The organism is Streptosporangium sp. NPDC048047 (assembly GCF_040653115.1).
Classification (GTDB): Bacteria; Actinomycetota; Actinomycetes; order Streptosporangiales; family Streptosporangiaceae; genus Streptosporangium.
Genome location: NZ_JBEZNH010000060.1, coordinates 1 through 46,221 on the forward strand (window position 1 = coordinate 1; position 46,221 = coordinate 46,221).

Annotated in this window: 46 protein-coding genes and 1 pseudogene; 30 read left to right on the top strand and 17 right to left on the bottom strand. The window is 72.8% G+C overall.

Annotated features, from left to right (window positions below; translation table 11 throughout):
* Nucleotides 1-95 precede the first annotated feature (95 nt).
* Nucleotides 96-422 carry a hypothetical protein gene (locus AB0D67_RS32910; RefSeq protein WP_362944677.1) on the bottom strand — a complete coding sequence of 109 codons (327 nt, stop codon included), beginning with the start codon at nt 420-422 and terminating at the stop codon, nt 96-98.
* A gap of 109 nt (nt 423-531) precedes the next feature.
* On the opposite strand from AB0D67_RS32910, the gene AB0D67_RS32915 reads away from it, so the two are divergent.
* On the top strand, nt 532-1,137 hold the full coding sequence (locus AB0D67_RS32915; protein ID WP_362944754.1) for an alpha/beta family hydrolase: 606 nt from the start codon (nt 532-534) through the stop codon (nt 1,135-1,137).
* 24 nt (nt 1,138-1,161) lie between these two features.
* On the opposite strand, the gene AB0D67_RS32920 is transcribed toward AB0D67_RS32915, so the two are convergent.
* Complete coding sequence (locus AB0D67_RS32920; protein WP_179823793.1) at nt 1,162-1,353, bottom strand: DUF5999 family protein; 192 nt, start codon at nt 1,351-1,353, stop codon at nt 1,162-1,164.
* A gap of 478 nt (nt 1,354-1,831) precedes the next feature.
* On the bottom strand, nt 1,832-2,419 hold the full coding sequence (locus tag AB0D67_RS32925; RefSeq protein ID WP_362944679.1) for a TetR/AcrR family transcriptional regulator C-terminal domain-containing protein: 588 nt from the start codon (nt 2,417-2,419) through the stop codon (nt 1,832-1,834).
* 147 nt (nt 2,420-2,566) lie between these two features.
* Between AB0D67_RS32925 and AB0D67_RS32930 the strand changes: the two genes are divergently transcribed.
* From AB0D67_RS32930 to AB0D67_RS32940, 3 genes are all read left to right on the top strand, one after another.
* The gene (locus tag AB0D67_RS32930) at nt 2,567-2,965 is read left to right on the top strand and encodes a hypothetical protein (RefSeq protein ID WP_362944681.1); all 399 of its coding nucleotides are present in this window, start codon (nt 2,567-2,569) and stop codon (nt 2,963-2,965) included.
* A 223-nt stretch (nt 2,966-3,188) separates the two neighbouring features.
* Nucleotides 3,189-3,530, top strand: coding sequence for a metalloregulator ArsR/SmtB family transcription factor (locus tag AB0D67_RS32935; protein WP_362944683.1), 342 nt, complete (start codon nt 3,189-3,191; stop codon nt 3,528-3,530).
* 74 nt (nt 3,531-3,604) lie between these two features.
* Entirely contained in the window at nt 3,605-4,465 is an 861-nt protein-coding gene (locus tag AB0D67_RS32940; protein WP_362944685.1) for an SRPBCC family protein, read from the top strand.
* Nucleotides 4,466-4,563: 98 nt separating this feature from the next.
* On the opposite strand, the gene AB0D67_RS32945 is transcribed toward AB0D67_RS32940, so the two are convergent.
* The 3 genes from AB0D67_RS32945 to AB0D67_RS32955 form a co-directional block, all read right to left on the bottom strand.
* The gene (locus tag AB0D67_RS32945; protein ID WP_362944687.1) at nt 4,564-5,997 is read right to left on the bottom strand and encodes an RNA polymerase sigma factor; all 1,434 of its coding nucleotides are present in this window, start codon (nt 5,995-5,997) and stop codon (nt 4,564-4,566) included.
* Between the two features lie 271 nt (nt 5,998-6,268).
* Nucleotides 6,269-6,652, bottom strand: coding sequence for a hypothetical protein (locus AB0D67_RS32950; RefSeq protein WP_362944689.1), 384 nt, complete (start codon nt 6,650-6,652; stop codon nt 6,269-6,271).
* Between the two features lie 157 nt (nt 6,653-6,809).
* Nucleotides 6,810-7,949: an AMP-binding protein gene (locus AB0D67_RS32955; protein WP_362944756.1), complete on the bottom strand. Its 1,140-nt coding sequence runs from the start codon at nt 7,947-7,949 to the stop codon at nt 6,810-6,812.
* 179 nt (nt 7,950-8,128) lie between these two features.
* Here AB0D67_RS32955 and menB point away from each other — a divergent pair, with 179 nt between their 5' ends.
* The 11 genes from menB (at nt 8,129) to AB0D67_RS33010 (ending at nt 19,020) form a co-directional block, all read left to right on the top strand.
* Nucleotides 8,129-8,974, top strand: a complete 846-nt coding sequence (gene menB, locus AB0D67_RS32960) for a 1,4-dihydroxy-2-naphthoyl-CoA synthase (RefSeq protein ID WP_362944758.1) — start codon at nt 8,129-8,131, stop codon at nt 8,972-8,974.
* Between the two features lie 85 nt (nt 8,975-9,059).
* Nucleotides 9,060-10,718, top strand: coding sequence for a 2-succinyl-5-enolpyruvyl-6-hydroxy-3-cyclohexene-1-carboxylic-acid synthase (menD, locus tag AB0D67_RS32965; protein ID WP_362944691.1), 1,659 nt, complete (start codon nt 9,060-9,062; stop codon nt 10,716-10,718).
* Nucleotides 10,719-10,905: 187 nt separating this feature from the next.
* A complete protein-coding gene (locus AB0D67_RS32970) occupies nt 10,906-11,553 on the top strand; it encodes a DedA family protein (RefSeq protein WP_362944693.1) in 648 nt (215 codons plus the stop codon).
* A gap of 541 nt (nt 11,554-12,094) precedes the next feature.
* Nucleotides 12,095-12,445, top strand: coding sequence for a hypothetical protein (locus AB0D67_RS32975; RefSeq protein ID WP_362944695.1), 351 nt, complete (start codon nt 12,095-12,097; stop codon nt 12,443-12,445).
* A gap of 66 nt (nt 12,446-12,511) precedes the next feature.
* Nucleotides 12,512-13,576, top strand: coding sequence for a hypothetical protein (locus tag AB0D67_RS32980; protein WP_362944697.1), 1,065 nt, complete (start codon nt 12,512-12,514; stop codon nt 13,574-13,576).
* Nucleotides 13,577-13,744: 168 nt separating this feature from the next.
* Nucleotides 13,745-14,281 carry a helix-turn-helix domain-containing protein gene (locus tag AB0D67_RS32985; RefSeq protein ID WP_362944699.1) on the top strand — a complete coding sequence of 179 codons (537 nt, stop codon included), beginning with the start codon at nt 13,745-13,747 and terminating at the stop codon, nt 14,279-14,281.
* Nucleotides 14,281-14,712: a transposase gene (locus AB0D67_RS32990; RefSeq protein ID WP_362944701.1), complete on the top strand. Its 432-nt coding sequence runs from the start codon at nt 14,281-14,283 to the stop codon at nt 14,710-14,712. The genes AB0D67_RS32985 and AB0D67_RS32990 overlap by 1 nt, the downstream gene beginning before the upstream one ends.
* 392 nt (nt 14,713-15,104) lie before the next feature.
* Nucleotides 15,105-16,265, top strand: coding sequence for a VCBS repeat-containing protein (locus AB0D67_RS32995; RefSeq protein WP_362944703.1), 1,161 nt, complete (start codon nt 15,105-15,107; stop codon nt 16,263-16,265).
* Between the two features lie 971 nt (nt 16,266-17,236).
* On the top strand, nt 17,237-17,716 hold the full coding sequence (locus AB0D67_RS33000; protein WP_362944705.1) for a transposase: 480 nt from the start codon (nt 17,237-17,239) through the stop codon (nt 17,714-17,716).
* Between the two features lie 29 nt (nt 17,717-17,745).
* Entirely contained in the window at nt 17,746-17,922 is a 177-nt protein-coding gene (locus AB0D67_RS33005) for a hypothetical protein (RefSeq protein WP_362944707.1), read from the top strand.
* 126 nt (nt 17,923-18,048) lie between these two features.
* Nucleotides 18,049-19,020, top strand: a complete 972-nt coding sequence (locus AB0D67_RS33010; protein WP_362944760.1) for a serine/threonine-protein kinase — start codon at nt 18,049-18,051, stop codon at nt 19,018-19,020.
* On the opposite strand, the gene AB0D67_RS33015 is transcribed toward AB0D67_RS33010, so the two are convergent.
* Complete coding sequence (locus AB0D67_RS33015) at nt 18,946-19,209, bottom strand: winged helix-turn-helix domain-containing protein (protein ID WP_362944762.1); 264 nt, start codon at nt 19,207-19,209, stop codon at nt 18,946-18,948. The genes AB0D67_RS33010 and AB0D67_RS33015 overlap by 75 nt on opposite strands.
* Before the next feature lie 278 nt (nt 19,210-19,487).
* A complete protein-coding gene (locus AB0D67_RS33020) occupies nt 19,488-20,411 on the bottom strand; it encodes an SDR family NAD(P)-dependent oxidoreductase (RefSeq protein WP_362944709.1) in 924 nt (307 codons plus the stop codon).
* A gap of 86 nt (nt 20,412-20,497) precedes the next feature.
* Here AB0D67_RS33020 and AB0D67_RS33025 point away from each other — a divergent pair, with 86 nt between their 5' ends.
* From AB0D67_RS33025 to clpB, 7 genes are all read left to right on the top strand, one after another.
* Complete coding sequence (locus AB0D67_RS33025) at nt 20,498-21,043, top strand: helix-turn-helix domain-containing protein (RefSeq protein WP_362944764.1); 546 nt, start codon at nt 20,498-20,500, stop codon at nt 21,041-21,043.
* A gap of 224 nt (nt 21,044-21,267) precedes the next feature.
* Nucleotides 21,268-21,873: a general stress protein gene (locus AB0D67_RS33030; protein ID WP_362944711.1), complete on the top strand. Its 606-nt coding sequence runs from the start codon at nt 21,268-21,270 to the stop codon at nt 21,871-21,873.
* A 362-nt stretch (nt 21,874-22,235) separates the two neighbouring features.
* Entirely contained in the window at nt 22,236-24,155 is a 1,920-nt protein-coding gene (gene dnaK, locus AB0D67_RS33035; protein ID WP_362944713.1) for a molecular chaperone DnaK, read from the top strand.
* Nucleotides 24,148-24,771, top strand: coding sequence for a nucleotide exchange factor GrpE (locus AB0D67_RS33040; protein ID WP_362944715.1), 624 nt, complete (start codon nt 24,148-24,150; stop codon nt 24,769-24,771). The genes dnaK and AB0D67_RS33040 overlap by 8 nt, the downstream gene beginning before the upstream one ends.
* A complete protein-coding gene (locus tag AB0D67_RS33045) occupies nt 24,768-25,760 on the top strand; it encodes a DnaJ C-terminal domain-containing protein (RefSeq protein ID WP_362944717.1) in 993 nt (330 codons plus the stop codon). Before AB0D67_RS33040 ends, AB0D67_RS33045 begins: the two co-directional genes overlap by 4 nt.
* The gene (locus AB0D67_RS33050) at nt 25,757-26,077 is read left to right on the top strand and encodes a chaperone modulator CbpM (RefSeq protein WP_362944719.1); all 321 of its coding nucleotides are present in this window, start codon (nt 25,757-25,759) and stop codon (nt 26,075-26,077) included. Before AB0D67_RS33045 ends, AB0D67_RS33050 begins: the two co-directional genes overlap by 4 nt.
* Nucleotides 26,059-28,665, top strand: coding sequence for an ATP-dependent chaperone ClpB (gene clpB / locus AB0D67_RS33055; RefSeq protein ID WP_362944721.1), 2,607 nt, complete (start codon nt 26,059-26,061; stop codon nt 28,663-28,665). Before AB0D67_RS33050 ends, clpB begins: the two co-directional genes overlap by 19 nt.
* Nucleotides 28,666-28,762: 97 nt before the next feature.
* Here clpB and AB0D67_RS33060 read toward each other — a convergent pair whose 3' ends face one another.
* Both AB0D67_RS33060 and AB0D67_RS33065 read right to left on the bottom strand, forming a co-directional pair.
* A complete protein-coding gene (locus AB0D67_RS33060; RefSeq protein ID WP_362944723.1) occupies nt 28,763-31,141 on the bottom strand; it encodes an AAA family ATPase in 2,379 nt (792 codons plus the stop codon).
* Nucleotides 31,142-31,307: 166 nt separating this feature from the next.
* Nucleotides 31,308-32,048, bottom strand: coding sequence for a GntR family transcriptional regulator (locus AB0D67_RS33065; RefSeq protein ID WP_362944724.1), 741 nt, complete (start codon nt 32,046-32,048; stop codon nt 31,308-31,310).
* A gap of 132 nt (nt 32,049-32,180) precedes the next feature.
* Here AB0D67_RS33065 and AB0D67_RS33070 point away from each other — a divergent pair, with 132 nt between their 5' ends.
* A complete protein-coding gene (locus AB0D67_RS33070; RefSeq protein WP_362944726.1) occupies nt 32,181-33,041 on the top strand; it encodes an inositol monophosphatase family protein in 861 nt (286 codons plus the stop codon).
* Between the two features lie 88 nt (nt 33,042-33,129).
* Here the strand turns inward: AB0D67_RS33070 and AB0D67_RS33075 are convergent, their stop codons facing one another.
* Nucleotides 33,130-34,356, bottom strand: a complete 1,227-nt coding sequence (locus tag AB0D67_RS33075) for an NAD(P)/FAD-dependent oxidoreductase (protein WP_362944728.1) — start codon at nt 34,354-34,356, stop codon at nt 33,130-33,132.
* A gap of 66 nt (nt 34,357-34,422) precedes the next feature.
* Between AB0D67_RS33075 and AB0D67_RS33080 the strand changes: the two genes are divergently transcribed.
* Both AB0D67_RS33080 and AB0D67_RS33085 read left to right on the top strand, forming a co-directional pair.
* Complete coding sequence (locus tag AB0D67_RS33080) at nt 34,423-34,899, top strand: MarR family winged helix-turn-helix transcriptional regulator (protein WP_362944730.1); 477 nt, start codon at nt 34,423-34,425, stop codon at nt 34,897-34,899.
* Nucleotides 34,900-34,930: 31 nt separating this feature from the next.
* Nucleotides 34,931-35,560 carry a YigZ family protein gene (locus AB0D67_RS33085; RefSeq protein WP_362944732.1) on the top strand — a complete coding sequence of 210 codons (630 nt, stop codon included), beginning with the start codon at nt 34,931-34,933 and terminating at the stop codon, nt 35,558-35,560.
* Nucleotides 35,561-35,658: 98 nt separating this feature from the next.
* On the opposite strand, the gene AB0D67_RS33090 is transcribed toward AB0D67_RS33085, so the two are convergent.
* From AB0D67_RS33090 to AB0D67_RS33100, 3 genes are read right to left on the bottom strand one after another with little or no spacing between them, the layout of a single operon-like run.
* Nucleotides 35,659-36,573 (bottom strand): NADP-dependent oxidoreductase, encoded by a 915-nt coding sequence (locus tag AB0D67_RS33090; RefSeq protein ID WP_362944734.1) that lies wholly within the window; start codon nt 36,571-36,573, stop codon nt 35,659-35,661.
* A gap of 41 nt (nt 36,574-36,614) precedes the next feature.
* On the bottom strand, nt 36,615-37,196 hold the full coding sequence (locus AB0D67_RS33095) for an NAD(P)H-dependent oxidoreductase (protein ID WP_362944736.1): 582 nt from the start codon (nt 37,194-37,196) through the stop codon (nt 36,615-36,617).
* The gene (locus tag AB0D67_RS33100) at nt 37,193-37,705 is read right to left on the bottom strand and encodes a MarR family transcriptional regulator (RefSeq protein WP_362944738.1); all 513 of its coding nucleotides are present in this window, start codon (nt 37,703-37,705) and stop codon (nt 37,193-37,195) included. Before AB0D67_RS33100 ends, AB0D67_RS33095 begins: the two co-directional genes overlap by 4 nt.
* Nucleotides 37,706-37,734: 29 nt before the next feature.
* On the opposite strand from AB0D67_RS33100, the gene AB0D67_RS33105 reads away from it, so the two are divergent.
* Both AB0D67_RS33105 and AB0D67_RS33110 read left to right on the top strand, forming a co-directional pair.
* Complete coding sequence (locus AB0D67_RS33105) at nt 37,735-39,162, top strand: DHA2 family efflux MFS transporter permease subunit (protein ID WP_362944740.1); 1,428 nt, start codon at nt 37,735-37,737, stop codon at nt 39,160-39,162.
* Nucleotides 39,163-39,438: 276 nt separating this feature from the next.
* Nucleotides 39,439-39,573 (top strand): annotated as a pseudogene (locus AB0D67_RS33110) (dihydrofolate reductase); the annotation flags it as partial.
* Nucleotides 39,574-39,746: 173 nt separating this feature from the next.
* Here the strand turns inward: AB0D67_RS33110 and AB0D67_RS33115 are convergent.
* Nucleotides 39,747-40,751 (bottom strand): RNA polymerase subunit sigma-70, encoded by a 1,005-nt coding sequence (locus tag AB0D67_RS33115; RefSeq protein WP_362944742.1) that lies wholly within the window; start codon nt 40,749-40,751, stop codon nt 39,747-39,749.
* A gap of 339 nt (nt 40,752-41,090) precedes the next feature.
* Between AB0D67_RS33115 and AB0D67_RS33120 the strand changes: the two genes are divergently transcribed.
* Complete coding sequence (locus tag AB0D67_RS33120; RefSeq protein WP_362944744.1) at nt 41,091-41,729, top strand: DedA family protein; 639 nt, start codon at nt 41,091-41,093, stop codon at nt 41,727-41,729.
* 102 nt (nt 41,730-41,831) lie between these two features.
* A complete protein-coding gene (locus tag AB0D67_RS33125) occupies nt 41,832-43,001 on the top strand; it encodes a histidine kinase (RefSeq protein ID WP_362944746.1) in 1,170 nt (389 codons plus the stop codon).
* A 38-nt stretch (nt 43,002-43,039) separates the two neighbouring features.
* Here the strand turns inward: AB0D67_RS33125 and AB0D67_RS33130 are convergent, their stop codons facing one another.
* Nucleotides 43,040-44,278 (bottom strand): isochorismate synthase, encoded by a 1,239-nt coding sequence (locus tag AB0D67_RS33130; RefSeq protein WP_362944748.1) that lies wholly within the window; start codon nt 44,276-44,278, stop codon nt 43,040-43,042.
* A gap of 176 nt (nt 44,279-44,454) precedes the next feature.
* Between AB0D67_RS33130 and AB0D67_RS33135 the strand changes: the two genes are divergently transcribed.
* Nucleotides 44,455-45,375, top strand: coding sequence for a GDSL-type esterase/lipase family protein (locus tag AB0D67_RS33135; RefSeq protein ID WP_362944750.1), 921 nt, complete (start codon nt 44,455-44,457; stop codon nt 45,373-45,375).
* Nucleotides 45,376-45,394: 19 nt separating this feature from the next.
* On the opposite strand, the gene AB0D67_RS33140 is transcribed toward AB0D67_RS33135, so the two are convergent.
* A complete protein-coding gene (locus tag AB0D67_RS33140; RefSeq protein ID WP_362944752.1) occupies nt 45,395-45,889 on the bottom strand; it encodes an FBP domain-containing protein in 495 nt (164 codons plus the stop codon).
* Nucleotides 45,890-46,221: the final 332 nt, after the last annotated feature.

Below are 46,221 nucleotides of genomic sequence, written 5' to 3' on the forward strand. Positions count from 1 at the left end.
ACACCGGCGCCCCCTCGCGGGTCCAGACACCGGCGCCCCCTCGCGGGTCCAGACATCGGCGTCCTCGGGCGGGTCCGGACACCGGCTGAGCGGGGTCAGTTGTGGGGGCGGCGGCGGCCCAGGGCGTGGGCGAGGTTCACCGCGATGATGCCGCCCCAGGCGAGCAGCAGGCCCGCCGTCCCCGCCTCGCCCGCGGCGATCGCGGTCAGCGGGACGCCGATGCCCAGGGAGCCCAGTGCGATCGACACCGAGCCGTCGCCCCTGCGCCGGTTCCCGGGAGGTTGAGGGCCGGCGTCCGCGGCGCGTAGCTCGGCCCGGACGCGGGCGGTGATGGTGGCGTCGATCCGGTCGACGAAAGACTCCACCAGCGCGGCCTCGTACTCGAGGCCCAGATCGCGGCGGGCCTCCAGGGTGGCGCGCATGTCCTGTCGGATATCGTGATGCTCCTGCACACCCTGATTCTCTACCTGATCCCGGCTCCCGGGATCGGCCTTTAGGACGACATCTGTGTCCCCGCGTCAAGCGACCGCCCTGGAGATCCCGACCCCGCACGGCCCGGCCCTGGCCGAGATCGGCGAGGTCGCCCGTCCACGATTCCTGCTGGTGCTCACGCACGGCGCGGGCGGCGGGGTGGAGGCTCCCGACCTGCTGGCCGTACGGGACGCCGTGACGCCGATCGGCGGCCTGGTCGTCCGGGTGACGCAGCCGTTCCGGGTGCGGGGCGGCCGCGCGCCGGGTTCGGCCGTCAAGCAGGACGAGGCGTGGACGGCGCTGGTGGCCGCGCTCCGCGCCCGTCATCCGGGCCTGCCGCTCGTGCAGGGCGGGCGGAGCAACGGCGCCCGGGTCGCCTGCCGTACGGCGCGGCAGGCCGGGGCCGAGGCGGTCGTCGCGCTGGCGTTCCCCCTGCACCCGCCGGGCAGGCCGGAACGCTCCCGCGCGGAGGAGCTGCGTGCCGCCGGGGTGGACGTCCTCGCGGTCAGCGGCGACCGCGACCCGTTCGGTGTGCCGGAGGCGGCCGACACCGCCCGGCTGGTGGTGCTGCCGGGTGAGGGGCACGAGTTCAGGAAGGATCCCGGCCGGGTGGGCGAGGTCGTCGCGGAGTGGCTCGGCGCGAGGATGCGGCCGGCCCCGGTGTGACTCCCGAGGCGGGAGCCCGGACGATCAGGACACCCCGGCCAGCGGCCGATGCGGCTCGATGACGGCGCCGTCGGGAAGGAGCTCGCCGGTGTCCTCGAACAGCACCACACCGTTGCACAGCAGGGACCAGCCCTGCTCGGGGTGCGAGGCCAGCGTGCGGGCGGCCTCGCGGTTCTGTGCGTCGGCGGACGGACAGGACGGCTCATGCGGGCACATCGGCGTGCCTCCGGATCTCTCTCTTCGGCTCGCCGGGACCGTTCCGCCGGGCGACCGGCGTCGGGCCCGATCCCCGCGCATGCGGGACGAGCTTCTGGTGGACATGTATGGTCGTGCGCGTCTCGGCGCTGAGGTGCGCACATCAGGCAGATCAAGTGTGCGATCCGCACGCCCCAGGCGACATAGCCCGTTAGGACTGTTTGCACCCTGAACAGGAGTGGGCCCCGCCAGCATGTTGAGGGTGTGTTCTATGACACAGCATGCCTTATAGGAAGATACCCGGCCAACCTCGACACGCCGGATGCCGGGTAAAATTCCCGGGCCGCCCGGGAGGCGGAACGGCCTGCGGGCGCCGTGCCGCCTTGACGCCGCCTTGACAGGTCTTCGTCCCCGACCGCCCGGAGGGCGGTGACCGGGCCCGGTGGCCGGACGTCCACGCCGTCCTTCCGCCCGGCCGCGCGTCTCCGGCCGGGCGGTGTCAGCGGGCGGCCAGCCCGGTCAGGAGCGCCTCCAGGCCGGTCTCGAAGTCGGTGTCGGACGCCGGGTCGCCTCCCCCCGCCGACGGCGGGCGCCAGGGCTCGTCGTCCTCGCCCATCGGCTCGGCCCAGCCCGACTGCTGCACCTCCACCGCCACCGCCCCGAAGACGTAGGCGCGCAGCGCCCGGACGGCCCGCGGCGCGTCCGGCAGCCCCGCCTCGGCGAGCTGGTCGGTCTGCTCGCGCAGCGCCATCGCCGCCCGCCCCTTGGGGGGCCTGGTGAGCGCCAGCGCCAGCACCCCCGGATGCTCCCGCAGCAGGGCACGGCTCGTCCGGCACCACTGCCGGGCGCCCTCGCGCCAGTCGGGGGAGGGGTCCACGTGGACGGCGGTGACGTGCTCGGCCAGGGCGTCCATGAGGGCGTCCTTGCCGCGGGGCAGGTGGTGGTAGATGGCCATCGCCTCCACCTGCAGGGCGTCCCCCAGCCGGCGCATCGTCAGCCGCCGCAGGCCCTGGGTGTCGGCGATGTGCAGGGCGGCGTCGATGATGCGCTCGCGGGACAGGGGAATGGGTGGTCGTTTCGCTGGCATGGCGGCCATCCTGCCAGCCGTGACCTTACTGCGTAAAGGCAGGCGCGCCGTGACGCCGGTCCCTGGATGTGTGGGGTGGACGTGAACCGCGTAGGCTACGAGCCGTGATCAGCCGGGGAACGCCCGGCGGTAGAGAGAGGGCAGACGATGGCGTTTTTCCGACCGGGCGTGAGCCGGGAGGCGGAGGTTCGCTACCACGCTGACCAGGAGGTCGGGAAGAGCTTCCCCGAGCTCCTGGGGAAGGCGCGGGCCGCCGAGGCCGAGCTGCGGCGCGTCCAGGCCGCCGGGGCCTCCACCGAGGAGCTGCGGGTCGCGGCCCGCTCCTTCGACATGGCGCTCACCGAGGCGCTGCGGGCCGCCGAGGCCAACCAGCGGGCGACGTTCGGCGTCCGGGCCTACGACGACCGGATCCGCCGCCGCAAGGCTAAGGCGACCCCCAAGGGCTCCGTGTGGACCGACGAGGTCAACCGGTTGCGCACCCTGCGCGAGCGCAACCGCCTCACCGGTCTCATCCGCGTCCCCCGGCCGGCCGGCTGGGTGGGCTGACGCCCGCGCGCCCGGCCTCCTTCCGTGTGGCCGGGCGTCGTGCGTGCGGCCGCCCGTCCCCTGTGCGGCCGTACGGCCCTGCGAAGGCCGTCCGTTCCCCGTACGGCCCGCCGCCTCCCGCACCCGTCGCGTTCTCCGCGGCGGGTGCTTTCGTGTGCCGGGTCGTTCCGGGAAACCCTTTAATTCCATTGCGGTTATATAGCTGAAAGAGTATGTTGAGGAGGTGTCATCACCACTCGACGTGCTCGCCGAACCCGTCCGGCGCCGCATCCTCGACCTGCTCCTGGAGCGCCCCCGACTGGTGGGGGAGCTGACCGATGAGCTGGGCCTGACCCAGCCGGGCACCTCCAAGCACCTGCGGGTGCTGCGGGAGGCCGGACTGGTGACGGTGCGCAGGGACGCCCAGCGCCGGTGGTACGAGCTGCGGCCCGAGCCGCTGAGCGAGCTCGACGCCTGGCTCGCGCCGTACCGGCGGCTGTGGGCCGGTCGTCTGGACGCGCTGGAAGGCCACCTCGACGCGATGCCGGACGAGGACGGCGAGCACCGCCCGAAGGAGTCCCCGTGAACGAATCCCAGACACCCTGGACGTCCCCCACATCCCCGGAGTCCTCGGAGCTCTCCGAGTCTCCGGGATCCCCGGTGAGCGAGACCCTGGCCGCGGACGGCGACCGGACCGTCCTGCGGATGGAGCGCCGCCTCGGACACCCGCCGGAGAAGGTCTGGCGGGCCGTCACCGACCCCGCGCACCTCGCCGAGTGGTTCCCCGCCCGCGTCGAGGCGGACCTGCGGGCCGGTGGGAGGATCGGCTTCGACCTCGGCGGCGGGCACCCGCCGGTGGACGGCGTGGTCACCGAGTTCGACCCGCCGCGGGCCATCGCCTACACCTGGGGCGACGACCTGCTGCGCTGGGAGGTGCGGCCCCAGGGCGACGGCAGCCTGCTGGTCCTCACCCACACCTTCGCCGACCGCTTCGGCGCGGCCAGCTTCGCCGCGGGCTGGCGGATGTCCACCGGCACGCTGACCCAGATCCTCGGCGGCGGGCCCGCCACCGCGCCGGGCCGGGCCGAGGACCTGCACGAGGCGCTGGTCGCGAGGTTCGGGCTGGACGAGGGGACGAGCGAGGACGTTCCCGGAGGCTGGCGGGTGCGGTTCGAGCGCCAGCTCGTCCGCCCGGCCGAACGGGTCTGGGCCGAGCTGCACCCGGACGCCGTCCCCGCGCCCGGCGACGCCGTGCCGCCCGGCTTCACCGTCCCGGAGTTCGCCCCGGGGACCGTCACCGAGGTCCGCGTCCCCGCCCTGCTGGAGTACGGCTGGCACCGCGGCGACCGGCCCGCCGGGACCGTCCGCTGGGAGCTCGGGCCGGGCACCGGCCACGGCGCCCGCCTCGTCGTCACCCAGACCGGCCCGCACGACCTGCCCGGGGCCCGCGTCGCGGCCCTCACCGCCTGGCGGGCCCACATCGCCGACCTCGCCAAGCGGCTCCTGGACACCGCCCCCTGAGGCGGCCGGAGCATCCGGGCGGCGACGAGGACGAAGCCGGAGAACCGAAAGACGCCGCCCCCGGATCCTCCGGGGGCGGCGTCTTTCAGTCCGTGCGGTCAGCTGGCCCAGTCGAGCAGGGGCCGGGTGTTGCTGGGGTGGCGCAGCTTGGACAGCGACTCCTTCTCCAGCTGCCGGATGCGCTCACGGGTCAGACCGAGGTGCTTGCCGATCTCGTCGAGGGTGTGGGGCTTGCCGTCGACGAGGCCGAAGCGCAGGGCCATGATCTTCGCCTCCCTGGGGGAGAGGTTGCCCAGCACGCCGCGCAGCTGCTCGCCGAGAAGCTGCCGGTCGACGACCTCCGAGGCCTCGGGGGAGTCGACGTCCTCGATGAGGTCGCCGATGGTGGTCTCGCCGTCCTCGCCGATCGTGGCGTTCAGGCTGATCGGCTGGCGGCTGGTGCGCAGCAGTTCCTCGATCTGGTCGGGGGACCTGTCCAGCTCCACCGCCAGCTCCTCGGGGGTGGGCTCGCGGCCGAGACGCTGGTGCATGTCACGCTCGACGCGCGACAGCTTGGACAGCATCTCCAGCACGTGCACCGGCAGGCGGATGGTGCGGGCGGAGTCGGCGAAACCGCGCTGGATGGCCTGCCGGATCCACCACATGGCGTAGGTGGAGAACTTGTAGCCCTTGGTGTAGTCGAACTTCTCCACCGCGCGGATCAGGCCGAGGTTGCCCTCCTGGACCACGTCCAGCAGGGCCATGCCGCGGTCGGTGTACTTCTTGGCGACCGAGACCACCAGGCGGAGGTTGGCCTCCAGCATGTGGTCCTTGGCCCGGCGGCCGTCCTCGGCGACCCACTCCAGGTCGTCCCGCATGGCGGCGGACATGCCCGGCTCGGCCTCCAGTTTGGCCTCGGCGTACAGGCCCGCCTCGATCCGCTTGGCCAGCTCGACCTCCTGGGCGGCGGTCAGCAGCGTGCGGCGGCCGATGGACTTGAGGTACGTGTGCACCGAGTCGCCCATGACCGAGGACTGGTCGTCCAGGTCGAGCGCCTGCTCGGCCTCGGCCTCCAGCTCGGCGTCGTCCGGGGCGGTCCACTCGTCCTCGTCGGACTCCCCGGCGCCGGCCCGGGACGTGTCCTTGGCGGCGGTCTTCGCCCTGACGCCCTTCGGCGCCCTGGTGGTCTTCGAGGCGCGGGTCACCCTGGACCTGGGGGCCGGCTCGGGGTCGTCCCCGGACGCCGGCTCCGCGAGCTCCGCGGCCGGCTCGGCGGTCGTCTTCGCCGCCGCCCTGGTCTTACGCGCGCCGGTCTTGCGGGCGGGCCTGGCCGCGGCCTTGGCGAGCGTGGGCTCGTCCTCGGCCGACAGGCTGACGCCCGCCTCGGTGAGCTCCCGCAGGATGGCCCTTCCCTCGGCCGGGCTGACCCCTGTCTCGGCGAACGCGTGGCGCAGCTCCGCGAGGGAGAGGTGACCCTGGACTCGCCCTCGGTCGAGGAGCTGGTCGAGGGTCGTCGGGGCCTCAGGAGAGGTCGCGGCGGCGGTTGGGGGCATGAGGACACCTCCTCCATCACGGAGTCGTCTGCAACACGGATTGTCTCTGGGTGGGGCGGCGTGGGGGCCGCTCAGCGCACCAGTACCAATAACCCCATCCAAGAACTTTCTGTTCCCGACTTGACGGGGAAAATATGATGGGCAGTTCAAGGCCCGTCGTGGCGCGCGGTCCCGGGCGCCCGTACGGCGGCCCGTTCCCGGCCGGATCGAGGCCCGTCGGCGGGCCGGTGGCCCGCGAGGCGACGGCCTCCTCCCGGCCCGCTCCAGGCGCCTACTCCGTCACGTTCACCGGGCCCTCGGCCGCGGGCATGGGGAACGGCTCCGCCTGCTCCAGGCGGCTCTCGGTCCAGTATTCCGCGGCCTTGCGCGGGTCGGGGTTGACCCGGCGGGAGACCACGTAGTCCTCCGGGGAGGGCGCCGCCCCCGTGGGGGAGGGGAGGGGCGAGGCGGTCTCGCCCGGCTTCAGGGGGTCCGCCGGCGCCACATCGCTCGGCCCCGTAGTCTCCACGGGGCCTCCCGCGGGCTCGCCGGCCTTCGTGGGTCCGGCGTCCCCGCCGAGTCTGCCCGCCGAGGCGGCCGCTGCGACGGACACGCCGCCGGCCAGGACCACGCCGACGACCGCCGCCGAGACCAGTGTCCTGCGGTCGATCCTCATGGTTATCGTCCCTTCCGTGTCGGCCGTGCCGGTCGTCTCCGGTGACGCGCACCGGCCCGCCGATGTCCGCCCGGGGCACCCGGCGGATGCCGGTCTCTTCCCTATTGACGCGCGCCGCCCCGTAACGGTTCCGGGCCACGGCCGTGACGCCGGACCGTCAGGGTTCCGGATGACGACCATAACGGAGGGCGGTGAGATCCGGCTTCCCGTTGGGCAGAAGAGGCATCTCCGGCAGCACGACGAGCTCGGCCGGGGCCGCGTGGGCGGGAAGGCGCTCCTTGACGAAGTCGCGCAGCTCGGCCAGGGACGGCGGGGCGGGGGAGACCACGACGGCGACCACCCGCTCGCCCCACTCGGGGTCGGGGCGGCCGACGACCGCGGCGTCGGCCACCGCGGGGTGCGCGGCCACGACCGCCGCGACCTGCGCCGCGACGACCTTCTCGCCGCCGGTGTTGATCATGTCGTCGGCCCGGCCGAGCACCCGCAGCCGGCCGCCGGTCACCTCGCCGAGGTCGGAGGTCAGGAACCAGTCGCCGTCGCGGGCGGCGGCGGTGAGGTCGGGGCGCAGGCGGTAACCGGAGAACAGCACGGGCCCGGTGAGGCGGATCCGCCCGTCGCCGCCGATTTTGAGATCTACATTGTCAAGGGGCTCGCCGTCGTAGACACATCCGCCACAGGTCTCGCTCATGCCGTAGGTGGTGACGACGCGGGCGCCGGCGGTACGGGCGTCGGCGAGCAGGGCCGCGGGGGCGGCGGCGCCGCCCAGCAGGATCGTCCGGAAGGCCGCCGGACCGGCCGGGTCGGCGGCCAGCAGGCGGCGCAGCTGGGTCGGCACCAGCGAGATGTGCTCGGCCCCGGAGGCCAGCACCGCCTCCGGGGAGAAGCCCTCGTGCACGATCGGTTCGGTCCCGCCGAGCAGCGACCTCACCAGCACCTGCAGGCCCGACACGTGGGAGGGCGGCAGGCAGCACAGCCAGCGCTCGCCGGGACGGGCGCCCAGCCGGCGCAGCGAGGCGGCGGCCGAGGCCCGCAGCGCGGCGGCCGTGAGCTGCACCCCCTTGGGGACGCCGGTGGAACCGCTGGTGGCGATGACCACGGCCGTCTCCGCCGCCACCGGGACGCCGCCGGCGTACGGCGCGCCGTCGAGGTGGGTGGGGCGCAGCGCCGCAAGCGTCGCCCGCAACGCGGGGGCGGGCAGGGCGGGCGGCAGGGGCAGGACCGCGGGGCCGTCCCCGCCGAGCGCGGCGGCGACGGCGGCGGTCAGCCGGGGGCCGGGGGGCAGCGTCAGGGCGTGCAGTTCCCGCCCCCCGGGAGGGGGCTCCAGGTGTGCGGGTCCGGTCGTCACGGTCGTAAGGTTAGTGCCGAATGCCGAGTGAGGACCGGGGGAGACCCCGGTGAGGAAGGGGCGAGACGATCGTGAGCACCGAGCGGGCCGAGCCGGGCGGCAACGAGGCGGCGGCGGGCGAGGGGCGTCCCCTGCCGGAGAGCGTCCAGAAGCGCGCGGTCGACTGGAAGCGGTCGGGCGACTACGAGGACATCGTCTACGAGACCGGCGAGGGCATCGCGAAGATCACGATCAACCGGCCCGAGCGGCACAACGCCTTCCGCCCGACCACGCTGTTCGAGCTGCGCCGGGCCTTCGACGTCGCCCAGGAGGACGGCGAGGTCGGTGTGATCATTCTCACCGGCGCCGGCGACCGGGCCTTCTGCTCCGGCGGCGACCAGAAGATCCGCGGCGACGACGGCTACGTCGACAAGTCCACCCCGCACGTCGGCCGGCTGAACGTGCTGGACCTGCAGGTGCAGATCCGTCGCTGCCCCAAGCCGGTCATCGCGATGATCGCCGGTTACGCCATCGGCGGCGGCCACGTGCTGCACGTCTGCTGCGACCTGTCCATCGCCGCCGACAACGCCGTCTTCGGCCAGACCGGCCCGAAGGTCGGCTCCTTCGACGGCGGCTACGGCTCCTGGCTGCTGGCCGAGACCGTCGGCCTGAAGCGGGCCCGTGAGATCTGGTACCTGTGCCGCCAGTACGACGCGAAGACCGCCCTGGACTGGGGCCTGGTCAACGCCGTCGTCCCGCTGGCCGAGCTCGAGACCGAGACCGTCAAGTGGGCCAGGGAGATGCTGGAGAAGTCGCCGCTGGCGCTGCGCATGCTCAAGGGCGCGCTGAACGCCGTCAGCGACGGCGCCGCCGGCATGCAGCAGTTCGCCGGGGACGCCACCCTGCTGTTCTACATGAGCGAGGAGGCGCAGGAGGGCCGCGACGCCTTCAAGGAGAAGCGCAGCCCCGACTTCGGCCAGTTCCCGCGCCGGCCGTAATGGGGGAGACGCTGCCGCGGGACCCGGTGGGCCGGGCCGCGGGCACGGCGGGGCGCCGCGCTCGCAGGTCGTGGCGGGTGGCGCGGTGAACCCGGCCACCGCGCTCGCGACCGTGCTGGTGGACGAGCTGGCCCGCTGCGGCCTGACCGACGTGGTGCTCGCGCCCGGCTCCCGCTCGACCCCGCTCGCGCTGGCCGTGCACGCCGACAGCCGGCTGCGGCTGCACGTGCGCGTCGACGAGCGGTCGGCGTCCTACCTGGCGGTGGGCCTGGCCCGCCGCGGGGAGCGGCCGGTGGCGCTGGTCTGCACCTCCGGCACCGCCGCGGCCAACTTCCACCCCGCGGTGATCGAGGCGCACGAGTCGGGGGTGCCGCTGCTGGTGCTCACCGCCGACCGGCCGCCCGAGCTGCGCGACACCGGCGCCAGCCAGACCGTCGACCAGGTCAAGATGTACGGCACGGCGGTCCGCTGGTTCGGCGAGGTCGGCGTGCCGGAGAACCGCCCCGGTCAGGTCGCCTACTGGCGTTCGCTGGCCTGCCGCGCCTACCAGCGCGCCCTGGGCCCCTACGACCCCGGCCCGGTCCATCTGAACGTCCCCTTCCGTGAGCCGCTCGTCCCCGACGGCGACGCCTCCTGGTGTGAGCCCCTGGACGGCGGCGGCTCCGCCGGGCCGTGGGTCCGTGCCCGGGTGGCGCCCCCGGCGTCGGCGCTGCACCTGCCGCCGACCCGGCGCGGGGTGCTCGTCGTCGGAGACGGCGCGGCCAACGTGCGGCGGTACGTCGCGGCGGCGGGCATGGCCGGCTGGCCGGTGCTGTCGGAGCCGCACGGCAACGCCCGCTACGGCGACCACGCGATGCCGGCGTACCACTTCCTGCTCGGCGCCCCGGAGTTCACCGAGGGGCACCGGCCCGACGTGGTGGTCACCCTGGGCCGGCCGAGCCTGTCGCGGCCGCTGCTGGGGTGGCTGGGGCAGGCCGCCGAGCACATCGTGGTCACCGGCGACCTGACCCGCTGGCCGGATCCGACCCGTTCGGCCACCCAGGTGGCGCAGGCGGTGGAGATCCCGGTCGCGGCGGGCGACGACGACTGGCTGCGTTCCTGGCGGCGCGCCGACGCCGCGGCCCGCGCCGCGGTCGACGAGGTGCTGGACGGCTCCGGGTTCAGCGAACCGCTCCTGGCCCGCGACCTGGCCGAGGCGCTGCCCAACGGGTCGCTGCTGTTCTCCGGCTCCTCCATGCCGATCCGTGACCTGGACCAGGCGATGCGGCCCCGCCGGGGTCTGCGGGTCATGGCCAACCGGGGGGCGGCCGGGATCGACGGCGTGGTCTCCAGCGCGATCGGCGCGGCGCTGGCCCACAACGGCCCCGCCTACGCGCTGCTGGGCGATTTGACGTTCCTGCACGACCAGAACGGCCTGATCCTGGGGCCCCGTGAGCCCCGTCCCGACCTGTGCCTGGTCGTGGTGAACAACGACGGCGGCGGGATCTTCTCGCTGCTGCCCCAGGCCGCGCTGCGCGAGCCGTTCGAGCGGCTCTTCGGCACCGCGCACGGGGTGGACCTGGCGCACGTGGCCGCGGCGACCGGCACGCCGTACACCTTCGTGGACGAGGTGGGGCAGTTGCCCAAGGCGCTGCGCGGGGAGGGGGTCCGGATCGTGGAGGCCCGCACCGAGCGGGAGCCCAACGCGGCGCTGCACGCCGCGATGCGCGAGGCGGCCCACGCCGCGATCCGCGGGGCCGTCTGACGTTCCCGGCGCCGGCGATCCGTGCCGGGGGATCCGGGTACGGCGGTGCGGTACGGCGCGCCCGGCTCCGCTCGTCCGGCCGGTGCGGCCCGCCCGTCTTCAGGCCCTGACCGGCGCGTCCGGCTGTGCCGTGCCCGGACGGTCCGGATGGCGAAGATCGCGGCATCGGACCAATAGGGTGGCATCCATGCATGTCGACGCGTTGCTCCAGTCGATTCCGCCGCTGTGGGTCTGCCTGATCGTCGGGCTGGTGATCGGGGTGGAGAGCCTGGGCATCCCGCTTCCGGGGGAGATCGTCCTGGTCAGCGCCGCGCTGCTGGCGGCCAAGGGGGTCGTCGACCCGGTGTGGGTCGGCGTCTGCGCCAGCGCCGGGGCGATCGTCGGCGACTCGATCGGCTACGCCATCGGCCGCAAGGGGGGTCAGTCCCTGTTCGACCGGCTGGGACGCAGGTTCCCCAAGCACTTCGGTCCGGAGCACATCGCCAGGGCGGCGCACTACTTCCACCGCTACGGCATGTGGACGGTGTTCTTCGGCCGGTTCATCGCGTTGCTGCGCATCCTGGCCGGGCCGCTGGCGGGCGCGCTGCGCATGCCGTACTGGCGGTTTTTGATCGCCAACGTGCTGGGCGGGATCGTGTGGGCGGGCGGCACCACCGCCGCGGTCTACTCGGTGGGCCGGGTCGCCGAGCAGTGGCTCAAGGGCTTCTCCTGGGTGGGGCTGGCCGTGGCGGTGCTGTTCGGCATGGCCACCACGGTGTTCATCAAGCGGCGGGCCACCAGGGCGGCCGCGGAGTCGGCCGAGGGGGAGCACGGCAAGGCGGTCGGCGCCTCCTGAGCCGGACCGGCCGGGGACGTCTTTCAGATCCTCCGGGGCTCTCAGGTCTCCGGGGCCGGTGCGATGGTTTCGTTCGCGTGTAGCTGTATGCGGCGATCCGGCGTGATGTGCGGGCGGGGTTGTCGATCCGCGGGGTAATGCGCAAGCACGGGGTCTCGCATCCAACAGCGGCTCAAGGCCAAGGGCGCCTGCCGGCTAGAGCTGGACCACTACCTGGAGGCCCTGGTGCGCAAGCCCGGCGCAATGCCCGGCGCGACCGCGCTGGAGCAGGCCCGCCCGGTGGGCCGGTTCACGCCCGTCCACGACGCCTGGTGGGCGGGGCTGCTCGCAAGGCCCACGGCGATGCCGAGGACCCGACCGGCACTGGCAAGGCCGATCAGGCGGCATCGGTCCCGGCCGTGACCGTGACCTCGCTGACCGCGCGGCGGCTGGCCCATCTGCCTGTCGGCCGGCGGCCGTTGCCGTCGGTGGCCCACTACGACCAGCTCTTGCGCCGCCGCCCATCCGGGAAACAAGGATCGACCAGCCAGGGAGAGGTTCAATGACGACCAATCGCCACCGCGGACTGACCGAACAAGCCGCCGATACCGCCGTGAACAGCGCCTGCCGTATGCTGCGGCTGCCCACCGTCCGGGCCAAGTTCCCCGAACTGGCCGAGGCCGCCGGCGACAAGCAACTCAACAAGACCATCGCCCGCTACGGCCGTGTCGACCTGCTCTGCATCGACGAACTCCGCACCGCTGCCCGCCCTTACCTATGCGTTTCGGGAGTCTCTCGAACATGGGCCCAGCCGCCAAGTGGCTCTGTGATAGCTGCGGTCACGACCAGCGGGTGGATCAAGAACACGGCTGGACGTTCCTCAAGGCAAGGGCCGGTCGGAGTTGCCGAGTGATCCGGGAAACTGCCGGTCTCGGCTATTTTTGATCTTGACCCTAAACCTGGACCTCGGAGATGAGCGTTGACGGCTGCACAGCCTCACCAGATCGACCCCTTCGAAGCCGTGGCGTGCCTGTTCAGGTTGTGGCTGCCGGGATGGCGGCTCGCGGTTGTCGGAGGCGAGACTCCCGAGGAGGAGTGGATCTCCACGCCTTCCCTGATCGAGGTGACGGAGTACGGGGCGTTCCCGGGAACCTTCATCGGCCCCGGTGGGCAGCGCCACCCAGTGGCCGTCGAGTGGTTCGACATCGATGACCCAGACGAGACATCCGACAGCCCCCTATGCGCGTCATGGGGCCTGCCCACCGAGGGTGCGGAGCAGACGTACGAGTCCCTCATCGGAGCACTGGAATCCGGTGGCAGCCTAAACCGGCGAGGCCGAGCACTGGCCGGATACGCTGCCGGCTACCTTGCCGCAGACGCCACAGACCTGCTGCGGATCGAGGCCGCCGCCGAACCGGGCGGCCCCGTACTTGATGATGAGCTGCACCTACTGGTGCGCAGTTGGAGGAGGACGTGGCGAGTGTCGCTGGGCTCCGCCCCGATCGTCTCCGATGGCCCCATCGAGGCCGAGTACCGAATCGCCTGCGTCACGGCGCTTTTGAGTCAATTCCTCACTATCAACAATACCGACGCGGTGACATTCGAGGTGAGTTTCGGAACTCACGACGTCAACCTCGACGTCTCTGATCCCTACGACGCCTTCCGGGCAGGCTGGTCAGGAGACGGGCACTGGCTGATCGCCGAGGAGGGCGACGACGAGGACGATGACGTCCTCTGGCCGCTGGACGCAGCCTCCCTGGAAGCCGCGCTGGCGGAGTCGGAACGGAACATCGTCCAAGCGGCCCGGGCCACTAGCATGCTCTGGGAATTCGACGATACGACCCCCGAGATTCCCGGCGACGAACTCGTCTCCTGGCTGGCCCGCGACCTCTACGAGACGATCGCCACTGGGGTGACCGGCACATCCGGACCCCTGCTCGCCTTCGCCAAGGAGTTCCCCCTCGATGAGGTTCTGCGCGGTGAAGGGGATTCATGCCTCCTCTTGGCCGGCCCGGAGCGCACTGCCCTCGTCTACGTCAGCTGACCGCCGCCAGCGAGTACACCACCCCGGGCCGTCGAGGCAGGCCATCGCATGAGACCCAGCCGTACCGCACCACGATGTTGGCTTAGTGGCCCGTCTCTGAACCTTGATCGGGTAATTGGTCTCGAACGGTGAACCCGGCAAGCTGGCTGCTTCTGCAACCTGTGGGAGGTGGTCGTGGCTCGCCGACCGGAAGTGTTCGTCCGGCCCTTCTCGATGGAAGAGGGCCGCAAGCTGCAGCGCATCACCCGCTCGGCCAAGGACCAGGTCAAGCTACGCCGGGCGATCGTGGTGATGATGTCCGGCCAAGGCCGATCAGGGCCGGACATCACCTCGTTGATGCAGGTCAGCGACAACTACGTGCGTGATGTCATCCACGCCTTCAACGAGCGGGGGTTCGACGCCCTGGACCCAAAATGGAGCGGGGGCCGTCCACCGACGATCAGTGAGCAGACGCGCGAGTACATCTGCCTGATCGCCCGGACGGTCCCCGCCGAATGGTGCATCTCCGGACACTCCACCTGGAGCCTGCGCACCCTGGCCGAACACCTGATCGGCCGAGGTGTGGTCACTGCCATCAGCCGCCAACACCTGTCGCGGATCCTGTGCGCGGGCAAGGTGAGCTGGCAGACCACCACCTGGAAAGCCTCCAACGGACCGCCTCTCCGGCCCGGCTGCGCGCCACCTACAACCGCTACTTCGGCGTGATGCACATGATTGCCGCCCTCGACCTGGCCACCGGTCTGCTCTACTACCGCATCCGCACGCGCAAACGGTGGCGGGAGTTCCTGTCCTTCCTCAAGACGTTACGGACCCGCTGGCCTGCCGAGAAGCTGTACGTGATCATGGATAACCACTCGCCGCGCAAACACCCCCGAGTCCGCGCCTGGGCCGCCGCCAACAACGTCGAGCTGGTGTTCCTGCCCACCTACGGCTCGTGGCTGAACTGGATCGAATCCGAATTCGCCGTGCTGCGCTATTACGCCCTCAACGGCACCGACCACCGCACCCACGACGAGCAGAACGCGGCGATCGGCGCCTACGTACGCCGGCGCAACCGCCGCGCTCAGCCCAAGACCAGCTTTGCTGCCAGCTCAGCCATCCGCAGCTGGACCAGTTACCCGGCCAAGGCTGCGTGACGGGCCGCTAGCCTGGTGCGAATGGATCATCAGGACCCACCATCCCGAGCACGTCGCCGCCTTGCCGTACTTCTTCGAGAGTTACGGCGGCGAGGTTCCCGACTGGCCGCGGCGGCACGAGGCGATGCTGGCCCGCTGCCGCGACCTGCTCGCCTTCACCACCGGCTGGAGCGACGAAAGCGTCCAGCTCTGGCAGACCGCATCGCGACCACGACTGGCTGGACGGCCGCGTGAGAGCGGTACTCGCTCTGGCGAGTGCCTGCCTCCTCACCCTCACGACGGCCTGCGCCGCCGCACCCGCACGCACCGCCGCCTCGGCGACTCCCTCTCCACCCGCTTCCCCGTCCGCATCTCCATCCGCATCTCCGTCCGCGTCGCCCACTCCGACGCGGGTGCCCGTCGCCGGTTCCCGCCGCTCACGGCATTTCGACCTCAACCGCGACGGCTTCAACGACCTGCTATTCCAGGGCCGGCAGACCCTCAAGGTGCTGTACGGCTCGAAGCGGGGCCTGAGCGCCTCCTCCGCCGACCTCGGTCTGCCTCTCGGCTACACCGGCGCCTGGACGGCCGACCTCGACGGCGACGGCTACGCCGACGTGATCGGACAGCACGAGCAGCGAGGTCCGTACGTGGCCTGGAGCGGCCCGGGCCGGCCGCCTTCCCAGGCGACACTGCACCGGCTCGTCCTGCCCGGCGGATCCGACTGGGAGAGCGCCGTCCCGGGCGACTTCAACGGCGACGGAGCCGTCGACCTCGCCGCCCACACCCTCGAAGGGGGCAAACTCGGCGTCTTTTACGGCCCGTTCACCCGGGCGGGAAAGCCTGCCAGACACACCGTCCAGACCGTGACCATCACGGACAGAATCGACAACCTGGTCGCCGGCGACCTGGCTGCCAAGCGTGCCACCGACCTTCTCGCCTACGACTTCGTCGAAGAGTCCCAGCAGCCGCCAACCCTCCTCAAGGGCGGCCCGCGCGGCCTGGCCACGGAAGGCACCCTGCTCAACGCCGGCTCGGCGTCGGCGTTCGGCGACTTCGACGGCGACGGCCTCACCGACGTCGTGACCGCCGACAGCGGCGCCCGCAACGACGAGCCCGGCGCCGACGAGGAAGGGCCGGAGATCTCCAACCTGATGACCGTCTACTACGGCAGTGATCGAAAACCCCAGACGTTCACCTACGACGGTGAGAACGAGTTGGATGCCTGGCGAGGCCTCAAGAACCTCGGCTTCGGCGCCGTGGTGGCAGGAGACCTCAACCACGACGGTCTCGACGACCTGGCCGCCGGCAACCGCATGGGCACCCAGGGCACCGAGCTGTTCTACGGGAGCCGCAAGGGGCTGACTCGTCCGGGCACCATGGTGTCGCGCAGCGACTCGGCCGTCACGGACATCTTCACCGACAGGCCGGCAATCGCCGTTCCCCTGGCGATCCGTGACTACGACGGCGACGGCAAGGCCGAACTCATCCTGCGGACCGTCACCCACGGATCGCAGCCAAGCAGACTCTGGATCTTCAACGGCACTCGGCAGAAGGCTCAGTTCCCGATCTAGTGGGTCATGATCCCGGGCAGGCGGTTCTGGAAGTCGAGAACTCCCACCCAGGTGGGGCGCAGAGCGATGCGGGCCATTCTGGTGTCGGGGTGGTCGGCTCCGGTGACGTAGCCTGCACCGCCCTCTTCGCCGAGGTAACGGCGGGTAGCTTGGCCTGTTCGGGGACCACACCACTGACTTCGGCGATGGTGACCCGGCCGCGCAGCATGAGCACCTCTGGTGGATGGGGCTCGGTGTCGATCGTTACCGCGACGTCGGGATTCGTGCGGAGGGCATGCACGCGTCGTTCCGGTTCCTCGATCCCCAGCGGGGGCAGTGGATGAACGTCGACATCACCAGTTCCTCACCGGTCCATACGAACCACGTCGACATCACTCGAGGCGCTCCGTCGGTCGCCGTGTAAGCCAGGCGCGCTGGGATCGTCGAGCGGAGAAGGCGCTCCGCGAGGTCGGTCTTAAGCAGCCGTACGTCCCCTGTGGGAGTCCATAGATCATCTCTCCTTCGGGTTGTTGGAAAGAGAGACCCGGGGGCCGCGGCCAACTCATCGTTGTCCAGAAAAGTCGCTTCCCAGGCACGGTTGTTGAGTGGCCATACAGCAGGGCCGGGCTGTCGTCCCGGCCGCAGGCTGACAGCTTCACCGCCCCGATCAATTACCTGGCCGACGTTGCGTGACAGGCCATTAGCTGGCGGCTGGGGCCCAGGTTCGGGAGAAGATCCTCATCTCCGCGGCACCGTCATTAAATGTCATCGACATCACCGTCTCGACGCTTCCGCAACCGTCGCCCAAACCAGCGAGCAAACGTTGCCGCTTCTCGCGTTCACAGTCGGTGCGACGCGGACGCCGCGCCGCACCGGTCTTTTCGGGGTCTCAGAGGGCGTTGTGCGGGCCGATATCCATGATGTCAAGTGTGATCAGGTGGATTTGCAGCGTTACGACTTGTCGGCGGGTTCCTGTGTGCCGGGATGGCCGTGTGAGCGAGCGCAAGCCGTATCCGAGCGACTTGTCCGACGAGCAATGGGCGCTGATCGAGCCGGTGATCACGGCATGGAAAGCCGCTCACCGTTCCGTCGGCGGACACCAGGGCGACTACGCGATGCGCGGGATCGTCAACACGATCCTCTACCAGGAGCGCACCAGCGACCTGCCGCCCGGCAGCGCGACGACGGCACCGATCAGAAGATCCACGACCTGCTGCGCTGGCACGTACGGGAGAAAAGGTGAAGATTGTCCGACCTATCCTGGTCGTGCTGGACACTCAGAGCGTCCATGCGGCGGCCGGGATCCCCGCCACCACGACGGGAAAGGACGCGAACAAGAAGGTGCCGGGCCGCAGACGTGCTCGGCCTGGTCAACAGGGGCATCCTCGTCGAGACAGGACCCGGACTGTTCGCTCAGCCGCGTCCGTAATCCGACAGGTAACGCTCTGATCTGGCCACCTTACCTACAGTAGGACGCTGTAGGTGGGGCATCGAGCGCACGATGTCCTGGCTGACCGAATGCCGCAGACTCACCCAGCGCTATGAACGCAGCCCCCGCGACTGCCTGGCCTTTCTCGGTCTTGCCGCCGCCCTCTGCTGCTATAAACGACTCGTCCGACTCACCACGCAGAGCACGGTCTCAACCGAGTCGGGAACCGACTTACCGCATAAGGCGTGATGCGCAACACTGGTGCCCGTCAGGGGAGGACGCCAGGTCGGGTCACAGTTGCCGGAGGTTCGAGTGGAACGCGGGACGTTGATCGCAGGCAAGTACGAGCTGCGTGAAAGGCTCGGCCGAGGCGGAATGGGCGAGGTGTGGGCCGGTCGCGACCGCAACCTCCACCGTGACGTGGCAGTCAAGCTGCTCATCCGCGACGACGACGCTTCGCCGGACCTGCTCCACCGATTCGAGCGCGAAGCCGTGGCAGTCGCACAGATCAACCACCCTCACGTGGTCTCGCTCTACGACCGGGGCGTCCATGACGGTCTGCAGTTCCTGATCATGGAGAAGATCGCCGGCATCACGCTCACCCATCACATTCATGACCAAGCCCCCATGCCGACGACGCGCGCGCTGGAGATCGCCCAGGAGATCTGTGCAGCCCTCGTCGCCGCGCACCGGGCCAACGTCATCCACTACGACATCAAACCGTCCAACGTCATGATCGGTGCCGACGGCCACATCAAAGTGATCGACTTCGGCATCGCCGGTTTCACGCATGCCCATACCTTCACCGTCGTCCCCACGACCATGCTCTCCCCTGTCGGCACCGCCCTGTACGGTGCACCGGAGCAATTCCTCGACCAGCGCGGTGACGAACGCTCCGATCTCTACGCTCTCGGCAGTGTCCTGTTCGCCCTGCTCACAGGCAATCCGCCCTTCGGGGAAGGCGGCCCGCTGTCCGTTGGACGCCACCGGAATCACCACCACGGATCCGCGCCATGCCACGCCCGTCGGTGGTCCCGCCGGTCGCCGAACTTACGGATGGAGCCTCGTAACGGCTGTCACGTTGGAGCAGGCCGCGGAATTCCGCTGGGGCCCCAGTTACTCCGCACTGCACATCCAGCCCAGGGCGATGGGGCCTCAGGGCACACGCGTCAACTCCATCAGCCCCGCAGGTATGGTCCACCCTCGCTCCCCCCAAGGGAAAGCAGGTCGCTGGCCACTCTGTGTGGTGGGCCCTATGACCGAGCAGGAACATCAGTCCCTCGTCGGCTCCATCGCCCGCCACGCGGGGGCGCGCTGGAATCCGGACCCCGGCGTATAGCAGGATGAACGGCATGGCCATGGGGAAGGGCATCGAGCGTCCGCAACATGCAGCACTGCGAGACAACAGTCCTGGGCGTCCGGTTGCGGCATGAGAGGTGCGTACGGGGCCGGTGGATGAAGCGGCTCTTCGCGCTCGTCACGCTCCCGTGCTCTGCGGGCGGGAGCCTGCCAGGACCAGCCATGCCGTTTCAGCAGCCGCCACTGGCCACCGACAGGCTCACTCGCAAGTCCTTCGCGATCACCGCGGTCTTCTCACCCGCCGCGAACCGTCGCCCGGCCTGAAGTCGGATCTCCTCACGAAACGCCTGTCGCTCAGCGGTCAGGCCCCCACCCTCTGAATGCCTCATCCCGCCGGCATGCCGCAGGGATCATGAACCGTCGCTGCCCGGCGACGATACGGAAACCTCAGTAACCCATAAGGCAAAGGGGACAATAAGCTCACGCAGCGCCCTCTCGCGGGGTGATCCCGGCCGTCAGGGGCGTCCGGCGAGGTCACCGTTCAGGTAGCGGACGCCGGTCGCGTCCTCGGACAGCCGCCAGAGGCGCTCGGCCAGGGCGGGGTCGTCGGCGGGCGGGACGAGCGCCTCGAAGTGGATGCGGGGGTCCGTGCGGCGGCCGGAGAAGCCGAGGAAGTGCCCGGTCCGCGCCTCCGGGCTCGTGGCGGCGAACGCCAGCGGCAGCGCGCCCTGTTCCGCCGGACGGCTGAACAGCGGTTTGACGATCGCCAGCACCGCCTTCTGCGTGAGGCCCCCCTTGTCCTGCATCGGCGTGGAGGCCATTCCCGGGTGGGCCAGGAAGCTGCGCACGGGGCTGCCCGCCCGTCGCAGCCTGCGGTCCAGCTCGGCGCCGAAGAGCAGGTTCGCGGTCTTGGACTTCACGTAGGCGACGCCGGAGGAGATGGGGCGTTCGGCGGTGAGGTCCTCGAAGTCCGTGCGGGGGCGCACACGGCGGTAGAGGTTCGAGCCGACGGTGACCACGCGCGGGTCGTGGTCCGGGCGGAACAGCTCCAGCAGCAGGCCGGTGAGGGCGAACGGGCCCAGGTGGTTGACGGCGAAGACGTTCTCGTACCCCTGGGGTGTCGGGGCGGGCGTCCGTACGCCGATGCCCGCGTTGTTGAGCAGCACGTCGATGCGGCGTCCGTCGGCGTGCATGCGGTCGGCGAAGCGCCGCACCGAGTCCAGGTCGGCCAGGTCGACCTGGCGGACCTCGATGTCGCCCCGCAGGCCGGCGCGGACGCGCTCGCCCTTGGCGGGGTCGCGTACGGCCATGATGACGCTCGCGCCGCGGCGGGCGAGCCGGTCGGCGACCACGAGGCCGAGTCCGCTGCTCGCGCCGGTGATCAGGGTCGTCCGGCCGCTCTGGTCGGGGATGTCGTCGAAGGACCAGGTCAATGCCATGTTCGCCGTCCCGGGTTCGAGTTAGGGGATAGATTATCCGTTTCAAGGTACCACGCTAGCGGATGGTTTATCCTCTTGGTGTGACAATGCGTGCCGACTCCGCCCGCGTACGGGCACGGATGCTGGCCGCCGCGCGCGCACGCGTCGCCGCCGGTGACCTCGAACTGCCGCTCAACGCCATCGCCAAGGACGCCGGCGTCGGCGTCGGAACGGTGTACCGGCACTTCACCGGCCGCCAGGCGCTGCTGGAGGCGCTGGCGGCGGACGGCTACCGGGAACTCGTCGCGGCGGCCGCGGCGGCCGCCGCCGACCCGGACATCGCGGGCGGCCTGCGCGACCTGCTGCGCGCCGCCCTGCGTCACCAGCTCACCGACCCCGCGCTCGCCGAGGCCCTGTCGACGCCCGAGTGCCGGGGCGCGGAGACCCTGGCCCTGGCCGGCGAACTCCAGGCGCTGTCGGCGCGCGTGCTCGACCGCGCCCGCGCGGCCGGGGTCGTCCGCGCCGACGTCGTCCCGGACGACGTACGCCGGCTGACGTGCGGGCTGCAGCACGCGATCCGCGGCGGCGAGGACGAGGACGGCGTCGTGACCGACCGCTATCTGGAGATCCTGCTGCGCGGCCTCCGGCCGTAGTCCGCGGGCCGGGCCGGCCGCCTCCGGGCGACGCGTCCGCCTTCCGGCCCGACCGGCCGCGGGCCGTGGGCCGCGAATGGTGGGCTGCCGGCTTCGGGCCGTGGAGGTTCGCCCGCCGTCTCGCCGCTTGCGGGCCGTATCCGGCGTCCGACTACCAGGTCTGGGGATGTGGTGTCGTCGCGGTCCGGTCACGGTGGGTGTACGACCTATCTGAGGAGGGCCACATGCGACCCGCCGAGACGCCGCCCGCCGCCCGCGAGCCGGTGGCGAACTACCGCACCTACGCGGAGGCCCAGCGTGCCGTGGACTACCTGTCGGACCAGAAGTTCCCGGTCGAGAACACCTCGATCGTCGGGGTGGACCTGCGGCTCGTGGAGAAGGTGCTCGGACGGCTGACCTACCTGCGCGCGGCCGGGATGGGCGCGGCGTCGGGCGCCTGGATCGGGTTGCTGGTCGGACTGTTCCTGGCGATCTTCGTTCCCGGGCGGTCCGGCCTCCTGCTGATTCTGTGGGGCCTGATCTGGGGTGTGATCGCCGGCGTGATCTTCGGCCTGGTCGGTCACGCGCTCACCGGGGGCAAGCGCGACTTCGTCTCCTCCAGCGAGCTGATCGCCGACCACTACGAGGTGCTGGCCACGGCGCCGCACGTCGTCGAGGCGCGCAGGGTCCTGGAGACGATGTCCCCGGGCGGGGCGTCCGTCGGGACGATGCCGCCCGGCTCGGCCACGCCCGGCGGGAGCGCTTCCCCTCCGGTGTCCGGGGGGATGCCTCCGGCGTCGCCCGGGGCTCCGGGGACGATGCCGCCCGGCGCCGTCCCGCCGCGCCCCTGAGACAGAGGCCCTGATAGGGGCCCTGAGAGGGGCCCTGAGAGGGGCCCTGAGAGGGGCCCTGAGAGGGGCCCGGAGAGGGGCCCGGAGAGGGGCCCTGAGAGGGGCCCGGAGAGGGGCCCGGAGGCGAGGGCCCCGGGACGGGGCCCTGAGAGAGGGCGTTCCCGGGATCGCGCCCCCACGGACGGCCTCTCCGGGACGGCGTCCCCGTGACAGGCCGGCGGCGGAACCGTCGGAACCGTCAGGTCTGAGGATGTGGCGGCGGGCCGTACGGGGCGAACGTGGGCCGCATGGGGTGAGACCCGGCCCCGCGGCGGTCCGCGGGGCGCCCGCCGGAGGTCAGAGCGCACTCGTCGGAGGTCAGCATGGCCAAAGCAGTCGGGATCGACCTGGGGACCACCAACTCGGTGATCGCCACGATGGAGGGCGACACGCCCACGGTCATCCCCAACGCCGAAGGGTCACGGACGACGCCGTCGGTCGTGGCCTTCACCCCCGAGGGCGAGCGCCTGGTCGGGCAGCTGGCCCGGCGGCAGGCGATCCTCAACCCCAAGGGGACGATCTCCTCGGCCAAGCGGTTCATCGGCCGCCGCTACGACGAGGTCTCCAGTGAGATCAACGCCGTCTCCTTCGACGTGGTGTCCGGCCCGGACGGCGCGGTCCGCTTCGACGTGCGCGGCAAGCTGTACGCGCCCGAGGAGATCGCCGCCCAGATCCTGCGCAAGCTCGTCGACGACGCCTCGAAGTTCCTGGGGGAGAAGGTCACCGAGGCGGTCATCACCGTCCCGGCCTACTTCAACGACTCCCAGCGCCAGGCGACCAAGGACGCGGGGAGGATCGCGGGCCTGGAGGTGCTGCGGATCATCAACGAGCCCACCGCGGCGGCGCTCGCCTACGGCCTGGACCGCAAGGAGAACGAGACCGTGCTGGTCTTCGACCTGGGCGGCGGCACGTTCGACGTCAGCGTGCTGACCGTCGGCGAGGGCGTCGTCGAGGTACGGGCGACTGCCGGTGACACCCACCTGGGCGGCGACGACTTCGACCGGCGCATCGTCGACCACCTGGCCGACGAGTTCCAGCGCGACACCGGCATCGACCTGCGGGAGGACCCCCAGGCGCTGCAACGGCTGTTCGAGGCGGCGGAGAAGGCGAAGGTGGAGCTGTCGGCCGTCACCCAGACGCAGATCAGCCTGCCGTTCATCACCGCGGACGCGAGCGGGCCCAAGCACCTGAACACCACGCTGCGGCGGGCGACGTTCGAGGAGATCACCGCCGACCTGCTGGAACGGTGCCGGGGGCCGGTGGAGCGGGCCATGTCCGACGCCAGGCTCACCGCGGCCGACGTCGACGAGGTGATCCTGGTCGGCGGCTCGACCCGGATGCCCGCCGTGCAGGAGCTGGTGCGCCGCATGACCGGCGGTAAGGAGCCCAACATGACGGTCAACCCCGACGAGGTCGTGGCGCTGGGCGCCGCGGTCCAGGCGGCCGTCATCAAGGGCGAGCTGAAGGACGTCGTCCTGCTCGACGTGACCCCGCTGTCGCTGGGCATCGAGACCCTCGGCGGGATCATGACGAAGGTCATCGACCGCAACACGACGATCCCGGCCCGCCGTACCGAGGTGTTCAGCACCGCCGAGGACGGCCAGAGCGCGGTGGACGTGGTGGTGCTGCAGGGGGAGCGCGAGCGCGCCGCCGACAACCGGGTGCTGGGCCGGTTCCGGCTGGAGAACATCAGGCCCGCGCCGCGCGGTGAGCCGCAGATCGAGGTGACCTACGACATCGACGCCAACGGCATCCTGAACGTCTCCGCCCGCGACAAGGACACCGGCGCCGAGCAGCGCATCACGATCAGCGAGAGCTCGACCCTCGACCAGGGCGAGATCGAGCGGATGGTGCGCGACGCCGAGCAGCACCGCGACGAGGACCGGCGGCTGCGCGAGGCGGTCGACGCCCGCAACGCCGTCGACAGCGCCGCCTACCAGGTGGAGCGCCGCCTGCGGGAGCTGGGGGACGCCGCCCCGGTGCACGAGAAGGCGCGGGCCGACATGCTCGTCACCGAGGCCCGCGAGGCGATCGAACGGCAGGACACCCCGCTGGAGCGGCTGCGGTCGCTGGCCGAGGACCTGCGGCAGGTCTACCAGGGCCTGAGCACGGCCGGGGCCGGGGCGGGGCCGGGGGCCGGCACGGGCACCGCCGGGGCCGGCGCGGCTGCGGGCGCCGGTGCGGGCACGGGTGCGGGCGGGGACGAGGACGTCATCGACGCGGAGTTCACGACCGATGAGTGACCCGCCGGAGTGGGAGAGGACCGCCGCGGGGCCGTCCGCGGACCGGGCGGCGGGTCAGGACGCCGGTCACAACGCCGGTCACAACGCCGGTCAGAGTGCTGATCAGGACGCGGTCCGGGCCGGGGAGCGGGCCGGAGGGCCGGCCGCCGGAGCGGAGACCGGGGCGGAGGCGGAGGCGGCCGGGCTGCGGGCCCGGGTCGCCGAGCTGGAGGACCTCTGGAAACGCGCCCTGGCCGACCTCGACAACCTCCGCAAACGCGTCAGCCGCGACGCCGGGCGGGTCCGGCTGGAGGAGCGGGCGAGGGCGGCCGGGGAGTGGCTGCCCGTGCTGGACAACCTGGAACGGGCCCTGGAACACACCGAGGGCGACCCCGCCTCCCTCGCCGCGGGCCTGCGGGCGGTGCTGCAGCAGGGCCTGACCGTCCTCACAGATCTGGGGTTCCCACGCCGGGACGACACCGGGGAGACGTTCGACCCGGCCCGGCACGAGGCGGTGGCGGTGGTCCCGCGTGATGACGTGCCCGCCGGGACGGTCCTCGCGGTCGTGCTGCCCGCCTACGGCGACGGCGAGCGGCAGCTGCGGCCCGCCCAGGTCGTGGTCTCCAAGGCGGAATGATGCCGCCCGCCCGCGACTTCTACGAGATCCTCGGCCTCCCCAGGGGAGCGGGGCAGGAGGAGATCCAGCGCGCCTACCGCAGGCTGGCCCGGGAGAACCACCCCGACGTCAACAAGGACCCCGCGGCCGAGGACCGGTTCAAGGACATCGCCGAGGCCTACAGCGTGCTGTCGGATCCGGCGACCCGCCGCCGCTACGACGCCTTCGGACCGGAGTTCCGCCAGGTGCCCGAGGACGTGGACCCGGAGACCTGGGCGCGCGCCAGGGCGGCCCGCGCCGGGCGGGGCACCCGGGCGGGCGCCGGTGGCTTCGGACCGGAGGGCTTCGGTCCCGGCGTGGAGTTCGGCGAGGACATCGACCTCGACGACCTGCTGCAGGGGCTGTTCTCCGGGCGGGCGGGCCGCGCCGGGCGGGCGGGCCGCACGGGCCAGGCCGGCCGGGCCGGCCGGGGCTGGGGGCCGATCCCGGGCGCCGACCAGGAGGCCGGGATCGAGCTGACCGTCGAGGACGCCTACCGCGGCGGCCGCCGGTCCATCGCCGTGGGCGGCCGTACCCTCCAGGTGGACATCCCGCCCGGGGTGACCGACGGGCAGCGCGTACGGCTGGCCGGGCAGGGCGGCCGGGGCACCGGCGGCGCGCCGCCGGGCGACCTCTACCTGGCCGTCTCCATCGCGCCGCACCCCCGCTACCGGGTCGAGGGGCGCGACCTCCACGTCCGGCTGCCGGTGGCCCCGTGGGAGGCGGCGCTCGGCGCGGCCGTCGCCGTCGACACCCCCGGCGGCGAGGCCAAGGTCAAGGTGCCGGCGGGCACCTCCAGCGGGCGGCGGCTGCGACTGCGCGGCCGGGGGATGCCCGACCCCCGCGGCACGCCGGGAGACCTGTTCGCCGAAGTGCGGATCATGGTCCCGCCGCACCTGTCGGATGAGGAGCGCGAGCTGTTCGAGCGGCTGGCCGCCTCCTCGTCCTACGACCCGAGGAGGCGGCGGTGACCTACGCCCTGGCCCGTCCCCGGCGGCTGGACCTGGAGACCTTCGCCCGCGCCGCGGGCGTCCACCCCGATCTGCCGCGCCGCCTGGTCGTCCTCGGCGTGCTGCAGGCCCGCACCGACCCGTCGGGGACCCTGTGGTTCGAGGAGTCCCAGCTGCGGGCCATGGCGCGGATCCAGCGGCTGCGCGCCGGATTCACCCTCAACTACGCCGCCCTCGGCCTGGTGATCGACCTGCTCGACCGGATCGCCGAGCTGGAGGCCGCCGCCCGCACCCGTTCCCGGCCCGTAGGAGGCACGCCGTGGATCTCAACCGGCTGACGCAGAAGTCGCAGGAGGCGCTGCACGACGCGCAGACCGCCGCCTTGCGCCACGGCCACCAGGACGTCGACGGCGAGCACCTGCTGCTGGCGCTGCTGGACCAGTCCGACGGGCTGGTGCCCCGGCTGGTCTCACGCGCCGGAGCCGACCCCGCGCGGCTGCGGGAGGAGGTGGAGGCCGAGCTCCTCCGCCGCCCCCGGGTCGCCGGGCCCGGCGTCGAGCCGGGCCAGATCCGGGTGACGCAGCGGCTGTCGCGCCTGCTGGAGACGGCCAGGCGGGAGTCCGACCGGCTGAAGGACGAGTACGTCTCGGTCGAGCACCTCCTGGCCGCCCTGCTGGAGGAGGGGCCGGAGACCTCCGCCGGGCGGCTGCTGGCCGCCCAGAGGCTCGATCGGGAACGTCTCCTGCGGGCGCTCACCGAGATCCGCGGCCACCAGCGGGTCACCTCCGCCATGCCGGAGGCCGCCTACGAGGCGCTGGCCAAGTACGGGCAGGACCTGGTGGCCGCCGCCGCCTCCGGGCGGCTGGACCCCGTCGTCGGCCGCGACACCGAGATCCGCCGCGTCGTCCAGATCCTGTCGCGCAAGACCAAGAACAACCCGGTGCTGGTCGGCGACCCCGGCGTCGGCAAGACGGCGATCGTCGAGGGACTGGCCCAGCGGATCGCCGACGGCGACGTGCCCGAGGGACTGCGGGACAAGACGATCTTCAGTCTCGACATGGGGGCTCTGGTCGCCGGGGCGAAGTACCGGGGCGAGTTCGAAGAACGCCTCAAGGCGGTGCTCACCGAGGTCGCCGCGGCCGAGGGGCGGATCCTGCTGTTCGTCGACGAGCTGCACACGGTCGTCGGCGCCGGAGCCGCCGAGGGCGCGATGGACGCCGGGAACATGCTCAAGCCCATGCTGGCCCGCGGCGAGCTGCACCTGATCGGCGCGACCACCCTCGACGAGTACCGCAGGCACATCGAGAAGGACGCCGCCCTGGAGCGGCGCTTCCAGCCGGTGATGGTCGACGAGCCGTCGGTGGAGGACGCCATCTCGATCCTGCGGGGCCTTCGCGAGCGGCTGGAGGTCTTCCACGGGGTGACCATCCAGGACGCCGCGCTGGTGGCCGCCGTCGTGCTGAGCCACCGCTACATCTCCGACCGGTTCCTGCCCGACAAGGCCATCGACCTGGTGGACGAGGCGTGCGCGATGCTCCGTACGGAGATCGACTCGATGCCCGCCGAGCTGGACGAGCTGACCCGCAGGGTGACGCGGCTGGAGATCGAGGAGGCCGCGCTGAGCAAGGAGGAGGACGCCGCCAGCGCCGCCCGCCTCGCGGAACTGCGCGGGGAGCTGTCCGGCCTGCGCGCCGAGGCCGATGCGATGCGCGCCCGATGGGAGGCCGAACGGCAGGCGCTGCGCCGGGTGCAGGCGCTGCGCGAGGAGATCGAGCGGGTCCGCACCGAGGCCGAGCGGGCCGAGCGCGACTACGACCTCAACCGCGCCGCCGAGCTGCGCCACGGCCGGCTGCCCGAGCTGGAACGCCGGCTGCGCGCCGAGGAGGAGAGCCTGCGCGCCAAGCAGGACGCCGGGCGGCTGCTGCGCGAGGTCGTCACCGAGGACGAGATCTCCATGATCGTCGCCCGGTGGACGGGCATCCCGGTGAGCCGGCTCAAGGAGGGCGAGCGCGAGAAGCTGCTGCACCTGGACCAGGTGCTGCACGAGCGGGTCGTCGGCCAGGACGAGGCGGTGCGGCTGGTGGCCGACGCCGTCATCCGGGCCCGCTCCGGCATCAAGGACCCGCGCCGGCCGATCGGGTCGTTCATCTTCCTGGGGCCGACCGGCGTCGGCAAGACCGAGCTGGCCAAGGCGCTGGCGGAGGCCCTGTTCGACACCGAGGACAACATGGTCCGCGTCGACATGAGCGAGTACCAGGAGCGCCACACCGTCAGCCGCCTGGTCGGCGCGCCGCCGGGATACGTCGGCTTCGAGGAGGGCGGGCAGCTCACCGAGGCGGTGCGGCGCAAGCCGTACTCGGTGGTGCTGTTCGACGAGGTGGAGAAGGCCCACCCCGACGTCTTCAACACCCTGCTGCAGGTCCTGGACGACGGGCGGCTCACCGACGCCCAGGGCCGGACCGTCGACTTCCGCAACACCGTGCTGATCATGACGTCCAACATCGGCTCGATGCACCTGCTGGAGGGCGTCACGCCCCAGGGGGAGATCAAGCAGGACGTGAAGGAACGGGTCATGGGGGAGCTGCGCGGGCACTTCCGCCCGGAGTTCCTCAACCGCGTCGACGACATCGTGGTCTTCAAGCCGCTCACCATGGAGGAGATCGAGCACATCGTCGACCTGATGTTCACCGAGCTGCGGGTGCGCCTCGGCGAGCGCGGCATCCGGCTGGAGCTGACCGCCGAGGCGCGCCGCCACATCGCCGAGCGCGGCTACGACCCGGTGTACGGCGCGCGGCCGCTGCGCCGGTTCATCTCCCGGGAGGTGGAGACCCGCATCGGGCGGGCGCTGCTGACCGGGGACGTGGGCGAGGGCACGGTGGTGCGGGTCGGTCTGTCCGGCGGGGAACTGGCCGTCTCCTTCGGCTGATCCCGGGCCGGGCCCGGCTCCTGCCCGGGTCTCGCCCGGCTCGTGCCCGGTCTCCCGCGGCGGCCGCGGAGCCGGCCGGCGACCGGGAGCCGCCGGGTCAGCGCCCGTCCGGACCCGCGGCGGCCAGGGCGGCCAGCCTGGCCAGCTCGACCCTGGAGCGGACGCCGAGCTTGCGGAAGATCTGGCGCAGGTGGAAGGCGACGGTGTGCTCGCTGACGAACATCTGCTCGGCGGCCTGCCGGTTGGTCAGCCCCTGGGACACCAGGTCGCAGACGGCGCGCTCGGTGGCGGTGAGGCTGGACCAGCCGGAGTCGGGGTGGTCGACGCGTTCCCAGTGGCGTCGCCGCTCGCCCAGCTCGCGCAGCCTGCGCCGCACCCGGGCCGCGTCGCGGCGCGCGCACACGTCGTCGTAGCCGGAAAGGGCGCCGTTCAGGGTCGCGACGGCCGCGTCGCGGTCGCCGGGGGCGGCGCCCAGCAGCACGCCCAGGTCCTCGGCGGCCGAGGCCCTGGCCCACGGGTCGGCGTACCCGGCGGCGGCCCGGCCCAGCGCCGCGGGATCACGGTCGCGCAGGCCGCGGGCGTGGACGGCCGCCACCGGCGGGCCGGGCAGGCAGGGGTTGCGCCCGGCCAGGTCCTCGGCGGCGGCCGCCACCGCGTCGGCCCGCCGGCCGTCCCCGGCGGTCAGGGCGGTGCGCACCAGCCACGCCGCCGCCGCGGGCTCATCGGTCAGCACCCCGGTGTGCCCGGCCAGGCCGTCGTAGAGCCCGCCGAGCGGCGCCATCGCGGCCTCCGCCCCGTCCCGCGCCTCGATGATCCGCCCGGCCGCGAGCTCGGCGCGCAGCCGCCCGTACGGTGTGCCCGGCGTCCGTGTGGCCCGGCCGGAGGCCAGGGCCCGCGCCGCCCGTGGCAGGTCGCCCGCGCGCAGCGCCGCGGTGCCGAGCGCCGACAGCGCCAGGCAGGCCAGATCGGGGACGTCCAAGCCGGCGGCGGCCGCCAGCGCCGTCTCGGCCCGCTCGGCCGCTTCGCCGGGCCGGCCGGCGGCGAGGTCGAGCCGGGCGCGCAGCACCAGGACCGCGGCGGCCCACGCGGGCCGGTCCGCCGCCTCGGCCGCGGCGGTCCTGGTGATCTTCTCCGCCTCGTCGAGCAGCCCCAGGTCGATGAGCATCGCGGCCAGCACGGTCCGCGGCTGGGGGTCCCGGGGGCCGGGGGTCCCGGGGGGCGCCTCGGCGGCCTCGCGGGCCAGTTCCAGGCCGCGTGAGAGGCGGCCCTCATCCCAGGCGAGCAACGCGGTCACCGGCGCGGCGGGTGCCGCGAGGCGCTCGGCCTGCCGGCGCAGTGCCTGCCGTACCGGGGGCGGGACCGTCTCCAGGACCGACCGCCACAGCAGCTCGTGGCGGAAGGCCAGCTCCTCGGGCGTCGCCACCAGCAGCCCGGCGGCCAGGGCCTCGTCCAGGGCGGGAAGCAGCGCGGCCGGGGACTCGCCGAGCAGCTCGGCGGCGTAGGAGGGGCAGAAGGACCGCCCGAGCACCGCGACGGCCTCCAGCAGGTGGCGCGTCCGGGGGCTCACCTCGTCCAGGCGTCGCCGGACCGCGGCGTGCAGCCTCCGGGGCAGCACCCCCGCCGCCGGGCCGCACCCCGTGGCTCCCGCGGCCCCGGCGGCCCCCGCGGCTCCCACAGACCCCGCCGGTCCTCCGGGCCGCCCGGTCCCCTCGGTCCCTGCGGTCCTCCCGGATCCCGTCATCCCTCCGGACTCCGCCGTTCCCGCGGGCCGGGCCACGCCGGCGTCCACCAGGACGGCGCCCTCCTCACGCAGCCCGGTCAGCAGCGCCAGCAGCAGCGCCGGGTTTCCGGCGGCCTGGGCCGCCAGCGCCGTCAGCTCCGCGTCCGGCGCGGCGCCCAGCGCGTCGGCGGCCACCCGCGCCGCGGAGACCCCGTCCAGCGGGCGCAGCGCGATCCGGGCGGCCCCCTCCTGCTCCAGCAGGCCGAACAGCCGCGCGCCGTCGTCGTCGCCGGTGGCGCGGCGCGCCAGCAGCCACGCCAGCGGGCGGCCGGCCAGCCGCGCCGGCAGCGTCCGCAACGCCATGAGCGTTACGGGATCGGCCCACTGCAGGTCGTCGAGGGCCAGCAGCAGCGGCCCGGCGGCGGCGCGCCGCTCCAGCGTGGTGCGCACCCGTTCGGCCAGCCACATGAGCAGGCCCGGCTCCCCGGGGAAGGCGCTCCGCGCGACCGCGGCGCGGGTGGTGGTCTCCTCCAGCGCCGACAGCAGCGGCGCCAAGGGCATCATGCGTTCCAGCTCGTCGGCCCGGCCGGCGGCGACGTCCGTCCCGCGGGCGGCCGCCGCCGCCGCCGCCTCGGCCAGCAGGAGGCTCTTGCCGATCCCCGGTTCGCCCTCCACCAGGAGCACGTGCGTCCCCGGACCGGCGACGCCCTCCAGCAGGCGGAGCACCTCCGCCCGCTCGGGCTCCCGGCCGCGCATCGGCGTTCCCAGTGTCTCCGGAATCGCAGGTCACCTCGAGATCACCTCGCGGCACGCGGCCGCTCTCCCATGAACCGGTTCCTGCGCCCCGGGCCATCCGGAAAAACCCATTTAGATGGATGAATACCCAGATCAATGGTCTTTTTGCCGGAACAGGACCGGGCCGTCAGCGCTCGATGAGCGTGACCTCCAGGGAGTAGTGCGAGGCGCGGTAGACGTGGGAGCCGTACTCCACCGCCCGGCCCTGGTCGTCGTAGGTGGTGCGAAGCATCGTCAGCAGCGGGGCGCCGCGCCGCTCGTCCAGCAGCCTGGCCTCGGCCGCGGTGGCCGCCCGCGCCCCCATCCGCTGGTCGGCCACGCGCATCCGCACCCCCGCCGCGCGCAGCAGCTCGTACAGGCCGCGCTCGGCGAGCCGCTCGGCGGTCAGCGGGGCGACCCCGGCGGGCAGCCAGTTGCGCAGCGGCGCCAGCGGCGCCCCGGCGGCGTAGCGGATGCGCTCCAGGCGCAGCACCTCGGCGCCGGCCGGGAGGCCGAGGGCCGCGGCGACGTCCGCGCCGGCCGGGACCGCCTCCAGGGCCAGGACCCGGGTGGCGGGCTCCTGGCCGGCCCGGCGCAGGTCGTCGTAGAGGCCGGTGAGCTCCACCGTACGGTTGACCCGGCCGTGCACGACCTGGGTGCCCACGCCGCGCTTGCGCACCAGCAGGCCCTTGTCCACGAGGTACTGGATCGCCTGGCGGACCGTCGGCCGCGACAGGCCCAGGCGGCCGGCGAGGACGATCTCGTTGTCCAGGCGCGTCCCCGGCGCCAGGTCGCCGCGCCCGATGGCGTCGGAGATCTGCTGGGCGACCTGGAAGTACAGCGGGACCGGGCTGGATCGGTCCAGCTCGATGCCGAGCTCGGCGCTCATGCCGCCCTCCCGTGGACGTCTTCCTGATCGGGGTGGTGGACATCAGGATGTCATGACCAATTCCGCCTCCGGGGCCTCCGGGGCCTCGGGGGAGTCCGTGCGGAGTGAAAGCGGCATATCAGGGAAAATGGGATGACCACCGCGGGTGCCGAAGGCCGGCGCGGCCCGCAGACGCCGCTGGAGGATTCGATGGATCTGAGCACCTCGCGCGAACTGTGCGACGTCGCGGCGGAGGCCGCCCGCGCGGTCGGCGAGCGGCTCCGCAAGGCGTTCCGGTCCCGGCCCGAGGTCGAGACCAAGCGCGACTTCCACGACCCGGTGACCGAGCACGACCGCGCCGCCGAGGAGACCATCCGGGAGGTCATCTCCCGGCGTTTCCCGGACAGCACGATCATCGGGGAGGAGGGCGGCACCACCGGGTCGGGCGAGCTGCGCTGGTACGTCGACCCGATCGACGGGACGGCCAACTTCGCCGCCGGGCTGCCGTTCTTCTGCGTGTCGGTGGCGGCCGCCGTGGGGGAGGAGCCGGTGGCGGGGGTGATCTACGACCCGGTGCGCGACGACGAGTTCCGCGCCGACCTGGGCGGCGCCTGGTGCAACGGCGTACGGCTGCGCAGCCGGGGCGCGGCGGGGGATCGGGAGGCTATGCTGCTGAGCGGCTTCCCCACCGCCGGTGACGTGGCCGCCGACCGCCAGGGGTCGCTGGAGGCGTTCGGCCGGATGCTGGAGGCGTTCGCCTCGGTGCGCCGGCCGGGCAGCGCCGCGCTGAACCTCGCGCACGTCGCCGCGGGCTGGGCGGACGTGGCCTACGGTTCGGGGGTCAAGCCGTGGGACGTCGCGGCGGGGGTGCTGCTGATCCGGCAGGCCGGCGGCGTCTACCTGCCGCTGGGGGAGTCCCTGTTCGCCCCCGGCGGCTACCTCGCCCACGTCGGCGGGTTCGACCTGGCCGGCTCGGTCATGGCCGAGGTGTGCCGCCCCGCGCCGGCGGCGTAGGCCCGGCGCGGGAACGGCCGTCCCCCTTTCCGGGGACCTCTCCCGGGACCGGGCCTCTCCCGGAGTCCGGGGACGGTCAGGGAAAGGCTCAGGGGTGGCGCAGGAACGGCCGCTCCCTGGAGGCGGCCACCGCCGCGAAGCCGTGGCGGAGCATGGCCGACTCGTACTCGGCGACGGCCGTCTCCAGCGGCACGCCGTGCCGGGCGGTGAAGACCAGCGCGTGGCGCAGGAGCCCGGCGTCGCGCAGCACGACGTTGGCGCCCTCGCCCCGGCCGGGGGACATGGTGTGGATCGCGTCGCCCAGCAGGGTCACGCCGGGCACGTGCCACGGCTCGACGGGCCGGGCGGAACGCAGCCGTACCGGGAAGGGCGCCTCGCCCTCCTCGACGAGGCGCCGGACGGCGGCAGGCCGGTCGCGGATCAGGTCCAGGGCGAGCCGGCGCAGGCCGGCCGGGTCCAGGCGCTCCGGCCGGTCCGCGCCGCCGGAGCCGTCCGGCGGGTGCGTGCCGCCGGGCCGCCCTCCCATGGAACCCGCCGAACCCGCCGATCCCGCGGAGCCGGTGGAGATCGTCCAGGCGAGGTAGCCGGGGATCTCCGTCAGGCCCGCGGGGAGCGGGCCGCGGGTGCGGCAGGTCGCCACGGTCATGGAGACGCCGTCCGGGCCGGTCAGCGTGGCGAAGGCGTCCACGAGCGCCTCCGGGACCCACCCCGGGACGTCCTCGCCGACGAGGGTCCTGCCGTACAGCAGGGTGCCGAGTTCGTCGAAGGCCGCGCCGGGCGCCACGAACGGGCGGACCGCCGAGCCGGTGCCGTCGGCGCCGACCAGCAGGTCGCCGTCGGCGTGGGTGCCGTCGGCGAAGCGGGCGCGGATCCGGCCGTCGCCCAGCCGTTCCAGGCGCCGGAAGGTCGCGCCGAAGCGTACGGCGCCGTCCAGGCCGGTCAGCAGGATCTCGCGGAGGGTGAGCCGGTTGATCCCGAAGTACGCCGCCTCGTCGAGGTGGGGGAGGGGCTTGCCGAACAGGGGGTTCAGCCGGTGGTCCAGGGCGGTCAGACGGGTGGCCTGCCGCAGGGAGGCGGCCAGGCACAGGCCGAACAGGTGCTCGGGCAGGCATTCGCGCAGGGCGCGGGTGCCGTCCGGCTTGAGGGAGATGCGGTAGCCCTGCCCGGTGGTGCGGGGGGAGTCGTCGCGTTCGAAGACGGTGACGCCGATCCCGGCCGTCGTCAGGCCCTGGGCCAGGCACAGGCCGCCGAGCCCGGCGCCGATGATCAGGACGTGCGGGGGTCTCCTCGGGGGTTCGGAGCGGGGATGGTCCATGCCGGGACGCTAACAGATGACTGTCATGACAGTAAATGGCTCGACAGCTACCGGTAGCATGCCGGTATGGATCCCCGGCATCTGCGGCTCGTCCTCGGCGGCGGCTCGCTGGTCAACCAGGTGGGCCGCGAGCTGCGCGCGGCCGTCGAGGCCCGGCTCGTGCCGTTCGGCGTGACCGCCCAGCAGGCGGCGCTCCTGCTGCACGCGGCCCGGGGGGAGGCGGGTCCGGGCCGGCTCGCCGCCGAACTGGGCACCGACACCGCCGGGATGACGAGGCTGCTGGACCGGCTGGAGGCCAAGGGCCTCGTCCGGCGGCGGCGCAGCGCGGGGGACCGCCGGGCGGTCGTCGTCGAGGTGACGGCGGAGGGGCGTGAGCTCGTCCCGGCGCTCGCCCCGGTCTTCGGCCGGGTCGCCCGCCGTCTGCTCGACGGGTTCTCGGCGGAGGAGGTCGAGCAGCTCACCGGTCTGCTGGGCCGGATGCTGGCCAACCTGGACGCCGGGTCTCCGGGCGGCGACGGGACGCCACCGGAGACCCTTTATTAATCTACATTGTAAAGGCGACTAGTCTGGTCCGATGACCCAGCCGTACCTGACCGTGGAAGACCTCGTCGAGCACGAGACGGAGGTCAAGCGATCGCGGTTCCTGTGCGCGGTCGCCCCGGCGGGTTCGGAGGAGGCGGCGCGGGAGTTCGTCGCCGGGCGCAGGCGCTCCCACGGCGACGCCACGCACAACTGCTCGGCCTACGTGATCGGCGGGGACCGGGGGATCCAGAGGGCCGACGACGACGGCGAGCCCGGCGGCACCGCCGGCATGCCCATGCTGGAGACGCTGCTGCGCCGGGGGTTGTCGGACGTGGTGGCGGTGGTGACGCGGTACTTCGGCGGGGTGAAGCTGGGTGCGGGCGGCCTGGTGCGGGCCTACGGCTCGTCGGTGGGCAAGGCGCTCGATCGGGCCCGTCTGGTGGAGATGGTCCCGGCGCGGCTGGTGGCGGTGAGTGTGGACCATGTGCGGGCCGGGCGGCTGGAGAGCGATCTGCGGGGCTCGCCGTACGAGGTGTGGGAGGTGGGGTACGGGGCGGGGGTCCGGTTCACGGTCGCGGTGCGGGAGGCGGACCTGCCGGTGTTCGGTGACTGGGTGGCCACGCTGACGGCGGGCCGGGCGGAGGTCGAGGAGGGGGAGGCGGTCCATCTGCGGGCCGGGTGACGCGCTGCCGGATAACGGGCCGGAGTCGCGCACCATCCCGGCGAAGGGTTCTCCTGGTCACCGCCCCGTTATGGCCGCTCATGTTTCGTGTCGGTGGATCAGACGGTGAGGACCACCTTGCCGCGCACGTGGCCGCTCTCGACGAGGCGATGAGCGGCGACGGCCTCGCGTAGCGGGAACGTCCGGACGGGCAGAGTCAGCCGACCGGTCACCGCCTTGCCGACGATCTCGCGCAGGGCGGGAAGCGAGCGGCCTCCGACTCGCCGCACCCCGTGTTCCTCGACGGCACGCTGGTCGACGGTCGTCCCGATGCGGTGGCGGTCCTGGACCATGGCGAGGCTGGTGGTGACGGCTTCACCGCCGATGAGGTCCAGGACGACGTCGACTCCGTCCGGTGCGAGAGCGCGGACGCGGTCGAGCAGTCCAGGACCGTAGGTGGTGGGGGTGGCGCCGAGGCCACGCAGGTAGCCGTGGTTGTTCTCGCTGGCGGTCCCGATGACCCGTGCACCCAGCTCGCGCGCGAGCTGGGTGGCGATGGTGCCGACACCGCCGGCCGCGGCATGGATCAGGAGGACATCGCCGGGTCCCACACCCAGCTGCGACAGCGCGGTGTGGGCGGTCTGCCCTGCGGCGGGCAGGCCTGCGGCCATCTCCCACGGGACCGATGGCGGTTTCACGACCAGGCCGGTGACGTCGACGGCCAGGACTTCCGCATAGGCCTGCGCGGTGGCCGAGCCCACCACGTCGGTGCCGACGGCGACGACGCCGTCGGCAGGGACGTCGGGGCCGAGGGTGATGACCGTTCCGGCGAACTCGTTGCCCAGGCGTTGCGGGAAGCCGGCGGGGCGGGTGCCGGCGAAGTCGCCGCGGCGGAGCTTGCAGTCGACCGGGTTGACTCCGGCTGCGCGGATCCGCACGAGTGCCTGGCCGGGTCCCGGCCGTGGGGTCTCGATCTGCAGGGGCCGCAGGACTTCCGGGGGGCCGAAGCGGGTCAGTGCGATGACGGTCGGCATGAAGGGGCTGGCTCCTTGGGGCGTGTGGTGGTGACCGGCGCTCAGCCGGTCAGGGCGTAGGGGCGGGCTGTGCGGGCGGCACGCAGGGCTGTCCCCCACCAGGTCAGCCGGTCGAACAGGGTGTGCGCCGCGGCTTCGGCGGATTTGGCGGTGGCGGGGTCGGTGACGCGTCCGTTCTGGTCCACGTGGGCGTGCGGGGAGTGGAAGCTGACCGTGTCGCGCAGGGTGACGGCATGCAGCTCGGCGAGGACCTGGCGCAGTTGTTCGACGGCGCGCAACCCGCCGGCGAGTCCGCCGTAGGAGACGAACCCGACGGGCTTGGCGGCCCACTCGTTGCGGACGGTGTCGATCGCGAGTTTCAGTGAGGCGGGGTAGCCATGGTTGTATTCGCAGGTCACGATGAGGACGGCGTCGGCTTCGCCGATGCGGCCGATGAACTTCGCTGCGTCGGCCGAGCCGCTGAGGTCGGCGGGCAGGTGGAGCTCGGCCAGATCGATGATGTCGGTGGCCAACTCCGGCCGCCCGGCGGCGATGCCGGCGGTCCAGCGGCCGATGGCTGCGCCGAAGCGGCCCTGGCGGGTGCTGGCGATGATCAGTGCCAGGCGCAGAGGCTGGTCGTTCACGAGCGGGTTTCCTTGTCCTCGTGGCGGGCGTCCTCGTGGCGGGCGCGCGCGGCGTCACGCACGGCGGTGAGGCCGGCCGCCAGTTGCTCGCGCTGCGGGTGTGAGAGCCGGTCGAAGGAGAGTCGTTCCAGTTCGGCCCAGGCGGTTCGAATGCGGGGGCACAGGGCTCGTCCTGTGCCGGTGAGGTCGACGTTCATCGCGCGCTGGTCGGTCTGGGAGGGGGTCCGCACGATGAGCTCGGCGCGTTGCATGGCCTGCAGGGTCGCGGTCACCGTGGAGCGGTCGCGGCCCAGGAAACGGACGAGCTCGGCCTGCGGCGTCCGGCCGTGGTCCTGCAGGTACAGCAGGATCACCTCCTGCGGGGCCACCAGGCCCAGGTCGGCCAGGAGCGAGGCGGCCAAGGCGGCGTGGGCCCGTACCGCCTGCAGCAGCAGTGAGCCGAGGGGGGCCTCGGCGATCTGGACTCCCGGGTGGGGCCTCGGCGCCTGCTCAGGGTTTCTTGTTGGCATGCCAACATCATAATGCGCATACTGCTGGCATGCCAACAAAATCTGGTGACCTCGATCCGATGGAGCCGGGTCTGGTCCGTCATGCCGTGATCTTGATGATCGGCGGCCTGGCGTCCCTGCTCAACACCACCATCGTGGGAGTCGCCCTGGAGGACGCCCGGATCGCCCTGGCCGCCGGCACCGAGCAGATCCAGTGGGTGGCGACCGCCCACCTCCTCACGCTGGCCGTGGTCGTCCCCGCGATGCCCTGGGCGCTCAGCCGCGTCGGCCCCCGGACACTGTGGCGGGCCAGCCTGCTCATCTTCGCCGTGGCCTCGCTGCTGTGCGGAGCCGCATGGTCCACCCCCAGCCTCATCGTCTTCCGCATCCTGCAGGGAATCGGCAGCGGGCTGATCCTGCCCGTGTTGCAGACGATCCTCGCCACCATGGCGGGGCCACGGCGGCTGGGCCGGGTGATGGCACTGGTCGCGGTGCCCGGCCAGCTCGCGCCACTCCTCGGACCGGTCCTCGGCGGCATATTGATCGACGGTCCCGGATGGCGGTGGGTGTTCTGGGTCAGCGTTCCGCTGAGCATCGCCGCTCTGGTCCTGTCCTGGCATGGACTCCCCGACACCGTGCCCGCCGACCCGCGGCCCTTCGACCTGCGTGGACTGCTCCTGTTGTGCCCTGGACTGGCGGTACTGCTGTACGGCGGCACCCGGCTGACGGCCTCCACGGACGTTCTCGGCGCCGGGCCGCCGATCGCGCTCGGCACCGTGCTGCTGCTCGGCTACACGCACCGGGCCCTCCGCCGCCGTCATCCCCTGGTGGACCTACGGTTGTTCGGCGATCGTGCATTCGCCCTGTCCTGCGGGCTGATGATGCTGGCCGGCGCGTCGATCTTCGGCCCCATGGTGCTGCTGCCACTGTTCTACCAGCAGGTACGCGGTGCCACCGGCGTGGAAACAGGTTTGCTGCTGGCTCCCCTGGCACTCGGCACCATGACCGCGTTACCCCTGGCCGGGCGGCTCACCGACCGCTTCGGACCTCGCGTGCTGCTCGTCGCCGGCACGGTCGTCGCCGCCGCCGGCACTGTGCCCTACGTGGCCGCGCCCGACGCGAGCGATCCAGTGCTGAGCGTCGCTCTGTTCCTGCGCGGTGTCGGACTCGGCCTGGCCACCGTCCCCATCATCACCGTCGCGTACATGCGGTTGTCGGCTGAGGCCGTTCCCGAGGCGACCACCCTGCTCAGCGTCATCCAACGCATCGGTGGCTCCTTCGGCACGGCTTTCCTTCTCACCATCGTGACCCGCCACCTCGCCACCGGCGGCTCTGCCCTGCAGGCGTACACGATCGCCTTCGGTGCCACCCTCATCCTCTCCCTGCTCGCGCTCGTTCCAGCGGCACTGTTGCCACGGCGAGAGCCGGTGTCCCCAGACTCCGACACCAGCCGCTCAGCCGCTCGGCCGGTTCGTTGAGCTCGGGTTCGTGCCTCGAGTGCCGCGGTGTCTGCTTGTCGGTGCAGTCCGCCCCGAGCCCGGCATCGGCGCAGTGTCGCAGCAGGCCCTCGATCATCGCCGCGGCCTCGGAGGAGGAACACGACTTGAGCGGACCGCCTGCGGAGCGGATCGCGCACCGATCAGGTTTCCGCGCCGCGCCCGTCTGTACGTGTGAGATCGACTCACGAGAGGCTGCACGATGCGGAAACTGATTTTCGCCATGAACGTCACCCTGGACGGCTACATCGCCGCCTGGTCACCGTACCGGTCCTGGTGGGCGGCGGCACGCCGTTCTTCACCGCGCTGGACGGCTGGGCGAACCTGAAGCCGGTCGAGACGCGGACGTTCCCCGGCGGCCTGGTGCTGACCCGGTACGAGACGAGGCGATGAGGCGGGGCCGGATGCCCGGCCCCGGCGTGCTCACCGCGGCCCCCGGGGGTGAAGGGACCTTTTCCCGGCTCTTCCTCGCGTTCCGGGTGGGCTGCCGACCGGCTCGCCGAAGATGGGACGACGGTGACGCCGGCCCGTGGCGCCGGACCCGTCCCCGATGGGGACGGGTCCGATCACAGCGTCGCGGGCAGGCCCAGCCATGGTTTGCCGGTGGCGTCGAATCCGGTGAGCTCGGCGATCCTCCCGTCGACGATGTGCAGGACCGCGATGTTGAGCAAGCGGTGTTCCGGGTCGCCGGGGGTGCGGAGGTACAGCGCGGCGGCGGGCATGCGGTTGACCGTCGTGGCGATGCAGCGCCAGTCGTCGTGGCCGCGCTGGAAGAGCCCGCCGGAGACCCAGCCGTCCACCGCGTCCTCGGCCGTGAGGATCAAGGTACCCGGCTCGGGCAGCATCGCGAAGCGCAGGTCGTCGCGCAGCAGGGCCATCAGGCCGGTGAGGTCGTTGCGCTCATGGGCGTCCATGTACGACCTCACCACGCCGCGCTCGTCATCCGACAGCTCGTGCGTGGCGGGGCTCCGCCAGTCGAGGCGGCGGCCGGGCAACCGCTCGCGCATCGTCACGCGCGCCCGCTGCAGTGCGCTGGTCACCGATGCGACGGTCAGCTCGAGGGCGTCGGCGGCCTTCGACGCCGGCCAGCCGAGGACGTCGCGCAGGACGAACACCGCCCGCTGCCGCGGTGGCAGGTGCTGGACGGCGGCGATGAACGCCAGCTCGATCGTCTCCCGCGCCACCACCGATTCCTGCGGGTCCTCCGGGAGCATCCGGTCCGGGTAGGGCTGCAGGTGGCGCACTTCCGAGTCCGCGTCCGGCAGCTCGGCGGGCACGGGTGTGCGGTCGTTGCGTTTGTCCAGGAAGTCGAGGCAGGCGTTCGTCGCGATCCGGTACAGCCAGGTCCGCAGCGCGGCGTGGCCCTTGAAGGACTCCCGTTTGTTCCACGCCCGCAGGAACGTCTCCTGCGTCAGGTCCTGGGCGTCCTCGTAGTTCGCGAGCATCCGGTAGCAGTGCACCTGCAGTTCACGCCGGTGGCGCTCGGTGATGAGCGCGAACCGTGCCGCGTCGTTCGAGCGGGCCGCCGCGATGAACGCGGCCTCGTCGTCTGACGGTCTGGTGTCGGTCATGTTGGTCGATCCTTCCGCGGGTGGCGAGGGGCCACCAGAACTGACGACGTGGCGGGGGATTTCTGAGCGGTGAGAACGAGGGCCCTTACCGCCGGATTCGCGGGCTTGTTCCTCGTGGAGCGGATCCAGCGGGCCGACGGCCTGAGCGTCGACCGGCTCGGCCGGCTGGAAGATGTGGGATGGATCACAGGGTTCGCCGGAACTTTTCCGGTGGACGTGCGGCCGGGCCGGTCGGCGCGGGGCTGTGGTTTTCCGCGGCCTCCGGGTGCGGCCGGGCCGCGGGGGGCGGGTGGGTCTCCGCATTCTCGCGGGTGCGCGGGGCTTCGTAGGGTTCGGGTCATGAGCACCTCAACGACTGTCGATGGAGTCGCCGGCTGGGCGATCGGCCTGATGGAGACCCTGGGAGCCCCGGGGGCGGGGCTGGCGATCGCGCTGGAGAACCTGTTCCCGCCGTTGCCGAGTGAGGTGATCCTGCCGTTGGCGGGGTTCACCGCGAGCAAGGGGGACATGTCGCTGTTCGAGGCGATCTTCTGGACCACGTTGGGGTCGGTGGTCGGGGCGGTGGCGTTGTACGGGGTCGGGGCGTTGCTGGGGCGGGCACGGGTGGTGGCCATCGCGCGGAGGTTGCCGCTGGTGGACGTGTCCGACATCGAGAAGACGGAGGCGTGGTTCGCCCGGCATGGCCGTAAGACGGTGTTCTTCGGGCGGATGATCCCGATCTTCCGTAGCCTGATCTCCATTCCGGCGGGGGTGGAGCGGATGCCGGTTCCGGTGTTCCTGGTGCTGACGACGCTGGGCAGTCTCATCTGGAACACGGTCTTCGTGATGGCAGGGTATCTGCTGGGGGAGAACTGGGATCTGGTGGAGGGTTACGCCGGGGTTCTGTCCAAGGTGGTGCTGGGCGCGGTGGCGCTGGCCGTGGTGGTGTTCGTCGTGGTCCGGGTGCGGCGCCGGGGCAGGCACCACGCGGAGCGCTGAGGTGGGCGCCGAGGTGGCCGCCGTGGCGGGCGGGGCGGCGGCCGGGTCGCGGCTCGATCGCTCCGGCGGTCCTCCGGCCGTCGGCGGAAGAGCGGCACGGCGGTGAGTGTGGCGGTGGACGCGGCGGGCGCGGTGGTCCGGGCGGCGCGGGTGCTGGCCGGGATCGCCCTGGGGGTCCCGGCGGCGGTGGTGCAGCTGCTCTTCCTGCTGGTGGCGGGGCCGCTGCTGTGGGTGCCCCGGGCCCGGAAGGGCGTGCTGGCGGTGGCGGTACGGCTGGCCGGGGCCGAGGTCCGGCGGCTGGAGCTGCTCGGCGGGGCGGAGGTCGCCGGGGGTGCGGGGGGCCGGTCCGGCGGTCACGACGGGCGGCGGGCGCTGCGTTATCTGGCGTTGCGCTGGCCGGTCGGGGTGCTGGGCGCGCTGGTGCTCACGCTGCTGGTCGCGGGGGTCGCAGTGGCGGTGCCGCTGGCCTGGAGCTGGAGCCGGGGCGAGCCGTTCGACGGCATGACGCCCAGTGTCCTTCTGGTGTCGTACGCCTCGGTGGCCGGGGTGGTGCTGCTGTTCCTGGAGGTCACGGGCCTGATGGGGGTGGCGGCGCTGGAGCGGCGGCTGGCGCGTTCGGCGCTGGGGCCCAGCCCGACGGAGCGGCTGGAGCGGCGGATCGCCGAGCTGGCCGAGACCCGGTCGGGGATCGTGGCGGCGGTCGACCAGGAGCGGCGCCGTATCGAGCGTGATCTGCACGACGGGGTGCAGCAGCGGCTGGTGGCGCTGGCCATGCTGATCGGCCGTGCCCGGCGGGGCCGTTCGCCGGAGATGCTGGAGGAGCTGCTGCGCCAGGCGCACCGGGAGGCGCAGGAGGCGCTGGGCGACCTGCGGGAGGTGGCCTGGCGGGTGTATCCGGCGGGCCTGGACTCCCTGGGGCTGCGGGAGGCACTGGACACCGTCGCCGAGCGCGCCGGGGTGCCGGTGGAGGTCCGCTACGGCCTGGACGGGCGGCCGCCCGGCCCGGTGGAGACCGCGGCGTACTTCGTGGTCTGCGAGGCGGTCACCAACGCGGCCAAGCACGCGGCGGCGCGCTCGGTCACCGTGGAGGTCGTCCGGGAGGGGGCGGCGGTCGTCGTGCGGACGAGGGACGACGGGTGCGGCGGCGCGGATCCGGCGGGCGGGGGGCTTTCCGGCCTGGCCCGGCGGGTGGCGGCGCTGGACGGGCGGCTGGAGGTGGTGAGCCCGCCGGGCGGGCCGACGGTGGTGACCGCGAGGCTGCCGTGGGGGTGATCCCTTCCGGAACCCGGCGGCCGTCCCGGAAGGGGCGCTCAGCCCTCCAGGGCGTACTGCATGACGCGGAGTTTGGCCTGGGCTTCGGCGAGTTCGGAGGCGGGGTCGGAGTCGCCCATGATGCCGCAGCCGGCGAACAGCCGGGCCCGGGGTCCCTCGATCTGGGCGCAGCGCAGCGCGATGCCCCATTCGCCGTCGCCGCGGGCGTCGATCCAGCCGACCGGGCCGGCGTATCCGGCGCGGTCCATGCCCTCCAGTTCGCGGATGACGTCGAGCGCGGTGCGGGTGGGGGTGCCGCCGACGGCGGCGGTGGGGTGCATGGCGGCGACCACGTCCAGGACCGAGGCGCCGTCGGCGAGGCGGCCGGTGACCGGGCTGGCCAGGTGCTGGACGTTGGGCAGGACGAGCAGTTCGGGTTCGGTGGGCACGGTGAGCTCCGCGCACAGCGGGGCGAGCGCCTCGCGGACCGATTCCACCGCGCAGGTGTGCTCGTAGCGGTCCTTGTCGGAGGCGAACAGGCCGGCGCCGCGGGCGTCGTCGTCGGCCTGGCTGGTGCCGCGGGAGACGGTGCCGGCCAGCACCAGCGACTCGATGGTCTCGCCGGTGCGGCGGACCAGCAGTTCGGGGGTGGCGCCGACCAGGCCGGCGCAGGAGAAGGTGTAGCACTCGGGATAGCGGGAGGCCAGGCGTGACAGCAGCAGCCGGACGTCGATGGGCCGTTCGGCGACGGCGGTCAGGTCGCGGGCCAGCACGGCCTTCTCCAGCCGCCCGGATCTGATCTGCCGTACGGCGAGGGCCACGGCGTGCTCCCACTCCGGGGCGGTGAGGCTGCCGTCGCCGTAGCGGATCCGGCCGGGGTCGGCGGGCGGGGTGACGAGGTCGAGGTGTTCGTCGCCGACGGTGGTGAGCCAGGCGCGGCCGTCGCGGCGGGCGAGGACGACCCGGGGGACGACGAGGACCGAGCCGTGGGCGTCGGGGTCGAAGGTGAAGGAGCCGAAGGCGACCGGTCCGGAGCCGGGGACGCCGGCCTCGTCGTCGGTGTGGGCCTCTCCGAGGATCGCCGAGAGCCATCGGCGGGCCCAGTCGAAGCGGCCGGGGCCGGGTGGCACGGCCACGCGCGCGGCCTCACCCCAGGCGACCAGCCCCTCTCCGCGCCTGATCCAGGCGTAGGGGGCGGCCTCCGGAAGTCGCGCGAGCAGGTCGCCGGGGTCACCGACGAGGGTGGTTCTCACCACGAGGGGGCGGGTCAGTCCGAGCGCGACACTCACCCGGAACACTCTATGCCGGAAACTGAACGTGTTCGACGACGGCCCCGGTATCGGTGCCTCCGCCACGTTCCGTCAAGAAAGCCATGGTGCCCGGTCAATGAAGGGCGCCGCGCCGTCCTGCGGTGATACATCCCTTGGCAGGGGTGCGACCGTTCGGAGGTGTCATGGCCGGCAGGATTGTGACAGTGCTCACAGGCGTGGTGACGCTGGTGGCCCTCTGCCCGGCGGCGCCGGCGCGGGCCGCCGGTCCGCGGGCCGGGGAGACCCCGGCGGCGGGGTCGCGTCCGGCGGGCTCGCGCGCGGCGCGGGAGGCAGAGGGCGCGCCGGCCGCCGGGTGGCGGCCGGCGGTGATGGTGGCGGTGGGGGATTCGATCAGTTCGGGGTTCAACGCCTGCGGCTGGTATGTGCCGTGTCCGGCGCGGTCCTGGTCGACGGGTGACGACGAGCGGGTGCGCAGTCACTACCTGCGGTTGCTGGGCGATGGCGCCCCGGTCGGCGGGCACGGCGTCAACCTGGCCGTGCCCGGGGCGACCAGCGCCGATCTGGCCCGGCAGATGGCCGGGGCGGTGGCCCGGCGCGCCGACTACGTCACGGTGCTGGTCGGCGCGCAGGACGCGTGCGTGGCCGAGGAGCGGCGGATGACTCCGGTGGAGGTCTACCGCAGGAGGGTGGCCGGGGCGCTGGAGACGTTGCGGGCCGGGCGGCCGGACGCGCGGGTGCTCCTGGTCAGCGTCCCCGACCTCAAGCGGTTGTGGCAGGTGGGCAGGAACAGTGTGGCGGCTCGGGCGTTCTGGGCGGTGGGCCGTATCTGCCAGAGCATGCTGGCCCGGCCGCGCTCGACGGCGCCGGCCGACCGGGAGCGCCGTGAGCGGGTGCGGGACCGGGTCGCCGGCTACAACTCCGCGCTGGCGCAGGTGTGCGCCGCCTACGGCCCGGCCTGCCGGTTCGACGGCGGCGCGCTGTTCGGGTGCCGTTTCACCCGGGACCAGCTGAGCAAGTGGGACTTCTTCCACCCCAGCGCCTCCGGGCAGCGGGTGATCGCCCAGCTGACGTTCCCGCTGGTCGAGGACTGGCTGCGCGAGCCGGCCGGAGAGCAGGCCGCCTGAGCGGGCCCGGCGGGGCCTTTCACGTGAGGACCTTGTCCAGGAACGCCGTGAGCCGGGTCCGGGTGCGGTCGATCTGCTGCTCCAGCGTCAGCGACTCCTGGAGCCGGCCGCCGAGGCCGGGCAGCTTCTTGCCGCGCAGGTACAGCGAGCAGTCCAGGTCGGTGCAGGCGTACAGGCCGACGGAGTTGCTGTCGCGGCCGGCGGGGCCGGCTCTGCGGGCGGTCATCAGGGAGACGCCGGTGCCCGGGTGCATGGTCAGGCACAGGGAGCACATGCCGCGGTGCGCGCCGCCGCGCTGCCGGGCCGCCAGCCGCAGGGCCACGCCGACGACCTCGCCGCCGTGTTCGGCGACGAGGTAGCCGCGTTCGGGGGCCGAGGGGTCGAGCCATCCCAGGAAGTCCAGGTCGTCCCAGGGGCGTTCGGACAGGTCCCGCGGGAGCGTCAGCCGTTTGGTCTCCCCCTTGGAACAGTTGACGAACGAGCCGCGGATCTCCTGTTCGGTTACTGCTTTCATGCCGCGGAACGCTACCTTGCCTAAATGCTGTAGGCAAAGGATTAATTTCCCTAGGAAAGGCGGGGTGCCGGATCCCCGGCTCCACCGGCCCCGTCGGCCCCCCGCGTCGGCCCTCCAGACTCCGCGGGACCCCGCCGGACCCGCGCCCGTTTCCCGGCCACGCCCGGCCCTCCGGACCCCGCCTCCCGCCCGGCCCCGCCGGGCTGTCAGCCGTGCCGGGCTCTCAGCCGCGGGGGGGGGGCACAAGGCGCGGGGGGGGGGGGGGCGCCGCGGGGAGGGCCGCGGGGGGCCCCCGCGGGGGGGGCGGGCGGGGGGGCCCCGCCGCCGCGGCG

What these genes read in the sequence shown, in the direction of transcription:
- AB0D67_RS33120 (WP_362944744.1), top strand. Translation starts at nt 41,091, where the DNA reads ATGAGCACCTCAACGACTGTCGATGGAGTCGCCGGCTGGGCGATCGGC.
- AB0D67_RS33080 (WP_362944730.1), top strand. Translation starts at nt 34,423, where the DNA reads ATGGATCCCCGGCATCTGCGGCTCGTCCTCGGCGGCGGCTCGCTGGTC.
- AB0D67_RS33005 (WP_362944707.1), top strand. Translation starts at nt 17,746, where the DNA reads ATGTCCTGGCTGACCGAATGCCGCAGACTCACCCAGCGCTATGAACGC.
- AB0D67_RS33010 (WP_362944760.1), top strand. Translation starts at nt 18,049, where the DNA reads ATGGGCGAGGTGTGGGCCGGTCGCGACCGCAACCTCCACCGTGACGTG.
- AB0D67_RS33105 (WP_362944740.1), top strand. Translation starts at nt 37,735, where the DNA reads ATGCCAACAAAATCTGGTGACCTCGATCCGATGGAGCCGGGTCTGGTC.
- AB0D67_RS32930 (WP_362944681.1), top strand. Translation starts at nt 2,567, where the DNA reads ATGGCGTTTTTCCGACCGGGCGTGAGCCGGGAGGCGGAGGTTCGCTAC.
- AB0D67_RS32925 (WP_362944679.1), bottom strand. Translation starts at nt 2,419, where the DNA reads ATGCCAGCGAAACGACCACCCATTCCCCTGTCCCGCGAGCGCATCATC.
- AB0D67_RS32950 (WP_362944689.1), bottom strand. Translation starts at nt 6,652, where the DNA reads ATGAGGATCGACCGCAGGACACTGGTCTCGGCGGCGGTCGTCGGCGTG.
- AB0D67_RS32920 (WP_179823793.1), bottom strand. Translation starts at nt 1,353, where the DNA reads ATGTGCCCGCATGAGCCGTCCTGTCCGTCCGCCGACGCACAGAACCGC.
- AB0D67_RS33060 (WP_362944723.1), bottom strand. Translation starts at nt 31,141, where the DNA reads ATGCGCGGCCGGGAGCCCGAGCGGGCGGAGGTGCTCCGCCTGCTGGAG.
- AB0D67_RS32910 (WP_362944677.1), bottom strand. Translation starts at nt 422, where the DNA reads ATGCGCGCCACCCTGGAGGCCCGCCGCGATCTGGGCCTCGAGTACGAG.
- AB0D67_RS33090 (WP_362944734.1), bottom strand. Translation starts at nt 36,573, where the DNA reads ATGCCGACCGTCATCGCACTGACCCGCTTCGGCCCCCCGGAAGTCCTG.
- AB0D67_RS33075 (WP_362944728.1), bottom strand. Translation starts at nt 34,356, where the DNA reads ATGGACCATCCCCGCTCCGAACCCCCGAGGAGACCCCCGCACGTCCTG.
- AB0D67_RS32990 (WP_362944701.1), top strand. Translation starts at nt 14,281, where the DNA reads ATGCACATGATTGCCGCCCTCGACCTGGCCACCGGTCTGCTCTACTAC.
- AB0D67_RS33070 (WP_362944726.1), top strand. Translation starts at nt 32,181, where the DNA reads ATGACCACCGCGGGTGCCGAAGGCCGGCGCGGCCCGCAGACGCCGCTG.
- AB0D67_RS32975 (WP_362944695.1), top strand. Translation starts at nt 12,095, where the DNA reads ATGACGACCAATCGCCACCGCGGACTGACCGAACAAGCCGCCGATACC.
- AB0D67_RS33020 (WP_362944709.1), bottom strand. Translation starts at nt 20,411, where the DNA reads ATGGCATTGACCTGGTCCTTCGACGACATCCCCGACCAGAGCGGCCGG.
- AB0D67_RS33085 (WP_362944732.1), top strand. Translation starts at nt 34,931, where the DNA reads ATGACCCAGCCGTACCTGACCGTGGAAGACCTCGTCGAGCACGAGACG.
- AB0D67_RS33115 (WP_362944742.1), bottom strand. Translation starts at nt 40,751, where the DNA reads ATGACCGACACCAGACCGTCAGACGACGAGGCCGCGTTCATCGCGGCG.
- AB0D67_RS33100 (WP_362944738.1), bottom strand. Translation starts at nt 37,705, where the DNA reads ATGCCAACAAGAAACCCTGAGCAGGCGCCGAGGCCCCACCCGGGAGTC.
- AB0D67_RS33040 (WP_362944715.1), top strand. Translation starts at nt 24,148, where the DNA reads ATGAGTGACCCGCCGGAGTGGGAGAGGACCGCCGCGGGGCCGTCCGCG.
- AB0D67_RS33030 (WP_362944711.1), top strand. Translation starts at nt 21,268, where the DNA reads ATGCGACCCGCCGAGACGCCGCCCGCCGCCCGCGAGCCGGTGGCGAAC.
- AB0D67_RS33065 (WP_362944724.1), bottom strand. Translation starts at nt 32,048, where the DNA reads ATGAGCGCCGAGCTCGGCATCGAGCTGGACCGATCCAGCCCGGTCCCG.
- AB0D67_RS33140 (WP_362944752.1), bottom strand. Translation starts at nt 45,889, where the DNA reads ATGAAAGCAGTAACCGAACAGGAGATCCGCGGCTCGTTCGTCAACTGT.
- AB0D67_RS32945 (WP_362944687.1), bottom strand. Translation starts at nt 5,997, where the DNA reads ATGCCCCCAACCGCCGCCGCGACCTCTCCTGAGGCCCCGACGACCCTC.
- AB0D67_RS33025 (WP_362944764.1), top strand. Translation starts at nt 20,498, where the DNA reads ATGCGTGCCGACTCCGCCCGCGTACGGGCACGGATGCTGGCCGCCGCG.
- AB0D67_RS32970 (WP_362944693.1), top strand. Translation starts at nt 10,906, where the DNA reads ATGCATGTCGACGCGTTGCTCCAGTCGATTCCGCCGCTGTGGGTCTGC.
- AB0D67_RS33045 (WP_362944717.1), top strand. Translation starts at nt 24,768, where the DNA reads ATGATGCCGCCCGCCCGCGACTTCTACGAGATCCTCGGCCTCCCCAGG.
- dnaK (WP_362944713.1), top strand. Translation starts at nt 22,236, where the DNA reads ATGGCCAAAGCAGTCGGGATCGACCTGGGGACCACCAACTCGGTGATC.